At 62.8% G+C, this 46,897-nt stretch carries 54 protein-coding genes and 1 tRNA gene (1 of these 55 cut by a window edge); 43 read left to right on the top strand and 12 right to left on the bottom strand.

What is annotated here, in order from left to right; all coding sequences use genetic code 11:
• Window positions 1–1,297: DnaB-like helicase C-terminal domain-containing protein (locus QOL62_RS05320; RefSeq protein WP_283405466.1), on the top strand; the 1,297-nt coding region annotated here is incomplete at its 5' end.
• 169 nt (window positions 1,298–1,466) lie between these two features.
• Here QOL62_RS05320 and QOL62_RS05315 read toward each other — a convergent pair.
• Window positions 1,467–1,643 carry a Flp family type IVb pilin gene (locus QOL62_RS05315; protein ID WP_283405465.1) on the bottom strand — a complete coding sequence of 59 codons (177 nt, stop codon included), beginning with the start codon at window positions 1,641–1,643 and terminating at the stop codon, window positions 1,467–1,469.
• A gap of 175 nt (window positions 1,644–1,818) precedes the next feature.
• On the opposite strand from QOL62_RS05315, the gene QOL62_RS05310 reads away from it, so the two are divergent.
• The 3 genes from QOL62_RS05310 to QOL62_RS05300 all read left to right on the top strand — a co-directional run bounded on the left by QOL62_RS05310 (window position 1,819) and on the right by QOL62_RS05300 (window position 4,924).
• The gene (locus QOL62_RS05310) at window positions 1,819–3,972 is read left to right on the top strand and encodes a DNA polymerase (RefSeq protein WP_283405464.1); all 2,154 of its coding nucleotides are present in this window, start codon (window positions 1,819–1,821) and stop codon (window positions 3,970–3,972) included.
• A gap of 207 nt (window positions 3,973–4,179) precedes the next feature.
• Window positions 4,180–4,674 carry a hypothetical protein gene (locus QOL62_RS05305; protein ID WP_283405463.1) on the top strand — a complete coding sequence of 165 codons (495 nt, stop codon included), beginning with the start codon at window positions 4,180–4,182 and terminating at the stop codon, window positions 4,672–4,674.
• Window positions 4,649–4,924 (top strand): hypothetical protein, encoded by a 276-nt coding sequence (locus QOL62_RS05300; protein ID WP_283405462.1) that lies wholly within the window; start codon window positions 4,649–4,651, stop codon window positions 4,922–4,924. The genes QOL62_RS05305 and QOL62_RS05300 overlap by 26 nt, the downstream gene beginning before the upstream one ends.
• Before the next feature lie 13 nt (window positions 4,925–4,937).
• Here the strand turns inward: QOL62_RS05300 and QOL62_RS05295 are convergent, their stop codons facing one another.
• A complete protein-coding gene (locus QOL62_RS05295) occupies window positions 4,938–5,114 on the bottom strand; it encodes a hypothetical protein (RefSeq protein WP_283405461.1) in 177 nt (58 codons plus the stop codon).
• Between the two features lie 170 nt (window positions 5,115–5,284).
• A complete protein-coding gene (locus tag QOL62_RS05290) occupies window positions 5,285–5,653 on the bottom strand; it encodes a hypothetical protein (RefSeq protein WP_283405460.1) in 369 nt (122 codons plus the stop codon).
• A 329-nt stretch (window positions 5,654–5,982) separates the two neighbouring features.
• On the opposite strand from QOL62_RS05290, the gene QOL62_RS05285 reads away from it, so the two are divergent.
• The 9 genes from QOL62_RS05285 to QOL62_RS05245 all read left to right on the top strand — a co-directional run bounded on the left by QOL62_RS05285 (window position 5,983) and on the right by QOL62_RS05245 (window position 10,559).
• Window positions 5,983–6,603, top strand: coding sequence for a hypothetical protein (locus QOL62_RS05285; protein WP_283405459.1), 621 nt, complete (start codon window positions 5,983–5,985; stop codon window positions 6,601–6,603).
• A gap of 11 nt (window positions 6,604–6,614) precedes the next feature.
• The gene (locus tag QOL62_RS05280; protein ID WP_283405458.1) at window positions 6,615–7,079 is read left to right on the top strand and encodes a hypothetical protein; all 465 of its coding nucleotides are present in this window, start codon (window positions 6,615–6,617) and stop codon (window positions 7,077–7,079) included.
• Window positions 7,080–7,083: 4 nt separating this feature from the next.
• Window positions 7,084–7,488, top strand: a complete 405-nt coding sequence (locus QOL62_RS05275) for a hypothetical protein (RefSeq protein ID WP_283405457.1) — start codon at window positions 7,084–7,086, stop codon at window positions 7,486–7,488.
• Between the two features lie 2 nt (window positions 7,489–7,490).
• Complete coding sequence (locus QOL62_RS05270; protein ID WP_283405456.1) at window positions 7,491–7,694, top strand: hypothetical protein; 204 nt, start codon at window positions 7,491–7,493, stop codon at window positions 7,692–7,694.
• Window positions 7,691–8,008, top strand: a complete 318-nt coding sequence (locus QOL62_RS05265; RefSeq protein ID WP_283405455.1) for a hypothetical protein — start codon at window positions 7,691–7,693, stop codon at window positions 8,006–8,008. The genes QOL62_RS05270 and QOL62_RS05265 overlap by 4 nt, the downstream gene beginning before the upstream one ends.
• A gap of 192 nt (window positions 8,009–8,200) precedes the next feature.
• Window positions 8,201–8,620 (top strand): NUDIX domain-containing protein, encoded by a 420-nt coding sequence (locus QOL62_RS05260; RefSeq protein ID WP_283405454.1) that lies wholly within the window; start codon window positions 8,201–8,203, stop codon window positions 8,618–8,620.
• Between the two features lie 15 nt (window positions 8,621–8,635).
• Window positions 8,636–9,427 carry a hypothetical protein gene (locus tag QOL62_RS05255; RefSeq protein WP_283405453.1) on the top strand — a complete coding sequence of 264 codons (792 nt, stop codon included), beginning with the start codon at window positions 8,636–8,638 and terminating at the stop codon, window positions 9,425–9,427.
• A gap of 215 nt (window positions 9,428–9,642) precedes the next feature.
• Entirely contained in the window at window positions 9,643–9,825 is a 183-nt protein-coding gene (locus QOL62_RS05250; RefSeq protein WP_283405452.1) for a hypothetical protein, read from the top strand.
• Window positions 9,826–10,004: 179 nt separating this feature from the next.
• A complete protein-coding gene (locus tag QOL62_RS05245) occupies window positions 10,005–10,559 on the top strand; it encodes a hypothetical protein (protein WP_283405451.1) in 555 nt (184 codons plus the stop codon).
• A 62-nt stretch (window positions 10,560–10,621) separates the two neighbouring features.
• On the opposite strand, the gene QOL62_RS05240 is transcribed toward QOL62_RS05245, so the two are convergent.
• The 6 genes from QOL62_RS05240 to QOL62_RS05215 all read right to left on the bottom strand — a co-directional run bounded on the left by QOL62_RS05240 (window position 10,622) and on the right by QOL62_RS05215 (window position 13,396).
• Window positions 10,622–10,825 carry a hypothetical protein gene (locus tag QOL62_RS05240; RefSeq protein ID WP_283405450.1) on the bottom strand — a complete coding sequence of 68 codons (204 nt, stop codon included), beginning with the start codon at window positions 10,823–10,825 and terminating at the stop codon, window positions 10,622–10,624.
• Window positions 10,826–10,989: 164 nt separating this feature from the next.
• Entirely contained in the window at window positions 10,990–11,439 is a 450-nt protein-coding gene (locus tag QOL62_RS05235) for a hypothetical protein (protein WP_283405449.1), read from the bottom strand.
• 80 nt (window positions 11,440–11,519) lie between these two features.
• Window positions 11,520–11,846 (bottom strand): hypothetical protein, encoded by a 327-nt coding sequence (locus QOL62_RS05230; RefSeq protein WP_283405448.1) that lies wholly within the window; start codon window positions 11,844–11,846, stop codon window positions 11,520–11,522.
• Window positions 11,843–12,040 carry a hypothetical protein gene (locus QOL62_RS05225; protein ID WP_283405447.1) on the bottom strand — a complete coding sequence of 66 codons (198 nt, stop codon included), beginning with the start codon at window positions 12,038–12,040 and terminating at the stop codon, window positions 11,843–11,845. Before QOL62_RS05225 ends, QOL62_RS05230 begins: the two co-directional genes overlap by 4 nt.
• On the bottom strand, window positions 12,037–12,669 hold the full coding sequence (locus QOL62_RS05220) for a hypothetical protein (protein WP_283405446.1): 633 nt from the start codon (window positions 12,667–12,669) through the stop codon (window positions 12,037–12,039). Before QOL62_RS05220 ends, QOL62_RS05225 begins: the two co-directional genes overlap by 4 nt.
• A gap of 25 nt (window positions 12,670–12,694) precedes the next feature.
• Window positions 12,695–13,396, bottom strand: coding sequence for a hypothetical protein (locus QOL62_RS05215; protein WP_283405445.1), 702 nt, complete (start codon window positions 13,394–13,396; stop codon window positions 12,695–12,697).
• Window positions 13,397–14,582: 1,186 nt separating this feature from the next.
• Between QOL62_RS05215 and QOL62_RS05210 the strand changes: the two genes are divergently transcribed.
• From QOL62_RS05210 to QOL62_RS05175, 8 genes are read left to right on the top strand one after another with little or no spacing between them, the layout of a single operon-like run.
• The gene (locus QOL62_RS05210) at window positions 14,583–15,356 is read left to right on the top strand and encodes a hypothetical protein (protein WP_283405444.1); all 774 of its coding nucleotides are present in this window, start codon (window positions 14,583–14,585) and stop codon (window positions 15,354–15,356) included.
• A gap of 1 nt (window position 15,357) precedes the next feature.
• The gene (locus tag QOL62_RS05205; protein WP_283405443.1) at window positions 15,358–16,980 is read left to right on the top strand and encodes a hypothetical protein; all 1,623 of its coding nucleotides are present in this window, start codon (window positions 15,358–15,360) and stop codon (window positions 16,978–16,980) included.
• Window positions 16,980–17,993 (top strand): hypothetical protein, encoded by a 1,014-nt coding sequence (locus QOL62_RS05200; protein WP_283405442.1) that lies wholly within the window; start codon window positions 16,980–16,982, stop codon window positions 17,991–17,993. The genes QOL62_RS05205 and QOL62_RS05200 overlap by 1 nt, the downstream gene beginning before the upstream one ends.
• Before the next feature lie 30 nt (window positions 17,994–18,023).
• Entirely contained in the window at window positions 18,024–19,175 is a 1,152-nt protein-coding gene (locus tag QOL62_RS05195; RefSeq protein ID WP_283405441.1) for a tail fiber domain-containing protein, read from the top strand.
• Window positions 19,175–20,023 (top strand): hypothetical protein, encoded by an 849-nt coding sequence (locus tag QOL62_RS05190; protein ID WP_283405440.1) that lies wholly within the window; start codon window positions 19,175–19,177, stop codon window positions 20,021–20,023. Before QOL62_RS05195 ends, QOL62_RS05190 begins: the two co-directional genes overlap by 1 nt.
• Before the next feature lie 3 nt (window positions 20,024–20,026).
• A complete protein-coding gene (locus tag QOL62_RS05185) occupies window positions 20,027–20,809 on the top strand; it encodes a hypothetical protein (protein ID WP_283405439.1) in 783 nt (260 codons plus the stop codon).
• Window positions 20,806–23,049: a hypothetical protein gene (locus QOL62_RS05180; RefSeq protein ID WP_283405438.1), complete on the top strand. Its 2,244-nt coding sequence runs from the start codon at window positions 20,806–20,808 to the stop codon at window positions 23,047–23,049. The genes QOL62_RS05185 and QOL62_RS05180 overlap by 4 nt, the downstream gene beginning before the upstream one ends.
• A 46-nt stretch (window positions 23,050–23,095) precedes the next feature.
• Entirely contained in the window at window positions 23,096–25,279 is a 2,184-nt protein-coding gene (locus tag QOL62_RS05175; RefSeq protein ID WP_283405437.1) for a hypothetical protein, read from the top strand.
• Here the strand turns inward: QOL62_RS05175 and QOL62_RS05170 are convergent.
• Complete coding sequence (locus tag QOL62_RS05170) at window positions 25,263–25,418, bottom strand: hypothetical protein (protein WP_283405436.1); 156 nt, start codon at window positions 25,416–25,418, stop codon at window positions 25,263–25,265. The genes QOL62_RS05175 and QOL62_RS05170 overlap by 17 nt on opposite strands.
• Before the next feature lie 65 nt (window positions 25,419–25,483).
• On the opposite strand from QOL62_RS05170, the gene QOL62_RS05165 reads away from it, so the two are divergent.
• The 15 genes from QOL62_RS05165 to QOL62_RS05095 all read left to right on the top strand — a co-directional run bounded on the left by QOL62_RS05165 (window position 25,484) and on the right by QOL62_RS05095 (window position 37,073).
• Window positions 25,484–26,008, top strand: a complete 525-nt coding sequence (locus QOL62_RS05165; RefSeq protein WP_283405435.1) for a hypothetical protein — start codon at window positions 25,484–25,486, stop codon at window positions 26,006–26,008.
• Entirely contained in the window at window positions 26,008–27,666 is a 1,659-nt protein-coding gene (locus tag QOL62_RS05160; protein ID WP_283405434.1) for a terminase large subunit, read from the top strand. Before QOL62_RS05165 ends, QOL62_RS05160 begins: the two co-directional genes overlap by 1 nt.
• Window positions 27,663–29,729 carry a portal protein gene (locus tag QOL62_RS05155; protein ID WP_283405433.1) on the top strand — a complete coding sequence of 689 codons (2,067 nt, stop codon included), beginning with the start codon at window positions 27,663–27,665 and terminating at the stop codon, window positions 29,727–29,729. Before QOL62_RS05160 ends, QOL62_RS05155 begins: the two co-directional genes overlap by 4 nt.
• 6 nt (window positions 29,730–29,735) lie before the next feature.
• The gene (locus QOL62_RS05150) at window positions 29,736–30,059 is read left to right on the top strand and encodes a hypothetical protein (protein ID WP_283405432.1); all 324 of its coding nucleotides are present in this window, start codon (window positions 29,736–29,738) and stop codon (window positions 30,057–30,059) included.
• A 9-nt stretch (window positions 30,060–30,068) separates the two neighbouring features.
• Entirely contained in the window at window positions 30,069–31,076 is a 1,008-nt protein-coding gene (locus tag QOL62_RS05145) for a hypothetical protein (RefSeq protein ID WP_283405431.1), read from the top strand.
• Window positions 31,077–31,136: 60 nt separating this feature from the next.
• The gene (locus tag QOL62_RS05140) at window positions 31,137–32,033 is read left to right on the top strand and encodes an SU10 major capsid protein (protein WP_283405430.1); all 897 of its coding nucleotides are present in this window, start codon (window positions 31,137–31,139) and stop codon (window positions 32,031–32,033) included.
• A gap of 210 nt (window positions 32,034–32,243) precedes the next feature.
• On the top strand, window positions 32,244–32,408 hold the full coding sequence (locus QOL62_RS05135; RefSeq protein WP_283405429.1) for a hypothetical protein: 165 nt from the start codon (window positions 32,244–32,246) through the stop codon (window positions 32,406–32,408).
• Window positions 32,405–32,743, top strand: a complete 339-nt coding sequence (locus tag QOL62_RS05130; RefSeq protein WP_283405428.1) for a hypothetical protein — start codon at window positions 32,405–32,407, stop codon at window positions 32,741–32,743. The genes QOL62_RS05135 and QOL62_RS05130 overlap by 4 nt, the downstream gene beginning before the upstream one ends.
• A gap of 6 nt (window positions 32,744–32,749) precedes the next feature.
• A complete protein-coding gene (locus QOL62_RS05125; protein WP_283405427.1) occupies window positions 32,750–33,361 on the top strand; it encodes a phage adaptor protein in 612 nt (203 codons plus the stop codon).
• Window positions 33,361–33,951: a hypothetical protein gene (locus QOL62_RS05120; protein WP_283405426.1), complete on the top strand. Its 591-nt coding sequence runs from the start codon at window positions 33,361–33,363 to the stop codon at window positions 33,949–33,951. Before QOL62_RS05125 ends, QOL62_RS05120 begins: the two co-directional genes overlap by 1 nt.
• A complete protein-coding gene (locus QOL62_RS05115; protein ID WP_283405425.1) occupies window positions 33,951–34,922 on the top strand; it encodes a hypothetical protein in 972 nt (323 codons plus the stop codon). The genes QOL62_RS05120 and QOL62_RS05115 overlap by 1 nt, the downstream gene beginning before the upstream one ends.
• Window positions 34,923–35,139: 217 nt before the next feature.
• Window positions 35,140–35,346, top strand: coding sequence for a hypothetical protein (locus QOL62_RS05110; RefSeq protein ID WP_283405424.1), 207 nt, complete (start codon window positions 35,140–35,142; stop codon window positions 35,344–35,346).
• A 150-nt stretch (window positions 35,347–35,496) separates the two neighbouring features.
• Window positions 35,497–35,841, top strand: coding sequence for a helix-turn-helix domain-containing protein (locus QOL62_RS05105; protein WP_283405423.1), 345 nt, complete (start codon window positions 35,497–35,499; stop codon window positions 35,839–35,841).
• A 5-nt stretch (window positions 35,842–35,846) separates the two neighbouring features.
• Window positions 35,847–36,962 carry a tyrosine-type recombinase/integrase gene (locus QOL62_RS05100; RefSeq protein ID WP_283405422.1) on the top strand — a complete coding sequence of 372 codons (1,116 nt, stop codon included), beginning with the start codon at window positions 35,847–35,849 and terminating at the stop codon, window positions 36,960–36,962.
• A gap of 34 nt (window positions 36,963–36,996) precedes the next feature.
• Window positions 36,997–37,073 (top strand) — tRNA-Arg (locus QOL62_RS05095).
• Window positions 37,074–37,129: 56 nt separating this feature from the next.
• Here QOL62_RS05095 and QOL62_RS05090 read toward each other — a convergent pair.
• Window positions 37,130–38,188 carry an NAD(P)-dependent alcohol dehydrogenase gene (locus tag QOL62_RS05090; protein WP_283405421.1) on the bottom strand — a complete coding sequence of 353 codons (1,059 nt, stop codon included), beginning with the start codon at window positions 38,186–38,188 and terminating at the stop codon, window positions 37,130–37,132.
• Between the two features lie 329 nt (window positions 38,189–38,517).
• On the opposite strand from QOL62_RS05090, the gene QOL62_RS05085 reads away from it, so the two are divergent.
• Window positions 38,518–39,336 carry a calcium-binding protein gene (locus QOL62_RS05085; RefSeq protein ID WP_283405420.1) on the top strand — a complete coding sequence of 273 codons (819 nt, stop codon included), beginning with the start codon at window positions 38,518–38,520 and terminating at the stop codon, window positions 39,334–39,336.
• Between the two features lie 383 nt (window positions 39,337–39,719).
• On the top strand, window positions 39,720–41,510 hold the full coding sequence (locus QOL62_RS05080) for a DEAD/DEAH box helicase (RefSeq protein WP_103729860.1): 1,791 nt from the start codon (window positions 39,720–39,722) through the stop codon (window positions 41,508–41,510).
• Between the two features lie 133 nt (window positions 41,511–41,643).
• Here the strand turns inward: QOL62_RS05080 and purL are convergent, their stop codons facing one another.
• Window positions 41,644–43,803 (bottom strand): phosphoribosylformylglycinamidine synthase subunit PurL, encoded by a 2,160-nt coding sequence (gene purL / locus QOL62_RS05075; protein ID WP_283405419.1) that lies wholly within the window; start codon window positions 43,801–43,803, stop codon window positions 41,644–41,646.
• A 149-nt stretch (window positions 43,804–43,952) separates the two neighbouring features.
• Between purL and QOL62_RS05070 the strand changes: the two genes are divergently transcribed.
• From QOL62_RS05070 to queA, 5 genes are all read left to right on the top strand, one after another.
• The gene (locus QOL62_RS05070) at window positions 43,953–44,198 is read left to right on the top strand and encodes an exodeoxyribonuclease VII small subunit (protein WP_103729859.1); all 246 of its coding nucleotides are present in this window, start codon (window positions 43,953–43,955) and stop codon (window positions 44,196–44,198) included.
• The gene (locus QOL62_RS05065) at window positions 44,195–45,103 is read left to right on the top strand and encodes a polyprenyl synthetase family protein (RefSeq protein ID WP_283405418.1); all 909 of its coding nucleotides are present in this window, start codon (window positions 44,195–44,197) and stop codon (window positions 45,101–45,103) included. Before QOL62_RS05070 ends, QOL62_RS05065 begins: the two co-directional genes overlap by 4 nt.
• On the top strand, window positions 45,103–45,621 hold the full coding sequence (coaD, locus tag QOL62_RS05060) for a pantetheine-phosphate adenylyltransferase (RefSeq protein WP_103729857.1): 519 nt from the start codon (window positions 45,103–45,105) through the stop codon (window positions 45,619–45,621). Before QOL62_RS05065 ends, coaD begins: the two co-directional genes overlap by 1 nt.
• A 109-nt stretch (window positions 45,622–45,730) precedes the next feature.
• Window positions 45,731–46,423 (top strand): peptidylprolyl isomerase, encoded by a 693-nt coding sequence (locus QOL62_RS05055; RefSeq protein ID WP_103729856.1) that lies wholly within the window; start codon window positions 45,731–45,733, stop codon window positions 46,421–46,423.
• A gap of 52 nt (window positions 46,424–46,475) precedes the next feature.
• Window positions 46,476–46,897, top strand: partial view of a tRNA preQ1(34) S-adenosylmethionine ribosyltransferase-isomerase QueA gene (gene queA / locus QOL62_RS05050; RefSeq protein WP_283405417.1) — the start only. Its footprint extends 607 nt past the window's final position; 422 of the gene's 1,029 nt are visible here — the first part of the coding sequence; its start codon is at window positions 46,476–46,478; its stop codon lies beyond the right edge, outside the window.

Below are 46,897 nucleotides of genomic sequence, written 5' to 3'. Positions count from 1 at the left end.
GGCCTCGGGCTACGCCCTCCGCCCTCCGCCGACACCCCAACACCCGATTCTCATCCTGATTGACGCTGCGCTCTCATCCTGTTTGTCGCGCGGCACCACAGGGGCGAAAGGCGTCGAGGATGTCTTGCGGCATCACTACCAGTGGATCGACCGCTTCGATAAGGTCACCCTCATCTTCGACGGTGACGAGACGGGCCGAGAGTGGGCGCAACGCGCTGCCGCTCTCCTTCCGCCTGGTAAGGGTTACATCGGCGAGATCATCGGCCACAAGGACGCCCGCAGCGCCCTGATGGCTGGCGATGGCCGTGCGATCCAGTCGGCCTTCTTCAACGCCGAGAAGTTCGTCCCTCAGGGCATCTTCCGGGTTAAGGACCTGATCGCCGAGGCCCGCAGGCCTGTGGAGCGTGGCATCCCCTGGTGCCTCCCCGGTCTAACGAAGATCACCTTCGGGCGCCGCTATGGCGAGCTGTACACTCTCGGCGCAGGCAACTCGATCGGTAAGACTGACCTGACGACGCAGTGCATCTCATATGATGCCCTGTCGCTCGGCATCATGACGGCTGTCATTTACCTGGAGCAGCCCCCAGTCGAGACCCTGAAGCGCCTTGCGGGTAAGATCGCAGGCCGCCCCTTCCACATCCCCGTGGAGGACCTCCCGGAGGACGAGCGCTACAGCCAGCAGGAGCTGGACGAGGCGTTAGACCGGCTGGAGGCATCGCCGAACCTCATCTTCGCAGGCAACTTCGAGAGCACGGCCTGGGACGACGTCGAGAAGAAGATCAGATACCTGGTCATCTCCGAGGGCGTGAAGATCGTCTACCTCGACAACATGACGGCCCTGGTCGACGAGACCAACGAACGTGCGTCTGTCGAGGGCATCATCAAGAAGATGGCGCTTCTCTGCCAAGAGCTGAACATCATCATCATGCTGCTCTGCCACCTCGCCACCCCGGACGGGAAGCCGCACGAGGAGGGCGGGCAGGTGAGCCTCCGGCATTTCAAGGGCTCCCGAGCAATGGGCGCCTTTCCGCACTACGCGTTCGGCCTGGAGCGAAACACACAGCATGAGGTGCCCGAGTACCGCAATTACTCGATCCTGCGCTGCGTCAAGGACCGTTACACGGGCCGATATAACGGCGCGACCATCTCTCTCCACTACGACGTCGCCAGCGGACAGCTGGTCGAGCGAGACCTTCCCGATGACTACTATGGCGACCGGGAAGAGGGCAGTGGAGGACACCGTCGAGGCGACATCCCCCCATGGGAGCCCGACGTAGGCGGCCCTCTGGAGCTTTAGGCGAACGAAAAGCGGCGAGAAGAGAGACCTTCTCGCCGCTTCGGGTACACCACGGGGGATATGAGACCTGCCCCCGTCGCGTTTAGACGACTGGCCGGGACTGCAATCCTGCCAGCCGCCATAAGTGCGGTTGTACGGGAGCAAACCTCCCCAACAACCCAGGCCGGATTTACGACGCGGCGGGCGTCTTCATCGCGGTAGTGGTCTTGTCAAAGGTCGAGCGCAGCTCGCCGCCGAGACCCTGCATGGCTGCAATGGCAGCAACAGCGATAAGAGCAGCGATCAGGCCGTACTCAATGGCGGTGGCGCCCTTTTCGTCACGGCGCAGCTTTTTGATGAACCTCATTGTATGCTCCAGTCTCGATCTTGATGCCGAGCCTGTGTTGTACCCCAGCGCCTCGGTCACTGTCTTTCTGACTGATTCGGCTTAAAAAATAGTAAAAGCATCATTCACCTAGAACCCGCGCGTATCGCCGACTGAAGCGCCGCTGGGCCTGCCCGAATACTTGAGTACCCTTAAAATGAGTTCCCCATACGCGGGGAGGCAGTTGGTCTTCGACTTGGAGACTAACGGCCTTCTCGACACCGTCACACGCGTTCACTGCGCGGTGGCAATCGACGTCGATACGGAAGAGGTCTTCGACTTCAAGCCGCATGAAATCGGCAAGTTCCTGGAGCTGTACACGACCCCAGGCATCGTCTGGATCGGCCACAACATCATCGGCTACGACTTCCAGGTCATCGAGAAAATCTACGGCATCAAGCCGCCTCCAGTCCACCTCACGATCGACACCGTCAACCTCGCTCGCCTGGTCTTCAGTGACCAGAAGAACACCGACGTCAAAGTCGCGTCGAAGTGGAAGAAACACCTGGCAGCCAAGGCCAAGTGGGACACCCAGGAGAAGTACCGCATCGAGCGGGCCGAGGCAGACGGCATCCCTACCCCTGTAGCCGCCCCATACCCCGGAAAGGTCCCAAAGGAGTTCCCCGGCTGGATGTGCGGCCTGCACACCCTTGAGAGCTGGGGCTATCGCCTCGGGACTGAGCGGAAAGGCGACTACGCCAAGGAGATGAAGGCCAAGGGCCTCGATCCGTGGGCCGAATGGAACCCGGACATGCACGCGTACATGATCCAGGACGGCAGGCTCAATCTGCTCCTCTACAAGCACCTGATGGCCGAGAGGCCCACCCCGCAATCGGTCCTCTTGGAAATGCGCGTGCAGACGCTGTGCGCCCGAATGGAGCGCAACGGATGGCCGTTCAACGAAGCGGCGGCCCAGGAGCTTTACCTGGACCTCTGCGCCGAGAGGGACGCTCTCTCAACATCCCTGCGTGGCCTGTTCCCGCCGTGGACGATCCAGCTCCCCGACTTCATCCCTAAGCGCAACAACAAGACCAAGGGGTACGTCGCTGGCGTCCCTGTGGAGCGCTTCGAGACGATCGAGTTCAACCCGGCTTCGCGTGATCACATCGCCGATAGGCTCAAGGCCAAGTACGGCTGGGAGCCTGAGGACTACACCGAGAGCGGAAAGCCGAAGATCGACGACGACGTCCTCACGGCCCTCCCGTACCCGGAGGCCAAGGCGCTCGCCCGCTACTTCATGATCCAGAAGCGGATAGGGCAGCTGGGCGAGGGCAAGAAGGCCTGGCTCAAGCTGGTCCGCAACGGCAAAATCCACGGGCGCTACAACACCAACGGCACCGTATCGGGCCGAGCGTCCCACCTGGACCCTAATGTCGGTCAGGTGCCTGCCACAGGCGTCGAGTTTGGCCGAGAATGCCGCTCCCTGTTCACCGTGCCCAAGGGCTGGGATCAGACCGGCGCCGACCAATCGGGCCTTGAGCTTCGCTGCCTGGGCTCCTTCATGGCGGCTTTCGACGGCGGGGCGTACATCCAGACGGTCCTCTTTGGGGACGTACACTGGGAGAACGCCAAGGCTCTCTTCGGCCTACCCATGGATACCGAAAGGTACGCGGGCAAGGACGAGAACGGCCACGACATCGAAATCCCCGAGCACGAGGCGTTCCGCAAGGTCGCCAAGACCTTCATTTACGCCTTCCTCTACGGCTCCGGCGATATGAACCTCGGCTATCTGGCAGGCGTCTCCGAGGAGGAGGCTAAGGCCTGGCAGGCTGACCCCGCGCACCTCGCGGCCTACCTAGCGATGCGTAAGGAGTTGTTCCGCCGCGCCGATCGCAACTTCGAGGCACGTCCCACGAAGCAACAGCTGCGTTGGGCCTACAAGGGCCAGTTGCTGCGCGATCGCTTCCTGAAGCAGTTCCCGGCTCTCTCGAAGCTCATCAAGTACGTCAAAGACGCGAGCAAGAAGGGATGGCTCAAGGGCCTCGACGGACGCGTCCTTCCGGTGCGTTCGTCCCATGCGGCCCTCAACGTCCTGCTCCAGTCCGCTGGTGCGGTCATCTGCAAGCAATGGATCGCTGACGCCGACGACGCCCTCCAGGCGGCTGGCTTCAAGCATGGCTGGGACGGCGACTACGTGTTCCTCGGATGGATACACGACGAAATCCAGATCGCCTCCCGAGGGGGCATCAAGGAGCAGATCGCCGAGATCGTTGTCCGATGTGCCCAGAAGGCAGGCGACCCTTTCCCACAATGGAGGTGCCAGCTCGATGGCGAAGCCAAACACGGCCACAGCTGGGCCGATTGCCACTGAAGAATACGAGCGGCTTCTCCCCGTCCTGAGACGGGCGTGGGAGAGCCCTTTTACTACCCGATCCGACTTTGCCCGAAGGTTTATCGAAGACGTCGCTGTCGCGGCGTGCCTCGGGCTTCTCACTGTCAAACACAACAACACCCTCAACGAATGGGGCAGGACCTGGCGCATTACTGCAGCCGGGCTGTCTCTATTGGAGAAAACCCCATGAATGCTGTCTCCGTTTCCCTGAATACCCTCGCTAGTGTTGCCACCGCTGGCGAGGCACTTGCCGTCGCTCTGGAAGCTCTGGGCGCAAATGCCCAGTCCGTCGACCAGTTCAATCTCCCGCTGAACGGCGAGGATATGGCCTGCGAAGCATTCATGATTGAGCGCGACGAGCTGCAGGACGAAATCGCACGGCTCCAGGCCGAGGTCGGAGGCCTCCGCACTCAGCTGTCGCAAGAGCTGAAGGGCGAGAGCGTCTACCGTGAAGGCCTTCGCAGCGAAATCGAGCGCCTGCATGGCGAGATCAGCACGGCCAACGAGGTGTTCAAGAACATCACCTCCTTCGCAAGCGAGCTGCAGCACAGCCTCAACCAGGTCGGCATCTCTTACGTGGCCGATGAGGCCACCGGATTGCCGTTGATCCGCATCGACACCGTGCGGCTGGCAGCGGGCATCCAGGGCATCGCCAATGGCGCCGCTCCGCTCGATCTTTAAGGCCCTCAGTGGCCTAAAGCCGCTGGCGCCGCTCAAGCACATGCTGACGCACAAGGACGGGGAAACATACGTCCCCGCCCGCGTCTACTGGTGCCTTGCGGCCCTGGCGCAAGTCTTCCTGACGGCTTGGGCAGTGATCGCTCATCAGCAGGAGTTCTCGTCGACGGACTTCGGCACCGGCATGGGCCTCGTGCTCACGGCAGGCGGCCTTGGCGTCTGGATCACACGCAAGACCGAACGCGACGAATGATGTTCTGACCGGATTACGAGCGGCGCTTGATCCAACCCGCCACTTCTGCGCCTATCCAAACAATCGCAAATGCGAGAGCGCCGCTTAACGTCCGTACCACGCCCCAAAACGGCTCTTCTAAATCTTTCAACGCTTTCAGAATTTGAAGCCGTTCGGAGGTCGAGAGCTTAGGATCGGACAGCATTTCCATCAAGCTGTCCTGTGCCGGTGATGCTGCTAGGTACCTGGTCGCAAGCGCACTTACGATGGCGCCCGCAATAGCGCTGGCCAACGGCACTACGCCATATAGGAATAAACGCTCGCGTTTAGATGCTTCCACTCGGGCCTCCAATCTTTCTGCACAGTATGGTCGAAAAGACTTCAAGCCAAATCCCCGGCTGCGTTATCCCCATGCGTGAAGCGCAGACCAGTAGTGCGCGATTGAACCCTTCGAGCGCAACGAATGGCGGCAACGGCCCTGAAGTTACCTAAGACTTCGGGGCCATTTTTCGGTCCTCTGAGTTCCCCCACGAGCAGGTTGATCCGGTTCCGTGCTGCATTCGTGTTCTGCGTCCGGCCAATCTCGTTGTCGCCGAAAAGTGCCTTCCAGAACCAGACGAGCGTGGTCCTCTCGACCCCGTAGTCTCGCAGGAAACGCATGGCTTCGGCCACGTCATCGCCCGCGCCCAGGCGCACATGCGACTGATCGGCAGCCTCTTCCACCACGCGTAGGGCTTTTTCCAGGTCCATGGCTCCCCTTAGCGCAAGGAGAACAATCATGGAACATCCTAATGAGCGTCGAACATGACAGCCTGGGGCTCGCCTGAAGAGGTCGAGCGCCGCAATCGCATCCGACTGTCCGCTTGGGCCTTCGCCTACGAGATCGAGGATGACCCGATCGCCTCAGACGAGGCTTTCGATGCGCTCGCCAAAACCATCAACCCAACGGCCACCACCGGCCACCCCCAGCTCGACGCATTCTTCGCGACCGAGTTCTCCCCCGACACCGGCATGTGGGTGCGGCGCCACCCAGACGCGGTCGGCCTGCGCCTCGTGTGCCAACGCATGAGAGGCAAACCATGGACGAAATCGAGACGATCTGTGCCAACAGCTACCGCAACTTCCACACGCGGGGCTTCGACTACCTGTGCCTCTCGCGCACGCCGGAGTTAACCCGGAAGGTCTACTTCTTCGAGGGCGACCTCCACGACCTTCCCGAGCTGGTGATCCCCCATGACCACCGCTACCCCTTCGTCACGACCGTTCTGTCCGGTGCCGTCGCTAATCGTATCTACGTCGGACTACCGAATGGTCCGCATCCGAGCGTCCGTTCCCAGTGGGAGGACCAGACCGAGGTCTTCGATCATTTCGAGTACCGCACGCCTCTAAACGGGGGCGACGGCTTCACCTGGGCAGGCGAACGCCGCCTGTGGGGCCCTGAGGCCTCACGGACCCGCACCCGAGGCGAGCACTGGCGCTCCTCCGAGACCGACATCCACACGCTCGACATCCGTTGCGAGGGGACGGTCATCCTCCTGGAGCAGCTCTCGGACGTGTTGCCCGAAGGCATCCCGACAAACGCGTACCGCCGTGTCGGCGACCGCACACCCCCATCCCTCGACGGGCTCTACGACCGGATGACCCCGGACCACGCCCGCATCCGCATCAACCAATTTCTCGACCTTGTCGGGAACCGCTGAAAGTACCCCGCATGACCGCCTACCGCTACAATCGCCCCACCACCGCGTTTCTCGCCCTCACGTTTCCCGTCTGGGCGACAGCAACAGCTGCCTTCTACGGTCTCAAGGAAGCCTGGAAGGAGCGCCACTACATCGCCCGCGAGCTGAAGGACGCGCTCGCCTATTCGTTCGAGCCCGTCACCGAAGCCTGGGGCGGCCTGAAGGCCTGGGTGGCCGACAAGGTCGAAACCTCCAAGCTCTACGCCATGATCGGCTGGGACCGCATCAAGGCCGTCTATCGGGCCCAAATCGAACAGCGTCTTATCGCGCTTCTGGTCCTCTTCCTGGCGTTCCCGTTCGCCCTGGCGGCTTGGGCCGTCCTTAGCGTTATCTCGGCAATCGAAGACCGTTCCTTCTACCCCATCGTGCGGGCAGGCAAGGAGGTCCGCTGGTTCCTGGAGGACTTCGTCGACGTCATGAAAACTGGCGAAGCCTGACCCTATGGGCTCGCCGGTAACCACCCGCGCCCTGGGCTTCCTTTCGGGAGGCCTGGGGCTCGCCCTTATCGGGTCTTCCATCTTCGGATACGTCCAGACCGAGCGCCTGTCGGCTGCCCGCGAGACCATCCAGGCCCGAGAGGCGACGATCGCCACACACAAGGCAGCCGTCGTCGATCGCGATGTCCTGATAGCGAAGCAGAATGACGCCGTTCGCCAGCTGCAGGCCAAGTCCGAAGAGGACCGCGCCGCGTACCTGGAGCGCCTGGCCGCCGCCGATAAGCGGGCCGAGGTCTACAAGGGGCAGGCCAAGAGCCTCCTCACGGCCACTACCGAGGCCACCGATGAGCTGGGGCGCTGCCGCGCTGCCGTCCAGCTGATCCACGACACCCTTTCCGAGGAGAATTGACCATGGGCATGTTCCCAGAACGCAAGCTCACGACCATTCGCCCGCCGCTCGGAGCGAAGCAGACCTTCAGCGTCCGCTATCGTGGCGGCAAGAAGCCGTTCGACGCTCTCGAAGACGCACGGGCCTTTGCGAAGGCAGAGCGCTCCAACGAGGGTGGCTGGGCGGAAATCACGCAGGTTATCGAGAAGGTGATCGACCCACGATGACCTACCCGCACCTCCCGCCGCGTTCGTTCCAGCAGGCGGCCTTGATCGTCTGGCTGGCGCTCGCGCTGGCTTTGGTGGCCGCGCTGGCCGGATGCGGTCCCAAGTTCTCGACACCGCCACCAGTGGTCGAAGTCCTGACGCCTATCTCCGAGCCTTGCGAGGTGGCCCAGGTCGACAATTCGACCCTCCCGTCTGCCCATCGCCCAGCGACCGGCGACATATTTGAGGACGTGAAGACGATCCTGGCAGACCGTGCGACCCTGAGGGCCGACCGCGAGAAGCTCCAGGCCGCCAACAGCGATCCCTGTCCTTGAGGTAAAGATGGCCGCCGTAGAGCCGCACAAGATCATGAGCGGCTTAGGCCGTCTCTATACCGCTATACGCGCCGAGCGCCGCCGCCGAGCCCTGGGCAAGTTCCAGTCGGTCAATGACGCGATCAGGCTCCAACAGCTCCAGCGTGAGGCCACGAAGCTGCGCCTCCAGCTCCCTCCACTGAGGCTAGTCTCATGAAATATCAGAACCCCACGCCCGTTGCGGTCCAGATGCAAGCCGCCTGGACCCCTGACCATGAGCGGGGCCTGATCGTGATCAAACGTCCTGATACCGGAGGATGGGCTTTCCCGGCAGGCTACGTCGAGACCGACCTGGATGACAGCGCCGAAAGCGCCGCAGCCCGAGAGTTCGCCGAGGAGACTGGGTGGAGGCTCGCCCCTGGCGCCCTTTTCCATTCCACGATCATCCCCAGCGGACACATCCTCCTCTTTGTGCGCTCCACCAACAACTTCCAGCTCAACCGCCGCATGATCGACGCATGGCGCCCCACATCCGAGGCGTTGGAGCTTAGGGTCGCCTTGTCCCCCGAGGACCTGTGCTTCCCGGCCCACGCCGAGGCCATGCGCCTCTGGTTCGATAATCGGCACTGGTAAGCCCGAAAGCACCGAATGACCCGACAGCTCCTAATCGACGCTGACTTCACGCTCTTCATGGCCTGCGCCGCCGTCGAGCGGGAGAGCAGGTTCCCCAACGAAAACGACGACATCGTCCATGTTGTCCACTCCGATCGCGCCGAGGCCCGCGCCAACTTCGAGCGCATGGTCAAGGGCTACGTCCGAGACCTTCGCGCCGACGAGGCCGTGCTGGTCTTCTCTGGCCCGAACAACTTCCGCAAGGAGGTCTGGGACGGCTACAAGGCCAACCGCAAGGCCACCCGAAAGCCCCTGTGCTACTGGGATGTGATCGCCGACGTCCGCGAGGCTGGCGACTTCCGCGTGGTCTCTGAAGACTGCCTGGAGGGCGACGACTACATCGGCATCCTGGCGACCCGGCCCAGCTCAGTGGAACGCATCATCGTGTCCGACGACAAGGACATGCAGACGCTGCCCAACGTCAAGCTCTGGCGCATGGGGCAGATCATCGAGACTGACGACGCCAGCGCCGAGGAGTTCTGGCTCTACCAGACCCTGATGGGCGACACGACGGACGGCTACAAGGTATGCCCTGGGATCTTCCCTGTGGCCGCGAAGAAGGTCCTGGAGAAGCCTGGCGATCCCTGGACCAATGTCGTGGAGGCCTACCGGGCCGCCTACGCCAAGGACAAGGACCCAACTAAGGCCAAATGGCTAGACCGATCCCCCGAAGAGCTGGCGCTCCTGAACGCCCGCCTGGCGCGTATCCTCCGATCCGGCGACTGGGACCGGAGGGCTAAGAGGCCGATCCTGTGGACGCCCGAGTAACGGCCCTTCGCCTGGAGAGCCAGGCCCGCCGCCTGAGGGAACATGCCGAGGCAATTTTTCTCACAAAGGTATTTCCTACAGACATCGAAACGAGCATAGGAAAAATCCTATGTTCCACTTCTGTTCTCACCCCGCTAGACATCATCGACGACGCGACCGCTTTCGAGGCTGACGCCCGCAAGCTCCGCGCTCTGTACGCCTGAAGGAATGCAAATATGCCCCAGCCTGACATCATGACCATCGAAGAACCGAACTTCGACACCCTCGAAATCGTCGAGATCGACGAGCACCTCACGCTCCTCCAGGTGGCCGAAGACGGCGAGAGCAACTCTCTCGTGATCGGGCCGGAGCAGCAGACCGCGCTCTTGAAGCTCCTCCTGGAACGCCAGGGGGACTGATGAACGCCTTCGCAGTACCATCGGGCCGCACTGTCGGCCCTGGGCTGTCCTGTTGGACCTGCGCATGGTCAAGGTCCCTGACGAGCGATGCCGCCCCCTGGCCGTTGGCCTGTGTGGGCTGTGGGCCCTCGCGGCTGAACCACACGGCGCAGCGGGATATTTTCAAGGAACCCGAGGCAGTGCCTCCCATTGACACCAACGCGGCCCAAGCGGCCCGCAAGCCCAAGCTCCTAATCATCGGCTACGGTCGACACGGAAAGGACACGGTCGCCGAGCTTCTGGCCGAACGCCATGGCTTCACGTTCGCGTCATCCAGCTACTTCGCCGCCGAAAGCGTCGTGCGTCCGGCTCTCGCCGCCTGTGGGGTGACCTACGGCAGCCTGGAGGAATGCTACGCCGACCGCGTGAACCACCGCGCCTTCTGGTATGAGGCCATCTCGACCTACAACGGAGGGGGCCGGAGCCGTCTTGCCGAGGCCATCCTGGTCGACCACGACATCTACGTAGGGATGCGCTCGAATGCCGAATACCTTGCATCGCGTGACCTGTTCGACCTGGTTGTCTGGGTCGATGCCTCTGGCCGAGGTCTGCCTCCCGAGGACATCAAATCCATGGACATCGCCTACGATCCCCGGACGATGAACCGGATCGACAACGGAGGGTCCTTGGAGGACCTGATCAAGAACGTGGACGACTTCGCCCGTTCGCTGACCTGGGCCTATCCCCAGGCATAACAAAAACCCCCAAGGTGCCCATCGGCGCCAGGGGGGTTTCTTTTCGTCTCGGATGTGGAGCGCTAGGCTACCAGACGGGGCCTTCCGTAGGCCTGTGCCCTTAGGCGTAGCGATTTGCCGGTAAGGTCTCCCAGCTCTGGGTAGAGCAAGTGGAGTATCTGTGCCACGGCCTCTTCGTCCAGGATGACGCATTGCGCCTCTTCGTCTTCGGGCTTTTGATAGACTGCAATTACGCGATCACACAGGCGTTCTACTTCGACTTTCATACGGCTCTATCCGTTCTACGGTGGCAGCTTCCCTCATCCTGCGACCTGTTGTTGCGACGTGTTCTGATTACTGCCGATCATTTCGCAGCAATATGCCCCGGCCTTTAGTTAAGCCGAGGCATGTTGTCGAGTGTGTTTATTGGCCGATTGCAGACACTTACTGGTTAGCCAAAAGTTAGCCCGCCTTCGACCATGCCCTCGATCAGATAGGGGACGAAGCGGGGCTCCACTATGAGGCCGTCCCCGAACCACCGAGCGCCTGCCTCGACGTTGTCGTTGATCCAGGCCCTGGCGACCTCGGAGCGCGGACGGAAGAGCGTGATCGACCCGTGATCCTCAACACTGACGTCCTTCTCCGCTTCCTCATGGGCCTGTACTTGCTGCGCCTGGAAGCGCTTTGCGATGTCGGCAGCCCAGCGACGGGCGCCCTCGGCCTTCATCTCCTCCAAGCCCCCCATTGCCAGCGCTCGGTAGCTGTCGAGGCCGAAGAGGTCATAGGATGCGCTGCCGCTCATGCGCACCACGAGGTACTCGCCGAGTTGCCAGCTATCGGCCACCAGGGGCGAAGCGTGGCTTATAGCGGTCCATGCGGAGGTGAGGGTCTTTGCGTCCATGGTGGATATTCCTTTCAGATGGGATTATTGCCGATTGTGGATATCATAGGCGCACTCGTGGCGCCGAGAGGTACCTGAGGTTAGACGGAGGGCTCCAAGCCTTCCCAAGCGGCCCGCAGGCGCTCCTGGAGCTTCCTGGTATCGTGGGCCTTGGAGTGCCGGAGCGGCACGTACTGGTGGATGTGACCGTGGGCGAGCATGAGGAGCTGACGAAGCTCTTGGTCGGTGAGGCGCTGGGGAGCTTCCGGCTCCTTGCGAGAACCAGGGCAGGGCGCCCTCAGGGCTTCCCCGTGGTAGGTCGCATCTCTCCTGCAGTGCTGGCAGATCGGGTCCGTGATGAGCGTCCCTTCGTCGAGCACATGATGGCTCTGGTGGACCTGGGCGGGCGTGATGGTCGGATAGGTCACTTGGAGAGGTCCTGAGCGACGGCGCCCGTGAGTGCCCCGAGGAGGACACCGAAGAGGCCAATGGAGATAAAGGCGCAGCCTGTGATGGGCCGGTCGATGGCGTAGGAGAGGCCCGAGGTGGCACCCACGGCGAGCACGAGGCCCACCAGGATGCCCGACAGGATCGAGTGCAGGAGACGCTGCCTCTTGGTCATGCCCCCGCCCCCGTCAGTGCCTGGAGGAGCGCCAGGGCCTTCTCGTTGCCTACGCCGTCGATCCGATCGAAAGAGACGGAGCCCGAGGCAGACAGGCGGCCCGAGACGTAGAGGCCACTGACGTTGAGCCGGAGGGTCGCGTCGAGCTTGGTCTTGTCTTCGGGCACTTCCACCCGGAGGCCTGGCACCTGATAGGCGAGTGCATCGGCGAATGCCTGGAGCTGATCGCGCTTCTGGGTCTGGCTCTCGAAGCGGCCATGCAGCTGGGCGAGTGGCACGTTGGCCTCGTCAACTACACGGCGCTTGAGGTCTGCCGCGAGCTTCTCGATGCCCTTCGCCGTGTCTGCCGAGGCCTTGGGGAACTTGGGGCGGCTGTAGACGTCGAGCTGGCGCTCTAGGTGAGGGCAGCAGGCGAAGACTTCGATCTTCCCGAGCTTGCGATGGTCCGACCGGATGACGACCGTTAGGCCGCTGTCGAAGATCACACGCCCGAGGCCATAGCGCCCAGGCTCGCATTCGCCGACTGCGGCGCCCCAGGCCTTCGCCAGGGCATCTGCGACCTTCGCCGCGTCGAGGTACTCTTCCGTCTTACCGAAGACCGAAAGCGAGGAGATGAAGGGATTGGTCATGATGGCTTGCTCCTGGTCCGGTTGATTAGTTGGAAGGCTTGAGGCGGCGCAGGGCGGCCTTGGCGTTAGAGACCAGACGCTCGCGCTCGAAGCTTTCGTGCGCCTCGCGAGCCAGAATGCGAATGAGCGCTGCCTCTGGGTTATCGTCAGTGGCCTGTTCGGGGGCTTGTGCCTGGCAAATGAGCCGTGAGGACGAGCGGAGCACTTCGTCGGCCTTGAGGCGGCGCAGGAGTTCTTCAGGAGTGATGCCGAGATGTTCTGCCCAAAGACCGGCGAAAGGAGCCGTTAGGGTCGAGATGCACGCATCAGCGCCATCCGGGTCGCATCCTGCAATCTTCAGGTCGGCCTCTGGTTCGTTCTCGGCTGCTTCACTTCCGCCCAGGGAGATGGTGGCGGCAGCCTCCTCCTGGTCGAAGTCCCGATCGGCCTGCTCGATGCGGGCCTTGAAGCGCCCCAGCAGCTCCTTGCGGAGGGCTGCCAAATGCTGAAGGAGGATGACCTTCCCACGGGAGGACCGCAGTTCAACCTCGTAGCGCTGCTCGCCACCTTCGGACCACGGCAGGTAATGCGTGAGTTGGCAGAGGAAGCGATAGGACTTACCGTTTTCCAGCGTAACGACACCTGCGTCCCGAACACTGTCCCAGCTCGGACCAGATGCACGATCCGCAGGCTGACGTATTGGGAGAGCGTGGTCGAAGGCGATGGAAGCGATGGTCGACTTGGTCATGGCGTCAGTCCTTGTGCTGGCCTGCGGATCGGCGAGTGTTGCCGTCTGTGGACTAATGTTTGGACGCGAGATTGCCGAACGTCAACCCTCCACAATCGGTAAGTGAGAAGTTTTTTCGCTTTTCATTCGACTACGCGTGTAGTCGATGGTCCGCTGTAGACGCGGCGTGAGCCGTGGCCGATCGCTGCCGAGAGCAGGCGTGAGCTGCGCATGGAGACGTGAGCTGCCGTGAGCTGCCGTGAGCTGTCCTGAGGCGACCTGCGAGCGCGTCGAAAGCCTCGGCCCTTGTCGGCGTGACGGGAGGGCCGTGAGGCGGCTGTAGGAGGCTGTGGGCAGCTTTCGAGGCTGAAGTCCCTCGCTCATCGACTACACGCGTAGTCAGAAATCCCGGCAGCGTCACAGGCTCAGGCCGAACGGCGTCGAGGGCTGGGCGAGAGACCGGACATCTGGCGGCCAATGGCGGAAGTCTGCGGCCTTCAACGATGTGGGGGAGGCAAATGTGGGGGAACGCGGGGGTGAGGTCCAATGCCCAGGCCAATGTCGCCGAGAGCCAGCGTGAGGGATCGAGGGGCAGGCCGAAGGGAGCGGGAGGGCTCGGGCCGGTCTGCGGTGTGGTGCCTAAGCCATTGGAATATCTATGGAATGTGGAATGCAGCTCACGGGTCCCCTGGGCCGCCTCGGACGGTACCGCTGGGATTTTGGCCAATGCAAATCGAAAATCGGCGCTTCGCTCAGCCCTTGCTGTCGATACTCGGACCCTGACGCACACACACGGTTTTCTGCGGGTTTTGGAGGACACACTACCCGATTATTTTTTGGGCCCCTCCAGCCGCCTTTTGGCTCCATCCGGCAGCCTCCAGCCCCCGTTTGCCCCCGGTTGCACCTATATATAGCGCCAGGTTCGGAGGGGACTAAAGCCACGGTTTTCTGCGGGTTTTGCATTAGTGCCGATCTATGCACAACATTCCACAGCCGGCAACTTCCGGGGGACTATAGGGGGCTTATGCTCCCCGAAGGCCCCCCGAATGGAAAGTGAGTATGGTCCTCCACAAAAGGAAACCCAAAAGGCCCCTTAAGGGTACCTTTAGGCTACCTTAAGGCCCCTTTCGCCTGCCTTACGTGTGAGTGTCCTCACCAATTGATGTCCCCCTCTGATGGGGACCTTATAGACCTAAAAGACCCCCTTATGGCCCTTGAGACTGCTCCGTTCATCAACGGGCTTAATCCCGCGAACCCTTCCGGCTCCGACCGCCTCCATCAAGGCGACGATCATATCCGCATGATCAAGCAGGCGCTGAAGTCCACCTTCCCGAACCTTACAGGCCCGATCACCCTCAACCAGGACCAGATCAACGGCGCGGCCAATCAGGTGCCTACAGGCCTCATCAGCATGTGGTTCGGGGCCGCCTCGACTATCCCTACTGGATGGGCGCTATGCGACGGCTCCGAGCATAACCGCGTGGACGGCACTGGCACCATCAAGACGCCGAAGATGACCAACATCCTCCCGATCGGCGCAGGCTCCCTTGTGGACCTTGGAGAGGCGACGGGCTCTGTCGACTACCAGGTGACCACGGGCGCCGCAGGCAAGCACACGCACACTGTAGCCGGGGGCGCACATACCCATGAGGGTCAAGTCGGCTCTCATGCGCTGACGATCGACCAGATACCGGCCCATAAGCATGGCAACGGTGTAGTCGATAAGAACGACAACCTATTCAACCACGGTGGCCTGGCTGCAAACCCTACGAAGGGCGACAGCATCGACGGTAACTCCTCAGGCGGTACTCGCGAGGGCTACACGACGACTGAAGGTAAGGGGCAGGCCCACAGCCACAGCCTCTCGATCAGCGAAAGCGGCCACAGCCACACCGTCTCCGAGGGAGGCGAGCATACCCATTCCGTGGCGCTCCGCATCCTTCCGCCCGTCCTGGGCGTGCATTTTATCATGAAGCTCTGACATGACCACATTCCCGGTGCGACGGCTCGGCTCTACGGGCCTCGTCCCGGACGTCTTCCCGCCCGACCTTGAGAACGTCTCGGCCCTTAGCGGCGGGGTAAACGTCCGGTTTGCAAATGGCCGCGTTTCGCGTGGCCCAGTCTACCGATCGGTGGCTGATCTTCCCCATGAACCCGGCCACCTCCTGGCGATCCCCATGACCTCTGTCGGGTACGAGGAGGTTGTCTCCGTTTCCCACGACTACGGGCAATTCTTGCGCCTCAATGGGCAAGCCTTCGAGGACCTTACGCCTCCCGGCCACTTGGGTGGCGACAGCACCCAAACGGTGACCTCCAGCTTCCTGGGCGGCGTGGCTTACGTCAATCGCGAGAGCCATGCGCCCATGTGCAAGAGGTCCTCGGACAACACGTTCATTCAGCTCCCCGGCTGGCCTGAGGCCGACCGCTGCGTGGCCCTTCGACCCTATCGAGACCAGATGGTCGCCTTGGGCGTCACGAAGGCGGGCGCCTACATCCCCACGATGGTGCGCTGGTCTGACTTCGCCTACTTCGGCGAGGCTCCGGCATCCTGGGACCCGACCGACACCACCAAGTCGGCGGGCGAGAACATGCTGAACGAGATGATGCACCCGCTTGTCGACGGCCTGACGCTGCGCGACAACTTCATCCTCTATTGCACCTCCTCCACCTGGATGATGAGCTACGTTGGCGGGAACGACATATACGTCTTCCGCAAGCTCTTCGACGACCGTGGCATGATCAACGCCAACTGCGCGGTCCAGGTCGGCGGGATGCATTACGTCTTCGACCGAAACGACATTTACGTCCACGATGGCGCCTCCGATCGCTCCATCTGTGACGGCAGGACCAAGGACTTCATCTTCCGGTCCCTCAATTTCGCCAAGGCCAACCTCTGCTTCGTCCAGCACGACGCCAAGCTCTCCGAGGTCCGCTTCTCCTACGTGGCCGATGATCCCTATTCCGGCTTTCGCGGCGCCACGACGGGATGCAACCGGCAGGCGGTCTATAACTACTCCAACGACACCTGGACCTTCTACGACGTCCCCAACATCGTGTCCTGCACGCGGGCAGCCTTGCTGTCCGGCAGCGACTGGGAGGACGATCAGGCTACCTCATGGTCTGACGCTGGCGGTCTCTGGATGACCACCGAGGGCGACGAGGATCAGCACGCGCTGCTCGCGGCCCGCTCCGATCCCACCCTTGGGCTTTCTCAGGCCCGCATCTACGGCCAAGAGCTGATTAACGGCGGGCGCCTGAAGCTCGACATTGCCCCGGAGACCATCCGGCCCGCGATGGTCGAGCGCACGGGCATCGACCTGGACGCCTACGGCAAACGCCTGACGCAGCACGTCAACGTGCAGGCCATCTGGCCCCAGCTCAGGCTCGACAGGTGGCAGGACTGCTCATTCCAGTTCGGCGCCGCGAATGTCGTGTCCTCCGAGCCCGAATGGGGTCCCGAGTTCCAGATCGACCCTACGTCTGAGACCCGGATCGACCTCAACGAGGCGGGCAAATACGTCTCCTGGCGCTTCCATTGTCGCGGCCAGCAAGACTTCGACCTTCACTCTTTCGACATTCAACTTCTGGTCCGTGGGAGACGCTAATGGGCCGAGCAGCCGCAACTCGCTATCAGCGGGCCATCCGCCCCGTCGATCCTAACAGCTTCCCCCGCTTTCTTGAGGCCGAGCTGGACAAGCTCCAGTCCGTCTCTGGCGCCACTGACGACCGCCTGAAGGCCCTTGAGGCTGGAGGAGGCCCAGGAAGCCCCGGAAAGTCGGCCTACGACGTCGCTGTGGACAACGGCTACGTCGGGACGGAAGGTGAGTGGATCGCCTCTCTGCGCGGCCCCCAGGGGCCACAGGGACCGAATGGTCTTCAAGGCGCCCCCGGACCCGAGGGGCCGCAAGGGCCTCAAGGGCCGCAAGGCCCCCAGGGCCCCGAGGGTCCAGCTGGTCCCCAAGGCCCACAAGGCGAGCCAGGTACGGGCGGCGGCGGCTCCTCTCGGAAAATGCCGGTCCTCGTGCAGCCGCCCGCGACCCTCCGAAACGATGGGAACATCGCGCTCTCCACGCCGCCGACCCCAGGTAGCCTCCTGGTCCTGGTGACAGGCGGGTTTTTCGGCAGCCTTGGCTCCTACAGGCCCCAAGGTTTCATCCGGGCCGCTGCCTGGAAAAGCAACGACAATAACGGCGTCATGTTCTGGATACGGCGTGCGGTGGCTGGCGACAGCGGAAGCTACGATATGTCGGCCTCCGACAACCAAGGCGCTGTCCTTTATGAGTACGCGGACGCCTCCGGCCTTTTTCCCGTGAATGGGGGAGGCGCAGCCGAGGACGGTCATCTGTTCTCGTTCTATGCTCCACCCGAGCCCTTCGACGGAAAGGCTGTGGGAATGATCGTGCTCACGCATGACACCACTCCCGGCCTCTATTTCTATCCGCGCCCCGGCCTGACCCAAGACTACATGACGCCTCCAAGCGACAGCCTTAACCATCCAAGCGTCTTTGGCCGCATTACACCCGAGGCGGTCGGGGCCATTACCGGCGAGACTACGGGCGGCGGGCTGAACAACTCAGCTTTCGGCATGGCCTACTTGGTAGGCGCTCCGGCAGCCTGACCTTCCTCTCGAAATCTTCAGGAAATCCCCATGGGCCTCTTCAGTGGCTCCAAGACTACCACCACCAACGAGAGCTTCGACAGCGGCCCGAGCAGCTACCAGAAGCCTTACCTAGACACTGCCTTCCAAGGCGCAACCGACGCCTACAACGCATCCAAGGGCACCCCCTGGTACTCCGGCGACCTCTACGCGGGTATGTCCGACGAGGCCAAGAAGGCCCTCCAGGCGATGACCAACTTCGCGTCTGGCACCGGCATGAACGCCGCGAACCAGATGTCGTCGATCGGCTCCAACCTGGCCAGATACGCTACCCAAGCGGGCGGCATGATCGACAAATACATCTCGGGCTCATCCACCGACGCGATCACTTCCGCTGCCCGCAGGTACGCAGACAGCCCGTACCTCCAGGACCAGATTGACGCCGCTGCAGGCGACGTTCGGCGGAACCTGACGGAGAACATCCTCCCTTCGGTCGACCGCTCGGCAAGCGCAGGCGGCAACATCAACTCATCGCGTGCCGGTATCGCATCGGGCATCGCCCAGCGAGGCGCAGCCGAGGAAATCGCCCAGATCGGCGCGAACCTCCGCAGCAAGGCATACAGTGAAGGTCTCGGCCTGGCGAAGGACGAAGCTGCCGCGAGCCTCAACGCCGCGAACGCCTACGGCCAGCTCGGCCAGCAGGGCATCGACGCCCTCTCGGCGGGCACGCAGGCGGGCTATGGTGCCTTCGACCGGATCAACGCGGCCAACGCCCTGGATCAGCAGGACCGACAGGGCCAGCTCGACGCCGACCTCGCCAGCTGGGAAGGCAACGACAATCGCGCCTTCGATCAGCTCTCCAAGTACATGAATATCGTCGGCTCCAACCAATGGGGACAGAGCGGCACCTCGTCGAGCAAGACGAAGGAGAAGTCCTCGGGCTCCATCTTGGGCCAGGTCCTCGGCGCCGCTTCGACAGCCGCAGGGGTAGCAAAGTCCTTCTCCGACCGCCGCCTCAAGACCAACATCCGCAAGGTCGGAGAGCTGGCTGACGGCCTGGGCATCTACACCTGGTCCTACATCTGGGAGCCGGATGACACCGTGAACTTCGGCGTCATGGCCGATGAGGTCCAGAGCATCCGACCGCACGCCCTCGGCGAGCCCATCAACGGCTTCCTTACCGTCAACTACGAGAAACTCTAATGCTCAACACGCAACGCAGGGGGCTGCCCAAGCCTCCCCCGTGGGCCGTTGGACGCACCGCCGAACCCGGCGAGCTGACGGGCGCAGGCATCCCTTGGGCAGACCTCATGCAGACGCTGCCGGATCAGAGCGGCGCCCCCGAAACCGACCAGGAAGAGGTTCTCGGCGGCCCCAGCCTTCCATCAGCGCCGCCCAGTGCCAAGCGGAGAGGCCCATTCTCGAAAGAGAACCTCGGCCAGACGCTCCTCGACATCGGTGCAGGATTCCTGAGCGGCCACAACTTCTCGGACGGCCTCGGCGCAGCCGGAAAGGCACTCTCAGGCCGCATGGACGACCTCAGGGCCCAGGAGAAGGCCGAGCGGCCCTCGATCGCCTACGGCGGGCCGGATGATCGCTTCGAAATCACCACGACGTCGGACGGCCAGCGGGTCATCCGCGAGGTGCCAGAGTTCGCAAAGGTCCTGGACGCGAAGGCCGCCGCCGAACGTGCCCCCAAGACCAAGGACGTCATCGACCAGAGGGCGCGGGCCATCTACTCGATCGGGCAGTTGCCCGAGAGCGAGCGGGCGGCAGCTTACGCCACCCTGATGGAACACCCGGAGATGTTCGGAGGCGTCGACGTGACAGGGATGCCTCCTGGCTACGATCCCACCTACGCGACGGTCATGGGCAACATGGGGACCACGGTCGGTCAAGCAATTACCAATGACCGCGCCGAACGGGCCCTCCAGGTCCGCACGGAGCAGGGCGCCGAGCGTCTGCGCCAAGGCCAACAGCGCATCGACAAACCGCCAGCCTCTCGGCGGGCACCACAAACCAGGCCTCCGGCTGGCTTCATCTGGCAGTAAACTATGGCAACCTACGGACCCGAATACGAGGGCAAAACCGCCATCTCCAAGGATGGCAAGCGGCGCATCGTTATCCGAAACGGTGAAGCCGTCGTCGACACTTCATACACACCACCGGCCTCCTCTGGCGGCCCCGCCAAGACCAGTGCGGACGACCGCAAGGCGCTCATCGCTGCGCAGTCTCGGGCGGCAGCCGAACGTGACGCCATGCGGAGCTATCGCTCGGCAGGCCACGCCATCAAAAAGATCAGCGGCCCCACGAAGGCAGCTTGGCTAGACGCTATCACTCCGAAGCCGGACGGGGGCATCCTCGATAAGATCGGCGGCATCCTCGGCACACCATTCCGCGCCTTGGAAGACGACGAAACACTCGGCGCTATGGACGAGCTGTCCACCGTGGGGGCTTCGGCGGCTCTGAAAAACTCCGCCAACGTGAAGGGTGCCGCGTCCGACAAGGACATGGCGCTCATCCGCCTAGCCGGACTGGGGCCGTACAAGACCCAGGGCGAGAACACCCGCATCGTAAAGGACGCGATGTACCAATCCGGTCTTGAGCAGCTCCGCGCTAAGCTCACGGCCCAGTGGATCGCCCGCAACGGCTCCCTGAGCAACCCGAATGCCAAGGGGCAGACCTTCGAGAGCTACCTCACGCTCGGCGAAGGCATGTACGCCGACCGCATGAGCGGACGCACGAAACCGAGGACCAAGAGCCTCCCGAAGCCACCTCCGAGCGCGAAGGGGGCGAAACCCGTCACCATCGACCTCGAAGGAAACATCGTCGAATGAGCGAGACACGCGTCAAACTCCCGGACGGCTCCTATGTGAACGTCCCCACTGACGATCCTAAGCAGGCCGCCGCCGCCGCAAGCCGCTACTGGCAGCGGAAGCAGCAATCCGCACCGTCCCCCAAGCCAGCCCCAAAGCCCGCCTCCAAGCCAGCCCCGAAGGCTGAGCCGGGGCTCTGGGACCGCTACAAAGGCTTCGTCGACACCGCCGCAGACGCTGCAGGCAATATGTGGGACAACATTGCCCCCAATTGGATGGACGAGCTGTACGCGGCCCCCAGGGCAGCCAAAGCCTTCGTCACAGGCGGGGACGCGGGCAAGGCGTTCCGCGATGCCCAGGCGAAGTACAAGCGTAATCAGGCGAGTTTCGCCAAGAACCATCCGACCGCCAAAGCTGTCTCTACTGGAGCCGGTGTGGTCGCAGGGATGGCCCTCCCGGCAGGCCGAGCACTGAAGGGCGCCAGCATGGGCCGTAAGGTTGCCCAGGGCGCAGGCATTGGTGCCGCCTATGGTGCAGCCGCAGGTGCCGGTAAGGGCGAAGGTCTCGACCTCGGCACCCGTGGAGGCAACGCTGTCGTCGATGGGGGCGCAGGCCTGGCTGTCGGCGCCGCTCTTCCTTATGGCTTCGACCGGATGGGGGCTGCAGGCCGATGGGCCCGTGAGCACGTCCCCGGCGTTGACGCTGTAGCGCAGCGCACCGGGCGAGTTGTCGATCGAATGATCGGAGCGACGGAGCAGCGAGCACCGGCAGCCGTCCAACAGGCCCGCCGAATGCTCGGCCATCACATGAACCAAGGCGAGATCGCACGGGGCCCCGGCATCCCAAGCCGTCCGGCCAACCCCGAGGCAATCGGACAAGAGGTCGCGTACCGCAACGCGATCGGCGTCCCGGCGATGGTCGGCGACGTGACGCAGGACATGCGGGACCTGACGAGCTGGTCCTCCAGGGGCATGGGCCCCGGCCAAAGCATGGTCCGAGAGGCCCTGAACACCCGGAAGGCCTCCGAAGCCGCCCGCGTGCGGCAACACGTCGCTGAAACGCTGCCCACGACCACCGACCCAATCGCCTACGTCGAGCAGGCGAAGCGGGAGGCATCAGCTGCCGCCGCGCCTCACTACCAGGCCGCCTATACGCAGCCGATGTACCGCACCCCTCCGATCCAGGCTATTGAGCAGATCCCCGCCTTCCGCAGGGCTCTCCCGCAGGCCTACGAGAACATCCAGAACCAGATCGACCCGGCGACCGGCCTCCCGAAGGACCCGACCGCCATGGGCTTCCGGTACTTCGAGGGTGACGCAGGGGGACTTCCGCCGAACGTCCCGCACTTCGCTCTCCCAGAGCGGGGCTACGTGGCACTCGATAATGGCCTCTCGACCGAAGGCTACGACCAAGTAATCCGCGCTATGTCCGACAACGGGCGGGCGGCATCCCACGTCAACCCCGTCACCGGCAGGATCGAGAGCACCACCAACTCCGTCCACATCAACAACCGGGCCCGCGACCTCCGAACGGAGCTGATGGGTCAGAACGACCACTATCGCCAGGCCGTGCAAGGCTACGGCGACGACATGGCGATGATCGACGGCTTCAACAACGGTCGCGAAGTAGGCAAGCTCTCCGGCCACGAGATCAATGCGCAGATGCGGGCGATGCCTGACGCTGCCCGTGGTCCCTGGTCGACCGCTGCCGGAACCGCGATGGCCGACGAGGCCTCCCGATATGGCGCCCAGTTCCCGAATGGAAGCACGGCAAACCACGTCCGAAAGATGCTCGGCGACGACACAAAGCAGGCGGCTCTCTCTGAGATGACCGGCAACACTGGTGGCGTGCGCAACCTCCAGGAGCGGCTCGAATACGAGCACCAGGGAAATCTCAACTTCAACGAGATGGCGGGCAACTCTAGGACGGCAGCTCGACAGGCACTCGACAATGACCTCAACGGTTCCGCCTCAGACATCCCGCTTACCCTCAGCGGCGTGCGTGATCGTCTCCTCGGCGCCGTAGTGGCACGCATGGCTCCCTCCTACCGCAACCGCGTGAAGGAAGAAGTCGCAAGGGTCATAACGGCCAGTGACGCCCGAACGGTACGAGAGGCCCTGGCGGCCATCGCTGCCCAGGCTGAGAAGGACGTGAGGTTTGCCGACCTCCTCCACAAGGCAAGCATCGGCACGACCGCGCTCTACGGCTCCAATCTGAAGCCGAGCGGCCACGACCCGGACAAGAACTTCAACCAACCGTGAGGGGCAGGGGGATAACCCTCGGCCCCCCAACCTCCCGGACCTATAAATGACGACTACCAAGCGCCCGAAAGGGGCGTTCGATGACGTCTGGGCGTCGTACAAGCTCCCAGACTACAATGGGCCCCTGAAGCCAGGCGCCAAGTCCCTCGACAAATCCGTGGCGGACACCTGGACCCCCTCCAAGCCGAAGGCCACGAAGAAGCCGGGGGCGAAGCGCAAACCGAACCCCTCAGTGGCCGAGCGCATCCGCAAAGACGGCGGCCTGGGGATGTCAGACGAGACTAAGCGCTGGCTGGGGACCGATGCTCAGGGACCTTTCGGCATCTTCAACAGGGCGTTCGCTGCCCTGGCTGACGTCCCTGTCGGCGCTCTGCAGCTCGCCGGTCATGCTACCGACTGGGCTGCTCAGGCAGCGGACAACGCGTGGGAAGGCTCCGAGGCTGACAAGGCCACGGCGAAGTTCATGGGCGTCCATATGCGGCCCTCTGAACTTATCGGCGGCCTCCCGGAGGCCTTTCCGATCGACGGCGCCTTCGTCGCTCCCCATCCGCCCGCAGGGGCTGCCACGCGCTTTGCCTCGACGAAGACCAAGGGCGTCCTCGCCGACCTCATTCGCGACGAGAAGGGCGCTGTCCCGATCAAGGCGAGCCATTGGTCCGACACACCGGACCTCACTGAGACCGACCCGACAAAGTGGGGCAAGAACCGGAAGGCTGGCTTCATCTCCCGTGCAGAGCGGGCTGAGATGAGTTCCGCACCTCCGCGCACTTATCTGGGCCTTGCCGAAGGAGAGGGCGTCAAGCGTCCGTACAAGAAGGAGGGGGGCCTCGGCCCCTACAAGTACGATACCGAGATAGACCCTGAACGCTATTTCGACGCCAATGGCGACAAGAGCTGGATTACGGAGCGGATTGACCAACTGGAGCGGACGCCTGCGGGCCGCTACGTCTACGGTGACCGGACCTACAGCGGCGCGGGTATCACTGAGCAGCTTATCAAGGATGCAGGCTACGCGGGTTACCGGGTGACCAATGACACTCTTGGAGATGTTGCGGTTGCCTTCGAGCCCCTGCCGGTCACGCGCAGCGAGAAGCCTCTCCCTGGGGCGCCCACGACGACCAAGATCAACGGCGAGCGCGTGACGTTCGGCCCTTATGATCCTCTGCGCACAATGGCCGAGGAGTACGCCCGCGAAAGGGGGCTGAACTATACCCCGCCGACCAGATACGCCCCGGCTGACGAGGCGTTCCATTCCCGCGTAGCCCGTGCCTATGATGAGATGGAGCATAATCCGGCAGACCCGGAGGTCGCGGAAGCATACAGCGCCCTAAAGGCCGAGGTGGCTGATCAGCTGAAGGACCTTCAGGAGCGCGGCTACACGTTCAGCTTTATGGACCCGGAAGACAACCCGTACCCCCACGTATGGCAGGCGATCCAGGACCTGCGCGATAACAAGAAGATGCAGGTCTATCCGACCTCTGCAGGCTTCGGCAGCGGCGACAGGCTCACTCCCGAGATGATCGCCGACAACCCGCTCCTGGAGACGGTCCCTGGCGTCCAGTGGCGCGGCAAGGACGTGACCTACAACGACGCGTTCCGGGCTGTCCATGACGCACTGGGCCACGCCAAGGAGGGTGTAGGCTTCCGTGCTAACGGCGAGAACCATGCCTATCTGCAGCACCTGCCCACCTTCAGTCCTGCAGCCCAGCGAGCGCTCGCTTCGGAGACCCTGGGGCAGAACAGCTGGCTCAACTTTGGACCGCATGGGAAAACCAACCGCACTGCATCCGTCGAGGACACAGTTTTCGCCGACCAGAAGGCGGGGCTCCTACCTGACGATTTGATCTTCGGAGGCCAAGCCGCCGAGTTCATGCCGGACCCGCGCACGACGGCCTATGGCAAGCGTGAGATGGTGAAGAGGGGAGGTGCGCTAGGCGCCGCACGCACCTGGGACCTCGAAGGCATGAAGGCCGCCCTAGCCGAACGTGCCCCGAAGGCCCCTCCGTCGCCGATTGACCGGGTCATGCAGGCGCTCAGCAACCACTCCATCGGGCACCGGCTGACGCTGGACGACATCGTTAAGAAGGACTTCCCGGAATACCAGGGTCCGGGCTACTCGCCGGAGGCGAAGGAAGCCTTCCGGCAGCGTCTGTCGCAGGAGCCCACGTTCCTGGAGGCTGCTCTACGGGCCTACGTGCCCGCCGAAGACGGCTCTAGTTTGCCGAACTAGGCAGGTCGAGAGCGGCCCTCACGCAGCGCTCATAGACTTGCATATGGTACATAAACTGGTCGGTCACCTCGACCTTGCCTGCCCGCAAGACGTTCGTGAGCGCTTCGTCGATCATATCGTACCGCTCTTGCGCTGTCATGGGTCGCTTCTCGTTGGGCATCCGCTCCGAGTACCTGAACCGGCCCCCACAATTCAAGGGTTTCTATGCCAACCAAGCCAACCGGGCGGCCCCGTGGCCGTCCTAAGGGGGCTAAGAACATCCCGAAGGTCGAGGACTTCGTTGCTGAAGCCCTGGCCGGAAGGGTGGAAGTCCCTGAGCCCAAGCCCAAGGCGGCCCCACGCGGCCCCTGGGCGGGATTAACCCCCGAGCAACGCAGCGAATACGCACGCAAGCTCGCCGCTAAACGGAAAGGTCCGAGCGGTGGAAGACGCGTTGGCGTCCCCCGCACCCTGACCGTCGAACAATTCGAGGCCCGCAAGGCCGAACAAACCATCATCGTCGAAAGGATCATGAAGAAGATGGCCGAAAACGACCAACTTCCCGACGACCCGCGAGCCGTCGAGGCTCTTAAGGAAAGCATGGTCATCCTCCGCACCCAGGAGGACGCCAAGCTCAAGCTCGCAGCTGCCCGCCTGGTCTTGGATTTTACCAAAGCCAAGCCGACCTCCAAGCAGGAGATCACCGTTAAGACCGCCGAGGATTACCTCGACGAGATCGCCGACGACTGATGTCCTCCCCAGCCAACGCGGAGCGTCGGAAGGCGACCCGCAAGCGGCTCCTAGAAGACTACGAGTTCTACGCCCGCAAGGTCCTAAAGATCAGGACCAAAGACGCCAGGGTCATCCCTTTCCAGCTTAACCGCGCCCAGCTCCGCTTCCTCGAAATGGTCATTCGTCAGTGGAAGGAGACGGGCCGAGTCCGCATCGTGATCCTGAAGGCTCGCCAGCTGGGTCTGTCCACCGTGATCGGCGGCTTCCTGTATTGGTGGATTAGCCAGCACAAGGCCACCAAGGGCATCGTCGTGACCCACAAGGGAGAGGCCACCTCCGCACTCTTCGATATGACGAAGCGCTTCCATGCGGAGATGATCCCTCTCCTCAAGCCTCACACCGAGCGTGCAAACGCCCGAGAGCTGAAGTTCGACAAGCTCGACAGTGGCTACATGGTCGCAACCGCAGGCGCCGATACTGTCGGTCGCGGCGAAACCCTCCAGCTGGCCCACCTCTCCGAGGTAGGCCTATGGCCCAAGGGGAAGGCGCGGGAGATCATGAACGGCCTCTTGCAGGCCATTCCTGAGGTCGAAGACACCTTCGTATTCGTCGAGAGTACCGCACGCGGTATGTCCGGCCCGTTCTACGAGATTTGCCAGGGAGCCCAGCAGGGCACCAATGGCTACCTCCTGTGCTTCATTCCGTGGTTCATGGACGAGAAGTACGCCATCCCGGTAACCGAGGACTTCGTTCGTACCCATGAGGAGCACGAGCTGGCCCTCAAGGTCCTGGAGGAATACGGCGACGTACTGACGGACGAGCAGTTGCTCTTCCGCCGCAGAAAGATCGCCCTCGACGGCGAGCCCCTGTGGAACCAGGAATACCCGACGTTCCCCAAGGACGCCTTCCTGACTTCCGGCGCCCCCGTGTTCAACCTGATGAAGCTACACGCCCGCCTGGAGAACCTGCCCGACATCCTTCATCGGATGGATTACTGCCCGATCGAGCAGACCATGAAGCCGGACCCGCGAGGGCGGCTGCTCATGTACGCCGAGATCAATCCTCACGAAGAGTACACCATCGGCGTCGACGTCTCCAAGGGGACGGGCGGCGAGGGCGACAACTCAGAGGGGGACTGGTCGGTCGCCCAGGTCCTGGACAGCAAGAAGCGGCAGGTGGCCGTATGGCGCGGCAAGGTCGAGCCCGATTACCTGGCGACGATCCTCTATCATCTGGGGATGCTCTTCAACGAGGCCCGAATGGGCATCGAGTTCAACAACCACGGCATTCTGCCCAACACCTTGCTCTTTAAGACGGGCATCATGGTGAAGGGAGAAACGAAGACCTACGGCAACCTCTATGTCCGGGAGGTCTACGACAAGACCACCGACGAGACGCGGGAGGAGCTTGGCTTCTACACCGACGTCAAGACCCGCCCCCTTATCATCGACGAGCTGCGCTCCGCTGTCCGCGAGGACGTGATCCAGCTTAACGACGCAACCACCATCGACGAGATGACGTCCTTCGTGGCCGACCCCAAGACGGGGAAGATCGAGCACGAGGTAGGCTGCCACGACGACTGCGTCATGGCGCTCGCCATCGCTAACCACATCCACGAGGGCGCCTGGTCACTGATCGAGAACCAGGACGACGATTACTTCGAGATACCAGAATGAAAAGCAAACCGACCGCGCTGTCGGATGAACAGCTCCTGTCCGCTTGTCGGCATCAGGCGCAAGAGGGCACCGCCTTCCTGGACACCAAGCTCGCCGAAGAGCGGCGCAAGGTCACCCAGTACTACCTCGGCAAGGCGCCCCTTCCAATGCGCGAGGGCGGCTCCAAGTTCGTCTCCCAGGACGTTTACCTCTCCGTCGAGACCATGAAGGCAGAGATCGTCGAGACTTTCGGCGCAGGCTCTAAGATTGTCCAATTCTCCCCCCAGGGCCCCGAGGACATCGTACCTGCCCGCCATGCCACGGCCTACTGCGAATATGCGGTCCACCGCCGCAATGATGGCCTCCTGTCATTCCAGGACATCGTCCACGACGGCCTGACGTGCCGTGCAGGCATCGCCAAGGTCTTCTGGGACCGACGCGAGGATGTCGACGTCTATCGCCTCAAGGGCGTGCCGTATGAGCAGGCCTCCGTCCAGCTCTCGCAGCCCAACGTGCGCCTCACGGGCAAGCCGAAGGTGACCGAAGGCCCGAACGGCGAGCCCCTGATCGACGCCGAATACGAAGTGGTGACCGATTGCTCACAGGTGACTTTCGAGGCCGTACCGCCCGAAGAGTTCATCATCGGCGGCAGGACCCGCAAGCTCGACAAGGCCCGATACCTTGCTCACCGCTACCGCTGCACCCTCGGGGAGCTGGTAGAGGACGGCTACGACATGGAGCTGGTCTATTCGATCACGACCGGCGACGACGACTTGGCTCTCGACACCGAAGTCATGCAGCGCGAGGAGGACACCCTCACAGGCCTCTACAGCGACGACGACTTTCCCGACGAAGCCAGTCGGATGGTCACGGTGTACGAAAGCTACATCCGCATCGACGCTCTGGGCACCGGCAGCCAGCAGCTATGGCGAGTGGTCCACTGTGGCGACGTAATGCTCGATAAGCAGCGCGTCTCGGATCACCCGTTCCTGGCCTACGTCCCACAGCCAATCCCTCACACGTTCTGGGGGAACAACTTCGCAGCCCGCACGATCCCTCATGCCAACACCAAGACCACGCTCACCCGTGCGATCCTGGAGCAGGCTGTCGAGGCGACGAACCCCCGCTGGCAGGTTGCCCGTGGCGGCGTAGCGAACCCCCGCGAGCTGCTCGACAACCGCAGGGGCGGCGTGGTCAACGTCCGAGACGTCAATTCTAGCGTGGCGCCTCTTCCCCAGTCGCCCATCAACCCCTTCGTCCTCCAGACGATCCAGATGGTGGACAGCGACCGAGAGGACACGACGGGCATTTCCCGCCTGTCGCAAGGCCTCGATAAGAAGGCCCTGAGCCACCAGAACAGCAAGGGGCTGGTCGAGCATCTGTCCGATGCGTCGAAGACCCGAACCAAGGTTATCGCCCGCAACTTCGCCCTGCAGTTCGTCTCCCAGCTCTACCTCAAGGTCTACAAGCTGGCTTTGGAGAACGAGAGCCAGAAGCAGATGCTGGAGATCGGTGGCGAGTTCGTCCCGATCACTCCCGCAGCCTGGAAGGCCCGCCGCGACGTCTCCGTCGATATGTCCCTCGGGTACGGCGAACGTGACCAAGTGGTGGCTGACATGGCCGACCTGCATCAAGCACTCCAGGGAAGCCCGAAGATGGCCCGCGTTTATGGCGAGAAGCAGGCCTACAACCTGTGGCGCGACACCCTGAACATCAAGGGCGTCAAAAACGTCGCCGACTACTTGGCAGACCCGGAGACCCTGGGGCCGCCCGAGCAGGACCCGAAGCAGCAGGCAGAGATCGCCAAGCTGCAGAAGGAAGCCGAAGTCATGGAACGCCAGCAGGCACTTCGCGAGCAGCAGGTCATGGACACCATCGCACGCGAAAACGCCGAGCTGGAATGGAAGCGCCTTACTGGGCAAGCCGACATGGCCGCACGTCAACAGGCCGAAGACCGGAAGGACCGCGAGACGGCCAACCGGATCGACATCGCCTTGGCCGAGTTGGAGCTTGCTCTCCACGCTCAGATCACCGCCGCCCCGGAGAACACGAAGCTCACAGCCATCGCGTCTCCCAACAGCTAAGGGAATATGGACGACACGCACCTCACCGAAGAGGAGCTGCGCAAGGTCACCGAGGGGGAGGCAGCCGCCTCTCTCTTGGAGAGCCCCGCGTACCTTCTCGCCATCGAGAGGGTCCGCTCCCAGTGCGCGGAGGGCATCCTCAGGAGCGCCCCAGGCGACACCGCCCAGCGGGAGCACCTCTACAACCTATCTCGTGGCCTCGCAGCCGTGACCGAAGAGCTGGTCTCAATCCAGTCTGAAGGTCAGGCCATCGCCGAGAATGCCACGCGATCAACCCCCGGCACCGACGACACCGACCTCTTCCAGGAGGAAACAGGTGCCGAATACTGAAAGTGAAAAATGAGCATCCCAGCGGATGACATTACCAACACTGGCCCGTCAGATGACGACGCCATGGCCTCCCTGATGGCCTCCATGCTCCCTCCGAAGGGTGCTAAGGGCAACGAGGGAGACGAAGACGAAGACGACCAGAACGACGACGATGGTCAACCGATCGACGATGACGACGACGACGATGGGGACGACCCAGAAGACGACGACAGCGACGATGGGGACGATGACGATGGGGAAGGGGACGACGACGACAATCCTCAGGCTCCCCAGGCCGCCCCGGTGGCAGACGAAGCCGTAGTCTCTGTCGAAGTCGACGGGCAGGCAACGGAGTTCACGGTCGCCCAGCTCAAAGCGATGGCGGCACAGGGCCCCGAGCTGTCCCGCAAGTCCCAAGAGGCCGAGCTGGTAGGCCAGCGTGCAGCAACGGTCCTTCGTGGATCGCTGCAACTGGTGACTGAAGACCTGGAGGCCTACAACGGCGTCGACTGGGTCCTCGAAGGCCAGCGCATGGACCCTGGCGAGTTCCAGTGGCACCGGGAGAACTACACCCGGCTCCAGGGCCGCTATCAGCGGCTTGTGGGTGCCGCCGAGCAGTTCGGGAAGGAAGCCAACGAGCGCCAGACGGCCCAGCTCCAGGAGCAGGCTGTCGCTGCCGTTCGTGCCCTCCAGGACCCGACGTCCGGCATCAAGGGCTTTGGCCCCGAGATGTACAAGGAGATCGTCCAGTTCGCCGTAGCCGCAGGGCTGCCCGAAGATGACGTCTCCCAGATCGTCAACCCGAACGTCCTTAAGATCATCAACGACGCACGCCTCTACCGGGCCGCCCAGAAGGCGACCGGCGAGAAGGTCCAGATGGCGCCGAAGAAGGTCCGACGCTCCGGTGGCAGCGAAAGCATCCCGACGAAGACCGAGAAGGTCCAGAAGAACCTGGAGCGCAAGGTGAAGTCGGGACAGGCCTCCGACAGCGATGCAATGGCCCTGCTCATGGGCCGATGGGGAGTGAAGGGCAAGTAAGCCCTCACGTCCCCTCAACAATCCAACAATACCTCACTTTCAAAGAGAAAAGAAAAACACATGCCTACTTTCAAGACCTACGACACCGTTGGTGCCAAGGAAGACGTTTCGGACGTCATTTCGATGCTGACGCCGCACAAGACCCCGTTCACCACCGCTATCGGCGGTGCGGAGACCGTGAAGCAGAAGCTCTACAGCTGGCAGGAAGACGAGCTGGAGGGCGGCAAGGACAACGCCCAGGTTGAAGGTTTCGACGCCACGGAAGAGGCCTGCGACACGACCGAGATGCTGCAGAACACCACGCAGATTTTCTCGCGCACGATCAAGCTCTCGGGCTCGCTGCAGGCGACCGACCACTATGGCCGCGCCAATGAGCTGGCCCGCCAGATCGTAAAGAAGGGCAAGTCGCTGCGCCTCGACCATGAGCGGGCGCTGGTAGGCGTCGACCAGGCCATGGTCCTCGGCTCGGATACGGTCGCCCGTCGCTTCGCTTCGGCTTCGCAGCTGGTCCATATCGACAATAAGATCGACGCAGCAGGTGCCGACCTGAGCGAGGCCATGGTCCGCGCAGCGATCCGTAAGGCCTTCGACAGCGGCTCGGAAGGCGCCGAGACCTTCATGGTGAAGCCCACCGACGCCGAGCTGGTCTCGGAGTTCGCAGGTACCGCCGAGCGCGTCCGTGACGTTGGCGCCAAGCCGACCCAGATCATGGTCAAGGTGGACATCTACACGACCGCGCTGGGCACCCTCCGCGTGACGGTGAACCGCGAGATCAAGCCGGACTTTGCGCTCCTGTTCGACCCGAGCATGTGGCGCCTAACGACCCTCAAGGGCCGCACCTGGTTCCGCGAGACGCTCGCCAAGACCGGCGACAACACGAAGATCATGCTCGCTGGCGAGTACGGTCTGAAGCACGACAACCGCAAGGGCGCTGTGCTCATCCAGGGCCTCAAGTAAGGCCTCCGGCACTCCCCTGGTCCCCTAACGGGGGCCGGGGGCCCGTGCCTTATATTTTCAATGTCCCAGCCCGACCCCCGGCTGAACCAGTGGCAGCTCCGATTTGATGCCTCCCTGAAGGCAGCTCAATCATCCCAGCGCCCAGGCGAAAGCCCCCAACAGTTCCAGCAGCGCCGAGCGGCGGCCAACGAGGCCCTACGCCAGCTGCAGATGTCGAAGCCCACCGGCCCCACTCCTCAGGGGCGTGGCAGCTTCGGCCAGCCTGTGGCCCCCAAGACCAACCAGAAGCAGCAGCCCGCCCCGAAAGGCGGCATGGGCAGCGTCTTGGGGGCCGCTCTCAGTCCAATCATCAATGCCATGCGTGGCGAGCAGTGAATACCCAGAGTACCCTACATACCATCGTCGACAGCACCGATCGCCTCCACTTGGAGGTCGACCGAAACCTGAAGATTACCTCCGGCGCCATCGAAGCGTCCCAAGAGGTACCCGACGAAGTCTTGCGGCGCATCCGCGACACCCGCGACTACCAGGACGCCAAGTTCGCCCCCGACGACGTGAAAATCGCTGAGCTACCGGGCGCCTTGGTCGACCATTGGTACCGACAAGGCTTCAGCATCTGGGACCCGAACATCACGGCCCAGGACATTCTCAACCGACTGCAGCGCGAAGACCTTTCCGCCTTCATCTGCACGTCGAAGACCTTTCGGTAATAGACGATGAGCTTCGGCAGACTTAAAACGCGCTTGCGGGCGCTTATCAATCGCAAGGACCTGACGGACGAGCTTGCCGGAGACTTCGTCCTCGACGCCATCTCGGCTATTGAGCGGGTCCTCCGCATCGGCCCGATGGAAATCCTCCTGGTCAAGTCGGACTGGGACGGCGCACGCAACGCAGTGTCCCTCCCGCCGAACCTCCTGGAGACCATCACCGTGTTTACGGAGAAGGGTGAGCTGGACTTCGCCGACCTGGACAGCTTCCTCAAGTACGAGGGCACTGGGAAGCCTGCGATCTACACCAGGGTCGCCGACCGCTACCTTGTGAAGCCGACGCCGAGCCCCGGCACCGTCCTCTATGTCCACTACTACGGCGAGACCCTTCGCCCGACTTTGGACGACGATAAGACCGTCTGGACCGAGGCTGGCTTCCTGGCGACCCTTTACAAGGCCGCCCAGCTGGCCGCTGACTTCTACCAAATGGAGGCCGACGTCGTGGGCGGCTATCAAAGCCGATACGAGGAGCACGCCGTTGCCCTGGAGCAGCAGGCGCTCTCCGAAGCCTGGTCGGCCCGCATCACCATTCCAGCACCCACCAACGTAGGCGAATACTGATGCCTGACAGCATCCACGACACCTCCTTCTACGCTCTGGGAGCCCTCGACCTCACGGGACCCCAGGGCCCTCCCGGCGCGACTGGCCCCGCAGGACCCGCAGGTCCTCAAGGCCCCGAAGGCCCTCCCGGCGATCAGGGCATCCAGGGACCGCGAGGCCTCCAGGGCCCGCAAGGCCCCGTTGGCCCTGAAGGCCCCATTGGTCCTGAAGGTCCTCCAGGTCCGATCGGCCCAGCAGGCCCTGAAGGTCGCGGCTACACTATCCCGGTGAACTTCACGTACACGCCCACAGCCAGCGAGCGTCTCCTGGCGCACGCTTTCGTCGACACCGTGACCTTCCCCACCAACTTCGTAGGAGCCTCCTCCGGCTTCTGTCTCACGCCGCCCACGGACTACTTCGCCATGGCCTTCATCAAGAACGGCGTGGAGGCGGCGAGAGTGGTTGTTGCTCCTGACGGCTCCGTGTCGTTCTCCACCTTCAACGTACCGCTGGCCTTCGTGCCTGGCGACCGCCTCATCGTTCAATGCCCCGCGACCACTGACGCTTCGATTGCGGACTTCGCGGCCTCCATCAAGGGAACCCGCGTCTAATGGCGAACAAGACCTTTTTCGTCGGAACCTGCTTCGACACGATCCAGCCTGGTCCCGGCTCCCGCGATGATGGTAGCCGAGTAACGATCAACGGTGGCTCCTCGACCAACTTCGTGGAGTGCCGCATGACGGACCCGGAGACTGGAGAGCACGCGGGACAAGCGGCGGCCTGGTTTCATTTGACGTGGGATTACGCAACGGCCAGCAACCAGAGCAACTTTTACCCCATACAGGTCTATAAGGCAGGCGACACAAGCGCTCCTGTCTTCCGCTTCGCTGGTGTGTCTGGCGGCGTTTGGTCTGCTCAGTACAGATCGGGGGACACATTCACCGAGGCGGGGACCTTCGCCTGCGTCAACGATAAGTGCGACTTCTTGATCGACATCCCCCAGGGCACGATCAAGGTGTACACAAACGGCCAGGCCGCGCTGGTGGCTACGGGGCTAGACCTGTCGGACCTGGAGAACCTTGCGACCCTCAGGCTGGGAGCGAACCGCTCTTACAACGAGGATTGTGGTTTCTCAGGCATCCTCATCGCAAACTACAATACGATCGGCCACGTTGTTTCCCGGAAGAGCCCCAACGCCAACGGGGTGAACAACGCCTGGACCGGGACATTTGAGGATGTGGACGAGGGCCGCCTCGACGACACCGACAACGTGACGGCAGAGGGCGTGGGCCTGAAGCAGGGCTTCACCGGCCCTGCTTTCCCTGCGCCCGCCTCGGGCAGCGTGGTGAAGGCCGTCGTGGTAGCCACCCGTGCCCGAAACAACGGGACCGCGCCTCCGCTCAACATCCGCCACTACCTGCGCCTCAACGGTACGGACCACACGACGGCCTATAGTCATCCTCAGATCGACGAGGGCTTCAATCCACTCTTTACCACCTGGGACCTGAACCCAGAGACGGGCAGGGCATGGAGCAGTGCGATCGAGGGTGACGTCGAGTTCGGCATGGAGGCGCTGGCCTAATGTCCCTGACGTCTACAAAGGTAGGCGCGTATATCGTCGAAGGGGCGCCTCCAGGGCCTCAGGCCTCGAAGGTCTCCCAGATGCTTGTCTCGGGTCCGTTCCAACCACTCACCGTGTCGCGGATCGGCTATTACCTCGTGACGGCTCCCCCCAAAGACCCGCGTCGTCGGATAAACTTCATCCCTTAGAGTTAAATCAAATGCCCCAAGATGACACAGTGGTCATCGAGCGCCTCGCACGCGTCGAGACGAAGATCGACTTCATCATCGAACGGGACCGAAAGACCGCAGAAACCCTGGAAGATCACGACCTCCGCATCGGCAAACTGGAGAGCAGTTTGAAGCTGCTCGCCACAATCGGTGCGGTGATTGTCTTTGTGATCACATTCTTCCAGGACTGGATTAACACCCAACTCCTCGGCTAAGGCGCCCTAGAGACCCCCCTTCACCGGGGGTTTCTTTTCATGTGGGATTGTTGACAATCGGCAACCTTTTCCGTATGTGTTCGTTAGGACACTGAACGGGAGGAAACAGAACGACAGTGTTCTGGTCGCCGACTTTAAGGGGAAGTTACGATGACCGAAGAAGAATTGAAGATCATCGCGAAGGCAGACCGCTTAAATCGACTGTGGCGCACGGCGATCGACCCACTGGTACCTACCCAGGTTGTGGAGGCGTTTCTTAAGGTCGCCCAAAATGAAGGCGTAACTCTCACCGAGTTGGCTGACAAATTGGGGACCAACGTCTCGACGGCGAGCCGACAACTGCTCGACCTGGGCGAACGTAACCGCAAGCGCGAGCCTGGCTATCAGCTGGTCACCCGCGAACCCGACCCGATGAACCTCCGCACCAACAGGTACTCCCTGACCCCCAAGGGACGTCTCCTGGCGCAGGAGGTTGTGTCCATCATGAAGGAGTAACGCTAATGGCGATTTACGCCGACAAACGAAATGGGAAGCTCACCGGACGCTTTCGCGTGGAGCTTCAGAAGGGCGCCGAGCGATACCGCAAGCGCCACGACAGCATGGCCGAGGCAGAGGCAGACGAGAAACGCGTTCTGGCCGCCTGGGAGGCCGGTGAGGACCCGAAGGAGGAGCCGAAGGCACCTGAGGTGGCCGTAGAGGGCGTGACGCTCTCCAAGGCCATCCAGCTGGCTGAAGGCATCCTCTGGCGGGGCATCGCCAGCGAAGCCGGTAACTGGCAGCACATCCGCTTCGTCGAGCGCACCCTCGGAGGGAACATCTCCCTGGATGCTATCGACACTGAGGCTGTCCGTAAGGTCCTGAAGGCGGCTGATGACAAGGGCATCGCTGACGGAACCCTCAACCGCTACATCTCCCATATCCGCACGTTCCTCGAATGGCATTTCCAGGAGGGCAATCGGAAGGAGAGCATCGCGGCAATCCGTTGGGACTGGCGCAAGGAGAGCAAGGGACGCCTCCGATGGCTTACGTTCGCCGAGGAGGACCAACTGCTTTCGTTGCTGCCTCCGGCCACGGCCAAGCTGGTTAGGGTGGCGATCGACACCGGATGCCGCCGAGAGGAGCTGATGGGCGCTAAGATCGACCAGGTGGACCAGGAGGGAACGGACGACGGTCTTTTCCACATCTGGAAGACCAAGAACAACGAAGCCCGCTCCGTCCCCATCAGCGCTGAGACGGCCAAACTGCTCCGTGAGTTGCTGAGTGGGGAGATGCCTTCCAAGCGGTCCTTGAGGCGCCACTGGGACAAGGCGAAAGCCACGATGGGCTTGGCGTCAGACGGCGAGTTTGTCTTCCACACCTGTCGTCATACATGCGCCACCCGCATGGTGGATGCTGACGTCGACATCCTTGTGATCAAGGAATGGTTAGGCCACAAACGGATAGAAACTACGCAACGCTATGCAAAGGTAAGGGGTAAAAAGTTGGCCTCGATCCTCGCCCGTGTGGGGGGATTAAGGGCACTGGAGGCTGGAAACTCCAGGAAAACTGGGCTCCCCCACACTCCCCCACAAGTTTCCCCCCGTGGGGGGATGGGGCAGATTGACATGGCAGCCTGAATAGTGAAAGGGCCGTTTTCCGCTGCTTTATTATGCGCCCGTAGCTCAGCAGGATAGAGCACCAGATTCCTAATCTGGGGGCCACAGGTTCGAATCCTGTCGGGCGCACCATCTCCAGCTATTCGAATGTGAAACGGCGACCACTTGAGGGTGGCCGCCGACCGGCATCACGCCGCAGCGTCAAGCGAGGCGTTGTCGATGACGAAGCGGTAGCGCACGTCGCTGCGCGCCATTCGTTCGAAAGCGGTTTCGATCTGCTGTATATCAATCATCTCAATGTCCGAGACGATCCCGTGTTCGGCGCAGAAGTCGAGCATCTCCTGCGTCTCTGCGATACCGCCGATGAGCGATCCCGCAATCGTCTTGCGTCCGAAGATGAGGCCGCCGACGTTGGGCGAGGGGTGGGGGTGCTCCGGCACACCAAGCATTATCAGCGCTCCATCGCGGTGCAGCAGGTTTACGTAGGTATCAAGGTCGTGGCTGGCGGCCACTGTATCGATGATGAGGTCGAACGAGCCCGCGTGCTGTGCCATCTGGTCCGGCTCCCGGCTCACCACGGCTGCGTCCGCGCCGAGATTGATCGCGTCCTGGCACTTCCCGGGCGTCGATGTGAATGCGACGACATGTGCTCCCATGGCATGGGCGATCTTGATCGCCATGTGGCCCAGGCCACCGATACCAACCACACCGACCTTCTTGCCTGGGCCGGCGTTCCAGTGCCGCAGCGGAGAGTACGTCGTGATGCCGGCGCACAGGAGTGGGGCAACCGCGGCGAGCTGGTCTGCGGGGTGGCGGATGCTGAGGACGAAACTTTCATCCACGACAATCCCTTCCGAGTACCCACCGAACGTATGTCCCGGGGCGTCGGAGGTGGCGCCATTGTAGGTGCCTACGAAGCCCTTTTCGCAGTAATTCTCAAGACCATCATGGCATGAGCTGCATTCGCCGCAGCTGCCCACCATGCAGCCGACGCCAACTGTGTCGCCGACCGTGAAACGCGTCACCTCGGGGCCGGTGCGCCGGACTGTACCAACGATTTCATGGCCCGGGACACAGGGGAAGTGAGTGCCGCCCCACTCCCCACGCACGGTGTGGAGATCCGAATGGCAGACCCCGCAGAAGGCGATGTCGATTTCCACGTCGGTCGGACCTGGTTCCCGGCGATCAATGGCGATGGGTTCGAGCGGACGGTCGGCTGCATGAGCGCCATAGGCCTTCACGTGCATGGCTGTTCCTTTCAGCGGAAGATAAGGAAGGATCAGGAGGAAGACTCCTTTCGCGGCAAATAGTGGCGGCTTTCCCGAGATATTAGGTGGATCGGGTTTCATGCAGCGGTGAGTTCCGCTCAGGAGTGCCCGTAAGCTGATCCGGTTTGGATTAAATTGCCGTCACCTACGCGACATTCGGCGCGATTGGAGTTTTGCTGCGCCGGAAGCCAGTCGCGCGAGAGACGCTCATGCCACATTTTTCACGCCGAGAGTTCATGGGGTCCCTCGCGGTCCTTGCCCTTATGCCGGCTAAGAGTCGCGCAGCCCCAAGGTCTCGGGACCGCATCATGGTTCAGGGGCGGCCGCAGGATACCGGCTCGCTGTACAAGGTTCGTAATATAATCCCGGCGCTGGACCAACTTGGTGGGGTGAGGAAGATGCGGTGCCGCGATCCCTATTCGGGTACCCCCGGATGGAACACGTACGTAGGCCTGGCACGGGAAGGCGTGACGTTTTGTTTTACCTTGTCCGTCCGCGACATCGCCCGCACCCTCTCGGACCTTCGCGCTTTTCTCGCGGCCGCACCCTCATCGATCTGGGCTATCGAGTTTCCCAACGAGCCCGATCTCAACCCCGTCACCTACAAGGGCACGAAGGACGCCCGGCTCGGCTTTCGAACCGGCAACGCACCCGCTTTCATGGCCTACATCGGCGACATGGCGACGGCCTTGCGATCCGACCCGATCTTGAGCGCCATCCCCTTGATCGCCAGCAATGACTACATGCAGGCCGAGCAGAAGCCGTACACTGACTTCGGCAACACCCATATCTACCCACGACCGGCAACGAACGTCGAGGATCGGCTCGACGTGTTGGACCGCCGGCTGGCTGGTGCAGGCCAGAGCCACTGTGTGATTACGGAGTGGGGGCGCACGACCGGAGGCGGTGAGGGGAATGTCACTTCTCCCCCTGTTTCGCTGGAGGATCAGAGGAGGCTGCTCGCCAAAGACGTCGCGAGCGTCCTGTCTCGTCCGACGGTGCACGTCCTCAACATCTATGAACTGTTTTCCTGGGGCGGTTCGAGCGAGATGAACAACTTTGGTCTTTTTAATGCCGATTTGTCGCCGCGACCGGCAGCGGTTGCTCTACGATCGCTGTTGACTTGACGTTAATGAGGCGCACCCATTGCGACGCTGCAGAACGTTCTCTATGATACCGGTAGGTAGGAGTGCAGTTTAAACCCCTCAAACATTACGAAAAACGTGTTCAGAAATATGGAGCCAGCGGGAGCTGAGGGCCTCTCCGCGACGTCCGGCGCAATAAGGCCCACTCGCAGACCAAAACGACACGCCGCCGGCGGTTCAGACACCGGATGCACATAATTTCAGCGGCTTTGCCGTCGCGAAACGGCGATAGTTGAAATTGAAGCGCGCAAAGTTCCGGGATTTGGTCTATGGGACGGTCAACCGGTGCGCCCGAGGGCGACCCACGCAGCCCTCCTTACGCTCTTTCAAAGCCGCTCGACAGCGGCAGGATTCGTTGTTCATCTATGACTTTTTCGCAGATTCCCCAGCTTCTCGCCGAGGCGCTTACCGGCCATGGCTACGAGACGCTGACGCCCGTGCAGGCAGCCGTTACCGAATCGGAGGCGCGCGGCCGCGACCTCATCGTGTCGGCACAGACCGGTTCTGGCAAGACCGTCGCGTTCGGCCTTGCCATGGCCGACGAACTGCTTGCTGACGATGCGCTGGCTTATGCCAGCACCCCCTTGGCGCTGGCCATCGCACCCACGCGTGAACTTGCCCAGCAGGTCAGTCGCGAACTGGAATGGCTCTATGCAAAGACCGGCGCGCGCATCGTCACCTGCGTCGGCGGCATGGACCCCGTGAAGGAACGCCGCCAGCTGGAGCGCGGCGCAGCTATCGTGGTCGGAACGCCCGGGCGCCTGCGGGACCATCTGGAGCGTGGCAAGCTGGACCTGTCGAGCCTGCGCGCCGTCATCCTCGACGAGGCGGACGAGATGCTGGACATGGGTTTCCGCGAGGATCTCGAGGAGATTCTCGACGCGACCCCCGAGGGGCGGCGGACGCTGTTGTTCTCCGCCACCATGCCCCGCCCTATCGAGGCGCTGGCGCAGCGGTACCAGACCAACGCCCTGCGCATCTCGACTGTCGGTGAAAACCGCGGTCATGGTGACATCGCCTACAAGGCAGTCGCCGTCGCGCCGTCGGACATCGAGCATGCCGTCGTCAATCTCCTGCGTTTCCACGAGGCTGAGACCGCAATCCTGTTCTGCGCCACGCGTGACAACGTGAAGCATCTGCACGCCACTCTGGTCGAGCGCGGCTTCTCGGTCGTCGCACTTTCAGGCGAGCATTCGCAGAATGAGCGGAACAACGCCCTGCAGGCCCTGCGCGATCGCCGCGCACGTGTCTGCGTGGCGACTGACGTGGCCGCGCGCGGTATCGACTTGCCCTCGTTGAGCCTCGTCATCCACGTGGAAATTCCGCGTGATGCGGAAACTCTGCAACACCGTTCCGGTCGTACCGGCCGCGCCGGGAAGAAGGGCACGGCCGTGCTGCTGGTTCCGTATCCGCGCCGTCGCCGCGTCGAGATGATGCTGCGCGGTGCCAGGATCGAGGCGGAGTGGGGCGAAGCCCCGACGCCCGAAGCCATCCGCGCACAAGACCGCGAGCGCCTGCTGGAGAAGCTGCTGGCGCCGGTCGAGGTGGAAGATGACGACCGCGAACTCGCCAGCGTTCTCCTTGAGTCGATGAGCGCCGAAGACGTGGCCGCCGCACTGGTGCGGGCGCACCGTGCGGCCATGCCGCAGCCGGAGGAACTACTCGGCAACTCTCCTGAGGCACGCCAGAAGCGCGAGCGTCCGGGATTCGACGACGTCGTATGGTTCCGCATGGATGTGGGGCGCGAACAGCGTGCCGAGGCGCGTTGGATCCTGCCGGTGCTTTGCCGCCGTGGCCACGTCACCCGTGACGCCGTGGGCCAGATCCGCATCAACGCCGATCAGACTTACTTCCAGATCCCTCGCGCACAGGCGGACCAGTTCGCTCGCGCCGTCGAGCGGACCGCTCGTGACGACGGCGAGTACGAAGCGACCATCCGCATCGAACGCGCTCCGGACACGCCGCGTGACGCTGCACGCCACCGCAGCCGTGACCGCGATGGACCGCAGGGCCGTGGTCGCCGTCCGCACGGAAACGGGCCGCGCTCCGAGGGCGAAACCGGGCAGACTTATCGTCCGCGTCCGACCGGTGGCCGGCAGGACCGTCCCGGCGGCGGAGGCAAGCCCTTCCACAAGAAGCCGAAGAAGAGCTGGTAAGCACGGGCGGGGGGCGCCGCGATCCGCGCCCCCTGCTCCCGATGCGATGCTGGCTCACCAGTCAAAGAAAAACCCCGGCCACTCAGAAGAGTAGCCGGGGTTTTTCTCGCGGTCCGTTGGCGGAATAGACCGTTCAGGCCTCCATCCACTCCCGGAAGAATGCGTCGTTGGCTTCGCGTAGCGCGGCGATCTCCACGCCCGCCACTGTGGTGCCGCCGACGGTGCCGATCTTCACGGCTTCGGGCAGGGCTGTGCCTGCCGGCGCGGTGACGACGTAGCGCGACTGATCTTCGCCGAAGGCCTGCGCCGTCGTGAGTTCGGCCTCAAGTGTACAGCCCAACCCACTTGCCAGCGCCATTTCGGCGAGGGCGACCAGAAGGCCGCCGTCGCTCACGTCGTGAACGGCCGTGACCTGGCCGTTACCGATCCACTCGCGGATGAGGGCGCCGTTGTGCGTCTCCGCCTTGAGGTCGACCGCCGGTGCATCGCCCGCCTCCTGACCGGCGATTTCCTTCAGCCACACCGATTGGCCGAGATGAGTGCCTTCGCCGCCCAGAAGAAAGATTTCCTCTCCTTCAGCCTTGAACGCTACCGTCGCCATCTTGTCGTGGTCAGCCAGGATGCCGACACCGCCGATAGCTGGCGTGGGGAGAATGGCGGAACCGCCGCCGGTCGCCTTGGACTCGTTGTAGAGGGAGACGTTGCCCGAGACGATGGGGTAATCCAGCGCGCGGCAGGCGTCACCCATGCCGTTCAAACAGCCCACGATCTGCGCCATGATCTCCGGCCGCTGCGGATTTGCGAAGTTCAGACAGTTCGTGATGGCAAGCGGAAGGCCGCCCACCGCGCTGATGTTGCGGTAGGTTTCCGCCACGGCCTGCTTGCCGCCCTCGTACGGGTCGGCGTAGCAGTAGCGCGGAGTGCAGTCGGTGCTGATCGCGAGGGCCTTGCGCGTACCATGCACGCGAACGACCGCAGCATCGCCACCGGACTTCTGCATGGTGTCGGCGCCGACCTGGCTGTCATACTGCTCCCAGATCCACTTGCGCGAGGCGAGGTCCGGGGTACCCATTAGCGTGAGCAGGTCAGCCCCGACGTCGGCGCTCTCGCTGACATGGCCAAGCGCTGGGACCGCTGCCCACGTCTTGTATTCCTCAGCCGTGACATAAGGACGTTCGTATTCCGGCGCATCATCGGCCAGCGGGCCGAGTGGGATGTCGCAAACGACTTCACCGTCGAACTCAAGAACCATATGGCCGGTGTCGGTGACCTCGCCGATCACCGCGAAGTCGAGTTCCCACTTGCGGAAAATCGCCTCGGCCATGGCTTCCTTGCCGGGCTTGAGAACCATGAGCATGCGCTCCTGACTCTCGCTCAGCATCATTTCGTAGGGTGTCATCGCCTCTTCGCGGCAAGGCACCTTGTTCATGTTCAGGCGAATGCCCGCGCCGCCCTTGCTGGCCATTTCGACCGACGAGGAGGTGAGCCCGGCGGCGCCCATATCCTGTATGGCGACGATCGCGTCGGTCGCCATAAGTTCGAGGCAGGCTTCGATCAGCAGCTTCTCGACGAACGGATCGCCGACTTGAACGGTGGGCCGCTTCTCGTCGATGTCATCACCGAAATCAGCCGAGGCCATGGTCGCGCCATGGATTCCGTCGCGCCCGGTCTTCGAGCCGACGTAGACGATCGGATTGCCCAGGCCCGTTGCCGCACAATAGAAGATCTTGTCGGTATCGGCTACGCCGACGGTCATCGCATTGACGAGAATATTCCCGTCGTAGGCCTTGTGGAAGTTCGTTTCGCCACCGACCGTCGGTACGCCCACGCAGTTGCCATAGCCGCCAATGCCGGCAACCACGCCCTTGACGAGGTGCTTCATCTTGGGGTGGTCCGGCCGACCGAAGCGCAGGGCGTTCATGTTCGCTACGGGGCGAGCGCCCATGGTGAAGACGTCGCGCAGGATCCCGCCGACGCCGGTGGCCGCACCCTGATACGGCTCAATGTAGCTCGGGTGGTTATGACTTTCCATCTTGAAGATGGCAGCCTGGCCATCGCCGATGTCGATCACACCTGCGTTTTCGCCGGGCCCCTGGATGACCCAGGGGGCCTCGGTCGGCAGCTTCTTGAGGTGGAACCGGCTCGATTTGTACGAGCAATGCTCCGACCACATTACCGAGAAGATGCCTAGTTCCACGAGGTTCGGCTCGCGTCCCAAGGCGTGCAGCACACGCTGGTATTCCTCGGGGCTGAGGCCATGCGCCTCGACGACGTCAGGGGTGATTCCGGTCATGAGATGCGCCTTAGCCATCTCGGTGGCCTGGCGCTAGACCGTTGGCCTGCCGATGCGCAAGATGGTGTCGCGTCTGTCGCTCGCGCACTTGTGGCGGTAAATCCGCGCCGCACCTTGACCGCCACGAGTGCTCCCGCCATTGCTGAGGCATGGATGCCGAGACCCAGACCATAGACACACTCAGCTTTGAAGACGCTTTGCGCGCGCTGGAGACGATCGTGCGTCAGCTCGAAAGCGGTGACGTGCCTCTGGAGGATTCGATCTCGCTGTACGAAAAAGGCGAGAAGCTGCGCCAGCATTGCCAGAAGCGGCTCGATGCCGCGCAGGCGCGGATCGAACGTATCGTTGCGGGACCGGATGGCGCCGCCGCCAGCACGCAACCCTTCGACTTATGAGCGCCGTGGGGGTGGCTGATTCGCTGCTGGCCGGTGGACTGGCCCGGATCGCGCAGGAAATCGAAGCCGCGTTTGATGCGATGCTGCCCGTGCCGGACGATGCACGCGCGAGGCTGGTCGAGGCGATGCGTTACGCCACGATCGGTGGCGGAAAGCGGTTGCGGCCGCTGCTGCTGACGGCCGTGGCCGAGATGTACGGCGTCCAGCGCGAGGCTGCAATCCGGGCCGGCGTCGCAATCGAATCCATTCACGTCTACTCGCTCATTCATGACGACCTGCCGTGCATGGACGACGATGCCCTGCGGCATGGCAAACCTACGCTTCACCTGGCCTTCGACGAAGCTACCGCCGTTCTGGCCGGTGACTCGCTCCACGCCTTCGCATTCGAGGTACTGGCGGACCCAGCCACGAGCGCGGATCCTTTCACGCGGATCGAACTTGTGCGCACGCTGGGCACTGCCAGCGGTGCGCAAGGGATGGCGGGTGGACAGATGATGGACCTCGTGGCTGAAACGAGCGAATTCGACCTGCCGACCGTCACACGGCTACAGCAGTTGAAGACGGGTGCGCTTCTTGGCGCCGCTGTCGAGATGGGAGCGATCCTGGGGCGTATGCCGCCGGAGGGGCGCATTCATCTCCGCGGCTATGCGCGCGATATCGGGCTGGCGTTCCAGATCGCAGATGACCTGATCGACCATGAAGGTGACGCGGCGCGTGCCGGGAAGGCCGTCGGCAAGGACGCCGCTGCCGGCAAGGAAACCTTCGTGTCCCTGCTCGGCCCGCAGCGGGCCCGCGAACAGGCGCGCATGCTGGTGGAGCAGGCGATAGGCCACTTGGTCCAGCATGGAAAAGAGGCCGACCTGCTGCGCGCGGTGGCCCGCTACATCATCGAGAGGGATCATTGATGACTTCGCCTGAACGGATCGGCGTTTACCCAGGTACTTTCGACCCGATCACGCTTGGTCATGCCGACATTATTCGCCGGGGCGCGAAGCTGGTCGACAAGCTTATCATCGGCGTGACGACCAACCCGTCGAAAAACCCGCTTTTTTCGCCCGAGGAACGCATCGCGATGGTCGAGCGCGAGGTGCTGGCGCTCGGCATCGAAAACGTCACGGTGGTCGGCTTCAATGCGCTGCTGATGAAGTTCGCGCAAAAGCAGAACGCCTCCGTCATCGTGCGTGGCCTGCGCGCGGTTGCCGACTTCGAGTACGAATACCAGATGGCCGGCATGAACCAGCAGCTGAATTCAGCCATCGAAACGGTCTTTCTCATGGCAGACGTGAGCCTGCAGCCGATCGCGTCGAAACTGGTGAAGGAAATCGCCATGTTCGGGGGCGATATTTCGAAGTTCGTCAGTGTTGCGGTTCGCGAAGATGTGGAAACCCGCATCGCCAAGAAGGGACTCATGGGGGACTATTGAGGTCGCATCACATGCGATCCGGCAGCAGAAATCGTTCATTGTGTCGACAGCGGGCGCGCTCTATCGAATTCGCCTGCGGCTCGACCGTGATTTACCAGGTGACAGATAGATGAAGTTTCGCCTCCCGCTGACCGCGTTGATGCTGGGCGCTGCGCTTGCCGCGATGCCGGCCGTCGGCAAGGACAAGGACAAGGAGCCGGCCGCAACGCCTGCTCCGGCCGCGTTGCCGACCGCCGTGGACATGAACATCTCCCACGAACCGGAAAATGTGCTCCTGCTTGACCTTTCGAACGGCGGCAGGGTGGCCATACGCCTGATGCCGGAATGGGCGCCGCGCCACGTAGAACGGATCAAGTCGCTGACGCAGCAGGGGTTCTACAACGGTGTGATCTTCCATCGTGTCATCGACGGGTTCATGGCACAGACCGGCGATCCGACAGGAACGGGGCAGGGCGGTTCGGAACTTCCGGATCTCACGGCCGAGTTCAACGCGATGCCGCACCTTCGCGGCACGGTCTCGATGGCGCGCACGAACGACCCGAACAGCGCAAACAGCCAGTTCTTCATCGTGTTCTACCCCCGCTTCGCGCTGGATCGGAAATACACGGTGTTCGGTCGCGTGATTTCAGGAATGTCCTATGTGGACGCGATTCAGCGCGGGGAGCCGCCTGAGAACCCTACGCGCGTCGTCCAGGCCTCGCTCGCGTCCGAAGGAAAGGCCGCGCCTGCGGTTTCGCCCGCGCCAGCGGGAGCGCAGCCGGTCCCCTCGGTTTCCGAGTTGAACAACTCGCGGTCGAACTGATCCGTCGCCTCGCGCTTGTGGAAGCGCGCGCTCTGGTCTAGCGCGCGCCGCCATGCGTGTTGACCTTTTCGACTTCGACCTGCCGCCCGAAAGCATAGCCCTGCGTCCGGCACGACCGCGTGACGCGGCGCGAATGCTTGTCGTCAACAGCGAGGCTGCCTTCGAAGATCGCCAGGTGCGGGATCTTCCTTCATGCCTGCGCGCGGGAGACGTGCTCGTCTTCAACGACACTCGCGTCATCCCCGCACAGCTCGAAGGGATGAGGGGGGAGGCGCGCGTCGGTGCTACCCTGCATAAGCGGATCGATCTTCGCCGCTGGCAGGCCTTCGTGCGCAACGCGAAGCGCCTGCGGCAGGGAGACCGGGTGTCGTTCCCCGCCGAGGTAACCGCCATCGCGGAGCAGCGCCTCCCGGACGGCAGCTGGGTTCTGGCCTTCGAGGGCGATGAGCCGGTAGAGCTTCTTCTGGAACGTGC

The sequence above is a fragment of the Novosphingobium panipatense genome (assembly GCF_900182875.1).
GTDB classification, from domain to species: domain Bacteria; phylum Pseudomonadota; class Alphaproteobacteria; order Sphingomonadales; family Sphingomonadaceae; genus Novosphingobium; species Novosphingobium panipatense.
This window is presented reverse-complemented; position numbering and strand designations above follow the sequence as displayed.

Excerpts from the sequence above, each read along its gene's own strand:
- QOL62_RS05315 (WP_283405465.1), bottom strand. The coding sequence starts at position 1,643 with ATGAGGTTCATCAAAAAGCTGCGCCGTGACGAAAAGGGCGCCACCGCC.
- QOL62_RS05310 (WP_283405464.1), top strand. The coding sequence starts at position 1,819 with ATGAGTTCCCCATACGCGGGGAGGCAGTTGGTCTTCGACTTGGAGACT.
- QOL62_RS05305 (WP_283405463.1), top strand. The coding sequence starts at position 4,180 with ATGAATGCTGTCTCCGTTTCCCTGAATACCCTCGCTAGTGTTGCCACC.
- QOL62_RS05300 (WP_283405462.1), top strand. The coding sequence starts at position 4,649 with ATGGCGCCGCTCCGCTCGATCTTTAAGGCCCTCAGTGGCCTAAAGCCG.
- QOL62_RS05295 (WP_283405461.1), bottom strand. The coding sequence starts at position 5,114 with ATGGAAATGCTGTCCGATCCTAAGCTCTCGACCTCCGAACGGCTTCAA.
- QOL62_RS05290 (WP_283405460.1), bottom strand. The coding sequence starts at position 5,653 with ATGGACCTGGAAAAAGCCCTACGCGTGGTGGAAGAGGCTGCCGATCAG.
- QOL62_RS05285 (WP_283405459.1), top strand. The coding sequence starts at position 5,983 with ATGGACGAAATCGAGACGATCTGTGCCAACAGCTACCGCAACTTCCAC.
- QOL62_RS05280 (WP_283405458.1), top strand. The coding sequence starts at position 6,615 with ATGACCGCCTACCGCTACAATCGCCCCACCACCGCGTTTCTCGCCCTC.
- QOL62_RS05275 (WP_283405457.1), top strand. The coding sequence starts at position 7,084 with ATGGGCTCGCCGGTAACCACCCGCGCCCTGGGCTTCCTTTCGGGAGGC.
- QOL62_RS05270 (WP_283405456.1), top strand. The coding sequence starts at position 7,491 with ATGGGCATGTTCCCAGAACGCAAGCTCACGACCATTCGCCCGCCGCTC.
- QOL62_RS05265 (WP_283405455.1), top strand. The coding sequence starts at position 7,691 with ATGACCTACCCGCACCTCCCGCCGCGTTCGTTCCAGCAGGCGGCCTTG.
- QOL62_RS05260 (WP_283405454.1), top strand. The coding sequence starts at position 8,201 with ATGAAATATCAGAACCCCACGCCCGTTGCGGTCCAGATGCAAGCCGCC.
- QOL62_RS05255 (WP_283405453.1), top strand. The coding sequence starts at position 8,636 with ATGACCCGACAGCTCCTAATCGACGCTGACTTCACGCTCTTCATGGCC.
- QOL62_RS05250 (WP_283405452.1), top strand. The coding sequence starts at position 9,643 with ATGCCCCAGCCTGACATCATGACCATCGAAGAACCGAACTTCGACACC.
- QOL62_RS05240 (WP_283405450.1), bottom strand. The coding sequence starts at position 10,825 with ATGAAAGTCGAAGTAGAACGCCTGTGTGATCGCGTAATTGCAGTCTAT.
- QOL62_RS05235 (WP_283405449.1), bottom strand. The coding sequence starts at position 11,439 with ATGGACGCAAAGACCCTCACCTCCGCATGGACCGCTATAAGCCACGCT.
- QOL62_RS05225 (WP_283405447.1), bottom strand. The coding sequence starts at position 12,040 with ATGACCAAGAGGCAGCGTCTCCTGCACTCGATCCTGTCGGGCATCCTG.
- QOL62_RS05220 (WP_283405446.1), bottom strand. The coding sequence starts at position 12,669 with ATGACCAATCCCTTCATCTCCTCGCTTTCGGTCTTCGGTAAGACGGAA.
- QOL62_RS05215 (WP_283405445.1), bottom strand. The coding sequence starts at position 13,396 with ATGACCAAGTCGACCATCGCTTCCATCGCCTTCGACCACGCTCTCCCA.
- QOL62_RS05210 (WP_283405444.1), top strand. The coding sequence starts at position 14,583 with ATGGCCCTTGAGACTGCTCCGTTCATCAACGGGCTTAATCCCGCGAAC.
- QOL62_RS05205 (WP_283405443.1), top strand. The coding sequence starts at position 15,358 with ATGACCACATTCCCGGTGCGACGGCTCGGCTCTACGGGCCTCGTCCCG.
- QOL62_RS05200 (WP_283405442.1), top strand. The coding sequence starts at position 16,980 with ATGGGCCGAGCAGCCGCAACTCGCTATCAGCGGGCCATCCGCCCCGTC.
- QOL62_RS05195 (WP_283405441.1), top strand. The coding sequence starts at position 18,024 with ATGGGCCTCTTCAGTGGCTCCAAGACTACCACCACCAACGAGAGCTTC.
- QOL62_RS05190 (WP_283405440.1), top strand. The coding sequence starts at position 19,175 with ATGCTCAACACGCAACGCAGGGGGCTGCCCAAGCCTCCCCCGTGGGCC.
- QOL62_RS05185 (WP_283405439.1), top strand. The coding sequence starts at position 20,027 with ATGGCAACCTACGGACCCGAATACGAGGGCAAAACCGCCATCTCCAAG.
- QOL62_RS05180 (WP_283405438.1), top strand. The coding sequence starts at position 20,806 with ATGAGCGAGACACGCGTCAAACTCCCGGACGGCTCCTATGTGAACGTC.
- QOL62_RS05175 (WP_283405437.1), top strand. The coding sequence starts at position 23,096 with ATGACGACTACCAAGCGCCCGAAAGGGGCGTTCGATGACGTCTGGGCG.
- QOL62_RS05170 (WP_283405436.1), bottom strand. The coding sequence starts at position 25,418 with ATGACAGCGCAAGAGCGGTACGATATGATCGACGAAGCGCTCACGAAC.
- QOL62_RS05165 (WP_283405435.1), top strand. The coding sequence starts at position 25,484 with ATGCCAACCAAGCCAACCGGGCGGCCCCGTGGCCGTCCTAAGGGGGCT.
- QOL62_RS05160 (WP_283405434.1), top strand. The coding sequence starts at position 26,008 with ATGTCCTCCCCAGCCAACGCGGAGCGTCGGAAGGCGACCCGCAAGCGG.
- QOL62_RS05155 (WP_283405433.1), top strand. The coding sequence starts at position 27,663 with ATGAAAAGCAAACCGACCGCGCTGTCGGATGAACAGCTCCTGTCCGCT.
- QOL62_RS05150 (WP_283405432.1), top strand. The coding sequence starts at position 29,736 with ATGGACGACACGCACCTCACCGAAGAGGAGCTGCGCAAGGTCACCGAG.
- QOL62_RS05145 (WP_283405431.1), top strand. The coding sequence starts at position 30,069 with ATGAGCATCCCAGCGGATGACATTACCAACACTGGCCCGTCAGATGAC.
- QOL62_RS05140 (WP_283405430.1), top strand. The coding sequence starts at position 31,137 with ATGCCTACTTTCAAGACCTACGACACCGTTGGTGCCAAGGAAGACGTT.
- QOL62_RS05135 (WP_283405429.1), top strand. The coding sequence starts at position 32,244 with ATGTCGAAGCCCACCGGCCCCACTCCTCAGGGGCGTGGCAGCTTCGGC.
- QOL62_RS05125 (WP_283405427.1), top strand. The coding sequence starts at position 32,750 with ATGAGCTTCGGCAGACTTAAAACGCGCTTGCGGGCGCTTATCAATCGC.
- QOL62_RS05120 (WP_283405426.1), top strand. The coding sequence starts at position 33,361 with ATGCCTGACAGCATCCACGACACCTCCTTCTACGCTCTGGGAGCCCTC.
- QOL62_RS05115 (WP_283405425.1), top strand. The coding sequence starts at position 33,951 with ATGGCGAACAAGACCTTTTTCGTCGGAACCTGCTTCGACACGATCCAG.
- QOL62_RS05105 (WP_283405423.1), top strand. The coding sequence starts at position 35,497 with ATGACCGAAGAAGAATTGAAGATCATCGCGAAGGCAGACCGCTTAAAT.
- QOL62_RS05100 (WP_283405422.1), top strand. The coding sequence starts at position 35,847 with ATGGCGATTTACGCCGACAAACGAAATGGGAAGCTCACCGGACGCTTT.
- QOL62_RS05090 (WP_283405421.1), bottom strand. The coding sequence starts at position 38,188 with ATGCACGTGAAGGCCTATGGCGCTCATGCAGCCGACCGTCCGCTCGAA.
- QOL62_RS05085 (WP_283405420.1), top strand. The coding sequence starts at position 38,518 with ATGGTTCAGGGGCGGCCGCAGGATACCGGCTCGCTGTACAAGGTTCGT.
- QOL62_RS05080 (WP_103729860.1), top strand. The coding sequence starts at position 39,720 with ATGACTTTTTCGCAGATTCCCCAGCTTCTCGCCGAGGCGCTTACCGGC.
- purL (WP_283405419.1), bottom strand. The coding sequence starts at position 43,803 with ATGACCGGAATCACCCCTGACGTCGTCGAGGCGCATGGCCTCAGCCCC.
- QOL62_RS05070 (WP_103729859.1), top strand. The coding sequence starts at position 43,953 with ATGGATGCCGAGACCCAGACCATAGACACACTCAGCTTTGAAGACGCT.
- QOL62_RS05065 (WP_283405418.1), top strand. The coding sequence starts at position 44,195 with ATGAGCGCCGTGGGGGTGGCTGATTCGCTGCTGGCCGGTGGACTGGCC.
- coaD (WP_103729857.1), top strand. The coding sequence starts at position 45,103 with ATGACTTCGCCTGAACGGATCGGCGTTTACCCAGGTACTTTCGACCCG.
- QOL62_RS05055 (WP_103729856.1), top strand. The coding sequence starts at position 45,731 with ATGAAGTTTCGCCTCCCGCTGACCGCGTTGATGCTGGGCGCTGCGCTT.